This is a genomic window from Bacillus sp. JUb11 (assembly GCF_024807925.1).
Lineage (GTDB): Bacteria > Bacillota > Bacilli > Bacillales > Bacillaceae > Bacillus > Bacillus altitudinis.
In genome coordinates this window covers 1-56,615 of the sequence record NZ_JANUEZ010000010.1, presented here as the reverse complement: position 1 = coordinate 56,615, position 56,615 = coordinate 1, and the positions used below count along the sequence as shown (strand labels likewise).

Annotated in this window: 62 protein-coding genes and 6 riboswitches (1 of these 68 running past the window's edge); of the genes, 17 read left to right on the top strand and 45 right to left on the bottom strand. The window is 40.1% G+C overall.

What is annotated here, in order from left to right; translation table 11 throughout:
* The 5 genes from M2369_RS17080 to M2369_RS17060 form a co-directional block, all read right to left on the bottom strand.
* Positions 1-1,339 carry the 5' portion of a heavy metal translocating P-type ATPase gene (locus M2369_RS17080; protein ID WP_259255150.1) on the bottom strand. Its footprint begins 581 nt before the window's first position, so 1,339 of the gene's 1,920 nt are visible here — the first part of the coding sequence; it begins with the start codon at positions 1,337-1,339; its stop codon lies beyond the left edge, outside the window.
* Positions 1,340-1,634: 295 nt separating this feature from the next.
* Positions 1,635-2,123, bottom strand: a complete 489-nt coding sequence (gene stoA, locus M2369_RS17075) for an endospore biogenesis thiol-disulfide oxidoreductase StoA (protein ID WP_259255149.1) — start codon at positions 2,121-2,123, stop codon at positions 1,635-1,637.
* 54 nt (positions 2,124-2,177) lie between these two features.
* Entirely contained in the window at positions 2,178-3,494 is a 1,317-nt protein-coding gene (locus M2369_RS17070) for a polysaccharide biosynthesis protein (protein WP_041507392.1), read from the bottom strand.
* A 113-nt stretch (positions 3,495-3,607) separates the two neighbouring features.
* Positions 3,608-4,261, bottom strand: a complete 654-nt coding sequence (locus M2369_RS17065) for a cell wall hydrolase (RefSeq protein WP_024719653.1) — start codon at positions 4,259-4,261, stop codon at positions 3,608-3,610.
* Between the two features lie 306 nt (positions 4,262-4,567).
* Complete coding sequence (locus tag M2369_RS17060; protein WP_008348081.1) at positions 4,568-4,762, bottom strand: hypothetical protein; 195 nt, start codon at positions 4,760-4,762, stop codon at positions 4,568-4,570.
* A gap of 167 nt (positions 4,763-4,929) precedes the next feature.
* Between M2369_RS17060 and M2369_RS17055 the strand changes: the two genes are divergently transcribed.
* Positions 4,930-5,118 (top strand): YkvS family protein, encoded by a 189-nt coding sequence (locus M2369_RS17055; RefSeq protein WP_003211747.1) that lies wholly within the window; start codon positions 4,930-4,932, stop codon positions 5,116-5,118.
* A gap of 124 nt (positions 5,119-5,242) precedes the next feature.
* Here M2369_RS17055 and M2369_RS17050 read toward each other — a convergent pair whose 3' ends face one another.
* The 6 genes from M2369_RS17050 to M2369_RS17025 all read right to left on the bottom strand — a co-directional run bounded on the left by M2369_RS17050 (position 5,243) and on the right by M2369_RS17025 (position 9,373).
* The gene (locus M2369_RS17050; protein WP_017367128.1) at positions 5,243-5,461 is read right to left on the bottom strand and encodes a hypothetical protein; all 219 of its coding nucleotides are present in this window, start codon (positions 5,459-5,461) and stop codon (positions 5,243-5,245) included.
* Between the two features lie 258 nt (positions 5,462-5,719).
* Complete coding sequence (gene queF, locus M2369_RS17045) at positions 5,720-6,217, bottom strand: preQ(1) synthase (RefSeq protein WP_003211403.1); 498 nt, start codon at positions 6,215-6,217, stop codon at positions 5,720-5,722.
* A 15-nt stretch (positions 6,218-6,232) separates the two neighbouring features.
* Complete coding sequence (gene queE / locus M2369_RS17040) at positions 6,233-6,964, bottom strand: 7-carboxy-7-deazaguanine synthase QueE (protein ID WP_024719652.1); 732 nt, start codon at positions 6,962-6,964, stop codon at positions 6,233-6,235.
* Positions 6,957-7,397 carry a 6-carboxytetrahydropterin synthase QueD gene (gene queD / locus M2369_RS17035; protein ID WP_024719651.1) on the bottom strand — a complete coding sequence of 147 codons (441 nt, stop codon included), beginning with the start codon at positions 7,395-7,397 and terminating at the stop codon, positions 6,957-6,959. Before queD ends, queE begins: the two co-directional genes overlap by 8 nt.
* Positions 7,398-8,054 (bottom strand): 7-cyano-7-deazaguanine synthase QueC, encoded by a 657-nt coding sequence (gene queC / locus M2369_RS17030; RefSeq protein WP_008348090.1) that lies wholly within the window; start codon positions 8,052-8,054, stop codon positions 7,398-7,400.
* A 159-nt stretch (positions 8,055-8,213) separates the two neighbouring features.
* A riboswitch (PreQ1 riboswitch) is annotated at positions 8,214-8,258 on the bottom strand.
* A gap of 71 nt (positions 8,259-8,329) precedes the next feature.
* Positions 8,330-9,373 (bottom strand): YkvI family membrane protein, encoded by a 1,044-nt coding sequence (locus M2369_RS17025; RefSeq protein ID WP_024719650.1) that lies wholly within the window; start codon positions 9,371-9,373, stop codon positions 8,330-8,332.
* A 245-nt stretch (positions 9,374-9,618) separates the two neighbouring features.
* Here M2369_RS17025 and M2369_RS17020 point away from each other — a divergent pair, with 245 nt between their 5' ends.
* The 3 genes from M2369_RS17020 (at position 9,619) to motB (ending at position 13,841) form a co-directional block, all read left to right on the top strand.
* The gene (locus M2369_RS17020; RefSeq protein ID WP_039169142.1) at positions 9,619-11,724 is read left to right on the top strand and encodes an ATP-dependent Clp protease ATP-binding subunit; all 2,106 of its coding nucleotides are present in this window, start codon (positions 9,619-9,621) and stop codon (positions 11,722-11,724) included.
* Between the two features lie 562 nt (positions 11,725-12,286).
* On the top strand, positions 12,287-13,081 hold the full coding sequence (gene motA, locus M2369_RS17015; RefSeq protein WP_008346088.1) for a flagellar motor stator protein MotA: 795 nt from the start codon (positions 12,287-12,289) through the stop codon (positions 13,079-13,081).
* Positions 13,074-13,841, top strand: a complete 768-nt coding sequence (gene motB, locus M2369_RS17010; protein ID WP_024719648.1) for a flagellar motor protein MotB — start codon at positions 13,074-13,076, stop codon at positions 13,839-13,841. Before motA ends, motB begins: the two co-directional genes overlap by 8 nt.
* Positions 13,842-14,027: 186 nt before the next feature.
* Here the strand turns inward: motB and mhqR are convergent, their stop codons facing one another.
* Positions 14,028-14,483 carry a MarR family transcriptional regulator MhqR gene (mhqR, locus tag M2369_RS17005; RefSeq protein ID WP_003211701.1) on the bottom strand — a complete coding sequence of 152 codons (456 nt, stop codon included), beginning with the start codon at positions 14,481-14,483 and terminating at the stop codon, positions 14,028-14,030.
* A 204-nt stretch (positions 14,484-14,687) separates the two neighbouring features.
* Here mhqR and M2369_RS17000 point away from each other — a divergent pair, with 204 nt between their 5' ends.
* The gene (locus M2369_RS17000; protein WP_007498739.1) at positions 14,688-16,187 is read left to right on the top strand and encodes a sporulation kinase KinD; all 1,500 of its coding nucleotides are present in this window, start codon (positions 14,688-14,690) and stop codon (positions 16,185-16,187) included.
* Positions 16,188-16,238: 51 nt separating this feature from the next.
* Here M2369_RS17000 and M2369_RS16995 read toward each other — a convergent pair whose 3' ends face one another.
* From M2369_RS16995 to M2369_RS16970, 6 genes are all read right to left on the bottom strand, one after another.
* Positions 16,239-16,481: an aspartyl-phosphate phosphatase Spo0E family protein gene (locus M2369_RS16995; protein ID WP_008346101.1), complete on the bottom strand. Its 243-nt coding sequence runs from the start codon at positions 16,479-16,481 to the stop codon at positions 16,239-16,241.
* Positions 16,482-16,782: 301 nt separating this feature from the next.
* Complete coding sequence (locus tag M2369_RS16990; RefSeq protein ID WP_024719646.1) at positions 16,783-17,313, bottom strand: 1,2-dihydroxy-3-keto-5-methylthiopentene dioxygenase; 531 nt, start codon at positions 17,311-17,313, stop codon at positions 16,783-16,785.
* A gap of 16 nt (positions 17,314-17,329) precedes the next feature.
* A complete protein-coding gene (locus M2369_RS16985; protein ID WP_017367124.1) occupies positions 17,330-17,962 on the bottom strand; it encodes a methylthioribulose 1-phosphate dehydratase in 633 nt (210 codons plus the stop codon).
* The gene (locus M2369_RS16980) at positions 17,926-18,621 is read right to left on the bottom strand and encodes a 2-hydroxy-3-keto-5-methylthiopentenyl-1-phosphate phosphatase (protein ID WP_041507394.1); all 696 of its coding nucleotides are present in this window, start codon (positions 18,619-18,621) and stop codon (positions 17,926-17,928) included. The genes M2369_RS16985 and M2369_RS16980 overlap by 37 nt, the downstream gene beginning before the upstream one ends.
* Complete coding sequence (gene mtnW, locus M2369_RS16975) at positions 18,622-19,839, bottom strand: 2,3-diketo-5-methylthiopentyl-1-phosphate enolase (protein WP_259255141.1); 1,218 nt, start codon at positions 19,837-19,839, stop codon at positions 18,622-18,624.
* Positions 19,840-19,938: 99 nt separating this feature from the next.
* Positions 19,939-20,040: riboswitch (SAM riboswitch) on the bottom strand.
* Between the two features lie 44 nt (positions 20,041-20,084).
* The gene (locus M2369_RS16970) at positions 20,085-21,275 is read right to left on the bottom strand and encodes a pyridoxal phosphate-dependent aminotransferase (RefSeq protein ID WP_138278451.1); all 1,191 of its coding nucleotides are present in this window, start codon (positions 21,273-21,275) and stop codon (positions 20,085-20,087) included.
* Between the two features lie 164 nt (positions 21,276-21,439).
* Positions 21,440-21,597: riboswitch (SAM riboswitch) on the top strand.
* A gap of 80 nt (positions 21,598-21,677) precedes the next feature.
* Between M2369_RS16970 and mtnK the strand changes: the two genes are divergently transcribed.
* Complete coding sequence (gene mtnK, locus M2369_RS16965) at positions 21,678-22,871, top strand: S-methyl-5-thioribose kinase (protein WP_259255140.1); 1,194 nt, start codon at positions 21,678-21,680, stop codon at positions 22,869-22,871.
* A 6-nt stretch (positions 22,872-22,877) separates the two neighbouring features.
* Complete coding sequence (gene mtnA, locus M2369_RS16960; protein WP_017367119.1) at positions 22,878-23,939, top strand: S-methyl-5-thioribose-1-phosphate isomerase; 1,062 nt, start codon at positions 22,878-22,880, stop codon at positions 23,937-23,939.
* A 24-nt stretch (positions 23,940-23,963) separates the two neighbouring features.
* Here the strand turns inward: mtnA and M2369_RS16955 are convergent, their stop codons facing one another.
* The 3 genes from M2369_RS16955 to M2369_RS16945 all read right to left on the bottom strand — a co-directional run bounded on the left by M2369_RS16955 (position 23,964) and on the right by M2369_RS16945 (position 26,876).
* Positions 23,964-24,098 carry a hypothetical protein gene (locus M2369_RS16955; protein ID WP_017359454.1) on the bottom strand — a complete coding sequence of 45 codons (135 nt, stop codon included), beginning with the start codon at positions 24,096-24,098 and terminating at the stop codon, positions 23,964-23,966.
* An 89-nt stretch (positions 24,099-24,187) separates the two neighbouring features.
* Positions 24,188-24,679, bottom strand: a complete 492-nt coding sequence (locus M2369_RS16950) for a methylated-DNA--[protein]-cysteine S-methyltransferase (protein ID WP_058337424.1) — start codon at positions 24,677-24,679, stop codon at positions 24,188-24,190.
* Position 24,680: 1 nt separating this feature from the next.
* On the bottom strand, positions 24,681-26,876 hold the full coding sequence (locus M2369_RS16945; RefSeq protein WP_024719640.1) for a PAS domain-containing sensor histidine kinase: 2,196 nt from the start codon (positions 26,874-26,876) through the stop codon (positions 24,681-24,683).
* Positions 26,877-27,168: 292 nt separating this feature from the next.
* Here M2369_RS16945 and M2369_RS16940 point away from each other — a divergent pair, with 292 nt between their 5' ends.
* Positions 27,169-28,188, top strand: a complete 1,020-nt coding sequence (locus M2369_RS16940) for an acyltransferase family protein (RefSeq protein WP_259255137.1) — start codon at positions 27,169-27,171, stop codon at positions 28,186-28,188.
* A gap of 29 nt (positions 28,189-28,217) precedes the next feature.
* Here the strand turns inward: M2369_RS16940 and M2369_RS16935 are convergent, their stop codons facing one another.
* From M2369_RS16935 to htpX, 5 genes are all read right to left on the bottom strand, one after another.
* Complete coding sequence (locus M2369_RS16935; protein ID WP_039169158.1) at positions 28,218-28,403, bottom strand: hypothetical protein; 186 nt, start codon at positions 28,401-28,403, stop codon at positions 28,218-28,220.
* Positions 28,396-28,560 (bottom strand): hypothetical protein, encoded by a 165-nt coding sequence (locus M2369_RS16930; protein WP_008346124.1) that lies wholly within the window; start codon positions 28,558-28,560, stop codon positions 28,396-28,398. Before M2369_RS16930 ends, M2369_RS16935 begins: the two co-directional genes overlap by 8 nt.
* A complete protein-coding gene (locus M2369_RS16925) occupies positions 28,557-29,084 on the bottom strand; it encodes a DUF421 domain-containing protein (protein WP_008346127.1) in 528 nt (175 codons plus the stop codon). Before M2369_RS16925 ends, M2369_RS16930 begins: the two co-directional genes overlap by 4 nt.
* Positions 29,085-29,384: 300 nt before the next feature.
* A complete protein-coding gene (locus M2369_RS16920) occupies positions 29,385-30,731 on the bottom strand; it encodes a TrkH family potassium uptake protein (RefSeq protein WP_007498761.1) in 1,347 nt (448 codons plus the stop codon).
* Between the two features lie 143 nt (positions 30,732-30,874).
* Positions 30,875-31,774 carry a protease HtpX gene (gene htpX, locus M2369_RS16915; protein ID WP_008346130.1) on the bottom strand — a complete coding sequence of 300 codons (900 nt, stop codon included), beginning with the start codon at positions 31,772-31,774 and terminating at the stop codon, positions 30,875-30,877.
* A 280-nt stretch (positions 31,775-32,054) separates the two neighbouring features.
* On the opposite strand from htpX, the gene M2369_RS16910 reads away from it, so the two are divergent.
* Complete coding sequence (locus M2369_RS16910; RefSeq protein ID WP_024719639.1) at positions 32,055-32,771, top strand: DUF1836 domain-containing protein; 717 nt, start codon at positions 32,055-32,057, stop codon at positions 32,769-32,771.
* Positions 32,772-32,895: 124 nt separating this feature from the next.
* Positions 32,896-33,090 carry an alpha/beta-type small acid-soluble spore protein gene (locus M2369_RS16905; RefSeq protein WP_008346135.1) on the top strand — a complete coding sequence of 65 codons (195 nt, stop codon included), beginning with the start codon at positions 32,896-32,898 and terminating at the stop codon, positions 33,088-33,090.
* A gap of 39 nt (positions 33,091-33,129) precedes the next feature.
* Here M2369_RS16905 and M2369_RS16900 read toward each other — a convergent pair whose 3' ends face one another.
* From M2369_RS16900 to M2369_RS16885, 4 genes are all read right to left on the bottom strand, one after another.
* Positions 33,130-34,323 (bottom strand): anti-sigma factor domain-containing protein, encoded by a 1,194-nt coding sequence (locus M2369_RS16900; protein ID WP_041507399.1) that lies wholly within the window; start codon positions 34,321-34,323, stop codon positions 33,130-33,132.
* Positions 34,320-35,075 (bottom strand): RNA polymerase sigma factor SigI, encoded by a 756-nt coding sequence (gene sigI, locus M2369_RS16895; protein ID WP_008346139.1) that lies wholly within the window; start codon positions 35,073-35,075, stop codon positions 34,320-34,322. Before sigI ends, M2369_RS16900 begins: the two co-directional genes overlap by 4 nt.
* Before the next feature lie 215 nt (positions 35,076-35,290).
* On the bottom strand, positions 35,291-36,082 hold the full coding sequence (locus tag M2369_RS16890) for a TerC family protein (RefSeq protein WP_039169162.1): 792 nt from the start codon (positions 36,080-36,082) through the stop codon (positions 35,291-35,293).
* A gap of 32 nt (positions 36,083-36,114) precedes the next feature.
* A riboswitch (yybP-ykoY riboswitch) is annotated at positions 36,115-36,285 on the bottom strand.
* Positions 36,286-36,363: 78 nt separating this feature from the next.
* Positions 36,364-36,978, bottom strand: coding sequence for a DedA family protein (locus M2369_RS16885; protein WP_039169164.1), 615 nt, complete (start codon positions 36,976-36,978; stop codon positions 36,364-36,366).
* 248 nt (positions 36,979-37,226) lie between these two features.
* Here M2369_RS16885 and M2369_RS16880 point away from each other — a divergent pair, with 248 nt between their 5' ends.
* A complete protein-coding gene (locus tag M2369_RS16880) occupies positions 37,227-39,641 on the top strand; it encodes an EAL domain-containing protein (RefSeq protein WP_259255127.1) in 2,415 nt (804 codons plus the stop codon).
* A gap of 30 nt (positions 39,642-39,671) precedes the next feature.
* Here the strand turns inward: M2369_RS16880 and M2369_RS16875 are convergent, their stop codons facing one another.
* The 3 genes from M2369_RS16875 to M2369_RS16865 all read right to left on the bottom strand — a co-directional run bounded on the left by M2369_RS16875 (position 39,672) and on the right by M2369_RS16865 (position 40,852).
* A complete protein-coding gene (locus M2369_RS16875) occupies positions 39,672-40,136 on the bottom strand; it encodes a MarR family winged helix-turn-helix transcriptional regulator (protein WP_088004396.1) in 465 nt (154 codons plus the stop codon).
* Positions 40,137-40,493: 357 nt separating this feature from the next.
* Entirely contained in the window at positions 40,494-40,658 is a 165-nt protein-coding gene (locus M2369_RS16870; RefSeq protein ID WP_008346148.1) for a hypothetical protein, read from the bottom strand.
* Between the two features lie 38 nt (positions 40,659-40,696).
* On the bottom strand, positions 40,697-40,852 hold the full coding sequence (locus M2369_RS16865) for a hypothetical protein (RefSeq protein ID WP_008346151.1): 156 nt from the start codon (positions 40,850-40,852) through the stop codon (positions 40,697-40,699).
* Between the two features lie 192 nt (positions 40,853-41,044).
* Here M2369_RS16865 and M2369_RS16860 point away from each other — a divergent pair, with 192 nt between their 5' ends.
* A complete protein-coding gene (locus M2369_RS16860; protein ID WP_007498778.1) occupies positions 41,045-41,374 on the top strand; it encodes a MerR family transcriptional regulator in 330 nt (109 codons plus the stop codon).
* Between the two features lie 258 nt (positions 41,375-41,632).
* On the opposite strand, the gene M2369_RS16855 is transcribed toward M2369_RS16860, so the two are convergent.
* Complete coding sequence (locus M2369_RS16855; protein WP_084231747.1) at positions 41,633-41,995, bottom strand: cupin domain-containing protein; 363 nt, start codon at positions 41,993-41,995, stop codon at positions 41,633-41,635.
* Between the two features lie 205 nt (positions 41,996-42,200).
* Between M2369_RS16855 and M2369_RS16850 the strand changes: the two genes are divergently transcribed.
* Complete coding sequence (locus tag M2369_RS16850; protein WP_039170301.1) at positions 42,201-43,064, top strand: LysR family transcriptional regulator; 864 nt, start codon at positions 42,201-42,203, stop codon at positions 43,062-43,064.
* Between the two features lie 145 nt (positions 43,065-43,209).
* On the opposite strand, the gene M2369_RS16845 is transcribed toward M2369_RS16850, so the two are convergent.
* The 9 genes from M2369_RS16845 to M2369_RS16805 all read right to left on the bottom strand — a co-directional run bounded on the left by M2369_RS16845 (position 43,210) and on the right by M2369_RS16805 (position 50,004).
* A complete protein-coding gene (locus M2369_RS16845) occupies positions 43,210-43,608 on the bottom strand; it encodes a lipoprotein (RefSeq protein WP_039170299.1) in 399 nt (132 codons plus the stop codon).
* Between the two features lie 101 nt (positions 43,609-43,709).
* The gene (gene mgtE, locus M2369_RS16840) at positions 43,710-45,068 is read right to left on the bottom strand and encodes a magnesium transporter (RefSeq protein WP_007498785.1); all 1,359 of its coding nucleotides are present in this window, start codon (positions 45,066-45,068) and stop codon (positions 43,710-43,712) included.
* A 208-nt stretch (positions 45,069-45,276) separates the two neighbouring features.
* Positions 45,277-45,440: riboswitch (M-box (ykoK) riboswitch) on the bottom strand.
* A gap of 131 nt (positions 45,441-45,571) precedes the next feature.
* The gene (locus M2369_RS16835; RefSeq protein WP_008346168.1) at positions 45,572-45,715 is read right to left on the bottom strand and encodes a hypothetical protein; all 144 of its coding nucleotides are present in this window, start codon (positions 45,713-45,715) and stop codon (positions 45,572-45,574) included.
* Positions 45,716-45,890: 175 nt separating this feature from the next.
* Positions 45,891-46,409 (bottom strand): PepSY domain-containing protein, encoded by a 519-nt coding sequence (locus M2369_RS16830; RefSeq protein ID WP_008346169.1) that lies wholly within the window; start codon positions 46,407-46,409, stop codon positions 45,891-45,893.
* Between the two features lie 92 nt (positions 46,410-46,501).
* The gene (locus tag M2369_RS16825) at positions 46,502-47,191 is read right to left on the bottom strand and encodes a PepSY domain-containing protein (RefSeq protein ID WP_045034952.1); all 690 of its coding nucleotides are present in this window, start codon (positions 47,189-47,191) and stop codon (positions 46,502-46,504) included.
* 66 nt (positions 47,192-47,257) lie between these two features.
* On the bottom strand, positions 47,258-48,607 hold the full coding sequence (locus tag M2369_RS16820; protein ID WP_259255117.1) for a sensor histidine kinase: 1,350 nt from the start codon (positions 48,605-48,607) through the stop codon (positions 47,258-47,260).
* 3 nt (positions 48,608-48,610) lie between these two features.
* Positions 48,611-49,297 carry a response regulator transcription factor gene (locus tag M2369_RS16815; RefSeq protein WP_019743445.1) on the bottom strand — a complete coding sequence of 229 codons (687 nt, stop codon included), beginning with the start codon at positions 49,295-49,297 and terminating at the stop codon, positions 48,611-48,613.
* Positions 49,298-49,496: 199 nt separating this feature from the next.
* A complete protein-coding gene (locus M2369_RS16810) occupies positions 49,497-49,700 on the bottom strand; it encodes a helix-turn-helix transcriptional regulator (RefSeq protein ID WP_008346178.1) in 204 nt (67 codons plus the stop codon).
* A gap of 1 nt (position 49,701) precedes the next feature.
* Positions 49,702-50,004 carry a hypothetical protein gene (locus M2369_RS16805; RefSeq protein ID WP_041092341.1) on the bottom strand — a complete coding sequence of 101 codons (303 nt, stop codon included), beginning with the start codon at positions 50,002-50,004 and terminating at the stop codon, positions 49,702-49,704.
* Between the two features lie 460 nt (positions 50,005-50,464).
* On the opposite strand from M2369_RS16805, the gene M2369_RS16800 reads away from it, so the two are divergent.
* The 3 genes from M2369_RS16800 to guaD all read left to right on the top strand — a co-directional run bounded on the left by M2369_RS16800 (position 50,465) and on the right by guaD (position 54,787).
* The gene (locus tag M2369_RS16800) at positions 50,465-51,424 is read left to right on the top strand and encodes a S8 family peptidase (protein WP_007498796.1); all 960 of its coding nucleotides are present in this window, start codon (positions 50,465-50,467) and stop codon (positions 51,422-51,424) included.
* 112 nt (positions 51,425-51,536) lie between these two features.
* A riboswitch (cobalamin riboswitch) is annotated at positions 51,537-51,729 on the top strand.
* A 156-nt stretch (positions 51,730-51,885) separates the two neighbouring features.
* Positions 51,886-54,174 (top strand): 5-methyltetrahydropteroyltriglutamate--homocysteine S-methyltransferase, encoded by a 2,289-nt coding sequence (gene metE / locus M2369_RS16795; protein ID WP_041507402.1) that lies wholly within the window; start codon positions 51,886-51,888, stop codon positions 54,172-54,174.
* 142 nt (positions 54,175-54,316) lie between these two features.
* Positions 54,317-54,787: a guanine deaminase gene (guaD, locus tag M2369_RS16790; protein ID WP_008346184.1), complete on the top strand. Its 471-nt coding sequence runs from the start codon at positions 54,317-54,319 to the stop codon at positions 54,785-54,787.
* Between the two features lie 73 nt (positions 54,788-54,860).
* Here guaD and ohrB read toward each other — a convergent pair whose 3' ends face one another.
* A complete protein-coding gene (gene ohrB / locus M2369_RS16785; RefSeq protein WP_008346186.1) occupies positions 54,861-55,280 on the bottom strand; it encodes an organic hydroperoxide resistance protein OhrB in 420 nt (139 codons plus the stop codon).
* A gap of 161 nt (positions 55,281-55,441) precedes the next feature.
* Here ohrB and M2369_RS16780 point away from each other — a divergent pair, with 161 nt between their 5' ends.
* Positions 55,442-55,888 carry a MarR family winged helix-turn-helix transcriptional regulator gene (locus M2369_RS16780; RefSeq protein ID WP_008346188.1) on the top strand — a complete coding sequence of 149 codons (447 nt, stop codon included), beginning with the start codon at positions 55,442-55,444 and terminating at the stop codon, positions 55,886-55,888.
* Positions 55,889-55,922: 34 nt separating this feature from the next.
* Here M2369_RS16780 and M2369_RS16775 read toward each other — a convergent pair whose 3' ends face one another.
* A complete protein-coding gene (locus tag M2369_RS16775; RefSeq protein ID WP_007498801.1) occupies positions 55,923-56,351 on the bottom strand; it encodes an organic hydroperoxide resistance protein in 429 nt (142 codons plus the stop codon).
* Positions 56,352-56,615 lie beyond the last annotated feature (264 nt).

Below are 56,615 nucleotides of genomic sequence, written 5' to 3'. Positions count from 1 at the left end.
CTGTGTATCCTTTGGATGAAAGAACATCACCATTCTCTTCAATGTCACGATCCATTGCAGCTTTTCCGGCAAAATCTTTCTTCCCAATCCGCCATGTGTCCTCATTTAATTGTGCTTCCACACCAAAACCTGATGTTTCTTCAATGGTTACGTGGGCTGTCCGCTCTGTATGATGCTCTTTTGCCATATCAGAAATGGCTTTAGCTAATGGATGGTTTGACTGACTTTCAATTTGATAGAGTGCATGATAAAAGGTCGATTCATCTTGCCCTTTTGCCAAAACCACTTTTTCAACAGCTGGTTTTCCACTTGTAATCGTACCCGTTTTATCAAATGCAATCATCGTACTTGTGCCCAGTTTTTCTAAAAAGACACTTCCTTTTACAAGCATACCGTTTCTTGCACCGTTTGAGATGAGTGAAAGAGCTGCTGGCATAATTGAGGCAACAAGTGCACAAGGCGAGGCAACTACCATAAACACCATCGCACGGTAGAACGTTTCACTCATGCTCCAGCCAAGTACAAAATGAGGCAGGAACATTAAAATCGCTACAGTGATGAGCACACCTTTTACATAGGCACCTTCAAATTTTTCAATAAATGCTTGGCTTGGCGATACACTTTCTTGTGCAGATTCCACCAGCTTAATGATTTTATGAAAAAGTGTTTCTTCATTATGTTTTGTTACTTCTACTGTTAATGAACCATTTAAATTCACTGTTCCTGCAAACACATCTTCCCCTTGCCCTTTTTCCTGAGGCACCGATTCACCCGTTAAGGCAGATTCGTCTACACTTGTTCTTCCGCTCATGATCACACCATCTGCTGCAATTCGTTCGCCCGCTTTGATTAAAATACGGTCGCCTGGCGTAAGTGAAGAAGCAGCGATTTGGATGGTGGTGCCATCTTCTTCAATTAAAGTGGCTTCATCTGGAGCGATACTCATTAAGGCCGTTAAGTCTTTTTTACTTTTATTTGACGTATACGTTTCTAGCGCACCGCTAAGCGAAAAAATAAAAATTAAAATGGCGCCCTCTGCCCAGTAGCCAATGATCGCTGAGCCTATCGCAGCAAATATCATTAAAAGTTCTACATTTAATGTCTTGGATGAAATGGTTTCTTCAATTCCTTCCTTTGCCTTTGCAAAACCACCAATAACAAAAGCAAGAATGAAAAGAGGAATACTCCACATCGTTTCATCCTTTAGAAACCATCCAATCAAGATGAGAATTCCCGAAATGCCTGCTGCGATTAATTCCCCGTGCTGTGCCCATTTTTGAAAGAGCGAGTTGGATCCCTTTTGATCTGTCGTTTGATAAAGTGCTGTATTCTCATTCATGATTACTTTCTCCTCTCTAATTGATAATGATTTTCACATTATCAATCGTTGCCCGTTCCGTTTACCATCTATATTTTCTGCTATTTCAAGCTTTTTATAGGTCTGTAACTCATTATAACAGGTTCTGATCAATTTTCAATTAATAATTATTATAATTTCTTTTTGATAATAATTATCATTATTAGCGTCCGAAATTTCTTCCTCTTTCTGAGCACATTTTATTCATCTGAAAGGTAATTGAACACAAAAAAGAACCAATGGATCGCCCATTGGTTCTTTACAGAAAGCTTGTGTTCTACAAATTTGTCCACTCTTTGATTTGTTTTTTCGTCAGCGGACCTACATGGTTTTTGACCACTTCACCCTTTTCATTGATGAAAAAGGTCGTCGGGATCGTAATGATTTGGTATTTCTTCATCATTTCGCCGTGCTCATCGAGAACGATCGGAAATGTAAACTTTCTGTCTTTCACAAATTGGGCAACTGCATGCTTGCTTTGCTCAGCACCAAGTAAATTAACAGTCAGTATGTCTACATCACTTTGATTTTCTTTCACGATCTGTTCAAAAGCTGGCAGCTCCATTTTGCAGGACGGGCACCACGTTGTCCAAAAATGCAGGATGGTCCGCTTCCCTTTCACCGGGATCACCTGCGTTTCACCTGTTAATGTAGGAGCTTCTATCCTCGGCGCCATTACAGGCTCTTTTGCTTCAGCCTCTATGCTCATCAGAAATAAAAGAAGGGTCATCATGAGAAGACTGGCGGGTATATATTTACGATTCATCAGCATCTTCCTTCCTGATTTTCCTATAGCTTGCCCGCTAGCTGCACATGACATTCAAGCTTTTTTCAATGTAAGAAACATGGAGACGCCGAGTTCCTTGCAAATCGTTGCATAATGCAAAGCCGTTAAAAGCAGCATCCCCGTGTTCATCCCTAAGATAACGCCCATCATATTTAAGGATTCAATGGACCCTAGGAAATACACCATAGAGAACGACACCACGTGCACCCATATATTATGTAGGAACACATCTTTAATGAGACCCATACCGATTAAACACGCTTGAAACGGCATGACGAACAGGTGGCATAAGAAGTAAGGCCAGAGCAGCTGCAAGTAGACGGCTGCTTGAGGTGAGTCAAAAAAGAGCTGCGTGAGCGGATAAGCGAAATAATACATGATCATCACCGCTGGCACCCCATATCCAAACGTAATGAGAATCGCTTGTCTGACACGTTTTTTCACGAGATCATACTGCCCCAAGGCATAGGCTTCTGATACATTCGGAATCATCACAATCATAATGGAATGAGCGATAAACGCCGGAAAAAACCCAATCGACATCGCTACGCCAGCAAGCATTCCGTAATGATCAACAGCAAGCGTACCAGAAATGCCCGCTGCAACAAGGGCTCCTTTGATTAAAAACGGTTCAACCGCATTAGCAATGGCATGAAAGATACGCATACCTGTTGTCGGAATGGAGACTGCTAACAAACGTTTTCTGACGTCAATCCCTCTTAACTCAACCGATCTGACATTCACAGCATTTTTCGCCATGACGTATTGGGAATATAAATAGATAAAGACGACGAGATCACTTGCAACAATCACACCAATCGCGATAAGCACCGCTGTTTCAATATCAAACGAATACCAATGAAAAAACAAAAATAAACAGATAAGCTGGATCGTTTTTTTCAGCATATTGGCTAGAGCAATTCTACCCATTTGCTGCTTGCCCATAAAATAACCGCGTGCAATGGACGTAAATGCGATGATTGGAATAAGTGACAGAACCAATCCCTTCATCAGCGGATGATACGATTGAAATACAGGAATGAAAGGCAGTACAATGGCTGCTATTGTCGTTGTTGTGCATGTCACCACAAGCGTCATTTTAAATGCATGGCGAAGCATACTTTTATGAAGCCGCTCATGCGATTCTGCAATGAATTTAGAAATGGAGACTGGCAGCTCTAAGCTGGCGATCACAAGAACAAGCATGATGATGGGAAGGATGCTCATATATAAACCCATTCCATGTTCTCCAAGCTCTCTCGCTAAAATCATATTGACTAAAAACTCGATACACTCAGCAATGAAAGCTGCGACAGATAGCAGAATGACCCCTTTTACAAATCGATTCATGTAGCCTCCCCTTGTCTAAAAGCAAATTCTTTTCACATTCTATGAGACAAGTCCTGAAAATATTTTAATAATTGAAGACAAAAAAACAGCGACTGATTGATCGCTGCTTTTCTTTACACTGCAAACACGTGACGGCCAATGCGTTCTACAATTTTACGAGAACGAATCCAGTTATCTGTCGCCGTTTTTGGATTATAAAAATAAATCGCCTTTGTTGTTCTGTCATCTTCTTTGACAACCTGCTTCACAGCTTTTACGGAATCCTGGTCTGCCTTATCATTGATACTTCCATTTGATACGGGCTGGAAGGCATTTCGCTGATAAATCACGCCTCTGACACTGTCAGGAAAAGAGCGGTGTTCCACGCGGTTTAAGACGACGCTTGCTACCGCTTTTTTCCCTGCGTAAGATTCACCTTTTGCTTCGGCATGTACCAACCGAGAAAGCAAGTCCATTTCTTCATTAGAATAGTGTGATTGATTTCTTGAGCTTGCTGGCTTTGCCGTTTCCTTTTTCTTCGGCTTCGGTTTAGATGCCTTCTCCTCTGTTGACGTGCTTAGCATTTTCACTTTCGGCTGATGTTTCTCCTCTGAAAACGCTGGGATCACGGTATGCTTTTCATCTTGATCTATATATGAAAGCTGATGCTTTTCAGGTGCTTGTTCAAGTTTCTGACTTAATGTGCCTTCTTGCTCTTGTATATTGTCCATCTTGATCGCTGAGATGAGCATAAGGATGGCAAAAAGAGCTGTATGAATTTTGATCATTCGCCTCATTCCTCCCTTAATTAATGTAGGCCGTAAGATACTTGTCCACTCTAACAAGAGCTTCTTCTATTTTCACGCACAAAGATTTTCATGCCTGTCCAAATTCCGTCATTAAATGGCATGTCCTAGTTGAAATACGCATGAACTGGTAATGTAAGCGTTTAATATAGTCTCTTTTTAGCCTATAATCATCCTTATGCTCCTGATTATGGGTTATTACATTTTCTTTTCATATGTATCAAGCTGGTTTGAAGTGTGACAAAAGAACCAAAATAAAAAGCTTTTTCTCATGAATGAGAAAAAGCTTTAGCTTCTTGCTTCTTTAAGATATTCAAAAATAACATCTCCACCATGCTTGGCGATTCCGCGAAAATGTTTAAAATCATCTTGATTGACCAATACAGAACGAAATGTTAAAAAATCATCCTTTTGAATGGTCACTTGTTTTTCAGTACCATTCCGTAATGATTCTAGTATTGTGTTGATGTGTTCTTCAGTCAAAAAAATCGCTCCTTTTCAGCCTTGATCAAATATTAAATATACCATTCGTTTTCAAAGCGTACAACGAAAACGAAAGAAAAACGTCTTTATCCTTTACATTGGTATGAAAATATTGCAAAATACTTTTTAATAGGGAATGAAATCTGTTTTTAAAGGAGAGGGATCGGTTGAAGATTGCAAAAATTGGGAATGTGATCGAATTTAGAAATGGTTTAACAGGTGTAGTTGAAAAAGTGAATGAAAACTCTGTTATTGTGGATGTCACCATTATGGACAACTATAGAGATTTAGAACTGGATTCACTAACAGTCGTTAATCATAAAAACTATAAAATCATCAAAGACTCCGTACATTAATTTGCAATCCTCAATTCAGACTACCGTTACATAAAGATATACACAGCAAAGCTGACTCGTGTCACAGCTCTGTTCTCTTTTGACAATCACATATGAAAAAGGCTGACAACCATATAAAGTGGCGTCAGTCTTTTTGCGCGTGAAAGGTTTGCATTTCCGCTTTTGTTTTGTACATATCAACTTCTTCAGGTGTTATCACGCCTTTATCAATTAAAAGGGCGATCACTCCAAGTAATGTGGAGGCACTCCATTTATATCGTTCTTTGTTTTGATGTTCAAGCATCTGAAGCTCTTCCCTTAATTCCATTAGCAGCTTCTCTGTTTTGTCTTCTTTGTTTGCCAACACAAACGCCTCCATTTTCATTCGCTCGTTTCAAATTTATCTTAAAGTAAATATATGAAGAATAAAAGTATGATACACCTTTACAAACATACGTTCTGTCGTGTATACTATACATACGAGCTGGTAGCCCCCAGCCGTCCTAGCAAGTTCTATTCCTATTGGTATGAGAAGAGTGACATGACTCTTCTCTTTTTTTATGTGCCATCATAATCTATTCCATAAAAAAAGACATGTCATCCACATGTCTTTTCTTATTTATTAGCGATTATCAATCGTTTCTGGATACATATCGTGATTCATCATACGATACGATGCCATCTCTTCATACTTTGTCCCAGGTTTTCCGTAGTTCGTATACGGATCAATTGAAATACCGCCTCTTGGTGTAAATTTGCCCCACACTTCGATATATCTTGGGTCCATTAATTCAATGAGGTCGTTCATGATAATATTCATACAATCCTCATGGAAGTCACCGTGGTTACGGAAGCTGAACAAATATAATTTTAATGATTTACTTTCGACCATGATTTCATTTGGGATGTAGCTGATATACACGGTCGCAAAATCTGGTTGCCCTGTTTGCGGGCAAAGGGATGTGAATTCTGGGCAGTTGAATTTCACAAAATAATCTCTATTCGTATGTTTATTCGGGAACGTTTCAAGCACTTGTGGTGCATAGTCAAACAAGTAATTGGTCCCCTGGTTTCCTAGTAAAGTGACACCTTCTAATTCTTCTGGTTTTCTTGTCGTCATTTTGTCTCTTCCTTTCTATACGCCTCGTTTATTTCCCCACAATAGCGTGTGCAGTTGTGGTAAGACTCTCACACGATTCAAATCAGGGTCTTGCGCTACTTGATCTACAAGCATTTCGTATTTCTTTAATAAGTGCGTTAATAAGTACGCATCATCAGCTGTTGTTGTATCATCATTTCCCACCTGCAAATAAAAGGGGAGTTCTGGGTATTTCGCATGAACATCCTTTGCATAGGCTAGATCAAGATCATCAAAGATCACGACCTTCAGGCTTGCATGTTGCAATCTGTTTCCATTTTTCAATTCATCTATGATACGTGTAAGTTTCGTAAAATCTGTTTTCATATTTGAACTTGGTGGTTTTGGAGAAATGGTTAAATCATCTATCTTCAAAAACCAATCTTGATACATCGTTCCCTGCGTTTCAAGCGCCGTATCAATTCCTTCTTCATGCAATAAATCAATAAGTGATTCCATTTGTTTTAAAAGCGCAGGATTCCCACCTGAAATGGTGACATGAGAAAAAGCCTTTCCACCTATTCTCTTCAGCTCTTTTACAATGTCCTCTGCCTGAAGCCACTGAATATCATGCTTAGCTGATCCATCCCATGTAAAAGATGAATCACACCAGCTGCAGGAGTAGTCACAGCCAGCCGTTCTGACAAACATGGTTTTTTGACCAATAACCATTCCTTCTCCTTGAATGGTCGGACCAAAGATTTCTAAGACAGGAATCGCTTTAGTCATTGAGCTCAACTCGTTTCGGACGGTAAATGCAGTAGCTTGTTGGTGTCTCTCTGACAAAAACTTGAACACATACTGGTTTGTTCGCTAAAGTCGTTAAATATGCGGCCACTTTATCATACACAGTCTTTGCGACAACCTCAGTGGTTGGCATCGCATATGGATCATTTGATGAGAATTCTTCATGGTCATTGAGCAGTGTATGGTCGTACTGTCCATGAATGAGTTTTTTTAGCGTGCTAAAATTCACAAGGAAACCTGAATCATCTAGATGATCTCCTGCAATCGTAATGTTAATCGTATACGTATGACCATGTACGCGGCTACAAGCGCCAGCATCTTCTCTCGGGATAAAATGGGCTGCCGATACATGCATATCTTTATTTAATTCAAACGAAAATGGATGATTCGTCTGTGGATAGATTTGAGAAAGCATTTAGTTCGCCTCCTTCATGTCCATATAAGTGTCATAGCCATTTTTCCGAAGTTTACATGCAGGACATTCCCCGCAGCCATCAGAAATGATGCCATTATAGCAAGTGAGCGTTTCATTTTTCACAAAATCTAGCGCATTCAGTTCATCAGCCAGTTTCCACGTTTCAGCTTTATTCAGCCACATGAGCGGCGTATGGATGACAAATGGTTTTTCCATTGCCAAATTCACGGTGACGTTACAAGATTTCACAAACTCATCTCGGCAATCTGGGTAGCCGCTAAAGTCTGTCTCGCACACACCCGTGATAATATGACGTGCTCCAATTTGATACGCAAGAATGGATGCAAATGATAAGAAAACTAAGTTTCTCCCCGGAACAAATGTGGAAGGCAGTTCTCCTTCTTTTTCTTCAATATCAATGTCATCTCTTGTTAAGGCATTGGGTGCAAGCTGATTTAAAAGTGACATATCTAATAGATGATTTTTCACACCTAGCTTGTCAGCAATTCTTTTGGCGACATCAATTTCTTCTTGATGACGCTGATTATAATGAAAGGTTACCGTTTCAACCTCTTTAAATTGTTGAAGTGCCCATAGTAAACATGTCGTACTGTCTTGTCCCCCGCTAAAGACAACGACCGCTTTTTCATTTTTCATTTTTCCTTTTCCTCCTTTTGCAGATCCGTACCTCCGCACAAAGCTGCATCTGAAAGGTTCATGAAAACCCCTATTTTTCTCAAAAGAAAAGACACCTTTACATGTGTATGAGGTGTCCCAGCCATAAAAAATAAAAAATGCCACATCCAAGGATACGGCAAGTCCTTAGTTTTTTATAGAGGGTTTTGCTAGAACCTCTCCCGTTTTCACGGATTTTTGTTCAATTTTCACAGAGGATAGTGTACCACATAATTGGTGTACAAGCTATCCCTTCTTTACTTATCACGTGATGCAGGCACTTTTTTCAGACAAAGAAAGAGGATAAAAAAGATACTGACATAGCCAAAAACAGGGTAAACCGTTGAAATGAGTGTGCCGTATCCAATTTTACTGATGACATAACAGCAAAGCAGAATAAAGGATATCGTATACATACTGTTCAATCGGATATACGCCCTCACCTGTCTTTCGAGACCGTATAAATTCCCTATAACGGATGTAAAGACTTCACCAAAGATCACGAATAAATAGATGAGATGAATGGAGTTTGCGACTTGATACACCACTTGGGCCATCGGAATATCATACGCTTCCAGCATTTCTAATGAAGAAAGGGATAAAAAGCAGGCGAGCAGAATGAGTGTCAGCATCAGACCCCCAAGCACCGCTCCTTTTTTTATCACAGCTTCGGATGTCATTTCGTTTGCGACCGGCACTAATACGGCTTGAGACAGCGCTAAATTAAATGCACCATATGAAATCGCAGACAACATCCATTCGCCCTCTCCCATTTGCAGCCTCAGAACGTGGCTTTCACCGCTACTAAACACAAATGAGTCTAGAAACACAATCAGCGAAAAGAAAATCAGCATTGGAACGACAAGTACATTGACACCAAATAACCCTTTTGAACCTTTAAAAAGGACAATGACACTTAAAATAATCGTTAAAAAAATACCATATTCTTTTGAGATGCCAAGTTGTTCTTCAAAAATAGCGCCTGCGCCAGAAATCATCACTGACGTCACACCTAGTAAAATAAAAAACATGACGATGTTAATATATCGACTCGCAGCAGCTCCAAATAAAAACCGATTCATATCTTGATAAGACTCCGCTTCAATTCGTTTGGAAATAAGCATCATTTTTGCGCCAAGGCCGGTAAAAATAACACCGCTAATCAAAATCCCGATCAATCCAATCCAGCCAAAACGAACAAAAAATTCTACGATTTCTTTTCCTGTCGCAAACCCAGCTCCAACCACTGTTCCTACATATACAAAGGCAAGCTGAAAAGCGGATTCATTTGAACGTTTCATATGACCCCTCCGCACCCATCACTTTCGATTGTCTCTTTTTTATCCTATGAAACAAGTTCCTTGAAAAGAAGGACAAACCATGATTAAATGCAAAAAAGGATTTTTCATTCAGCTATGAGCAAAACAGTTGAAAGTCAAAATAGGTCAGAGTATACTATAGTCAAAGATGGTCAAACAACAGACCATTTTATTTAACATTCATTGGTCAAATAAAGTCAAACTTTATTTTAAGGAGGTCATGGCTCATGCGTTGTCAACATTGTCAAGTAAATGAAGCAACTATTCGCCTGAATATGCAAGTAAATTCGTCCCGTAGCCAAATGGTTTTATGTGAAGACTGCTATACCTCTTTGATGGAACAGTCAAAAATGAAAATGGGTCCTAACCTTTTCGGGGGCGGTTCATTCTTCTCTGAGCAAGCAGGACATGCGACGAGCCAAGAGCGGCCTAAACAAAAAGGCTTACTCGATGAGCTTGGCCGGAACTTAACGGATGGCGCACATGCTGGTTTAATCGATCCTGTCATTGGCCGTGATGAAGAAGTCACAAGAGTCATTGAGATTTTAAATAGAAGAAATAAAAACAATCCTGTCCTCATTGGTGAACCTGGTGTTGGTAAAACGGCCATAGCCGAAGGACTAGCACTAAAAATTGCAAATGGAGATGTACCAAATAAATTAAAGAACAAACAAGTTTATTTATTAGATGTCTCTTCACTTGTGGCAAACACAGGTGTACGTGGTCAATTTGAGGAACGGATGAAGCAATTAATCAAAGAATTGCAAAGCCGTAAAAATATCATCTTATTCGTTGATGAAATTCATCTTCTTGTAGGCGCAGGCTCTGCCGAAGGGTCAATGGATGCCGGAAACATTTTGAAACCAGCTCTAGCTCGAGGGGAACTGCAGCTAGTAGGTGCGACAACATTAAAAGAGTATCGTCAGATTGAAAAAGATGCTGCCCTTGAACGCAGGTTCCAACCTGTCATCGTTGATGAGCCAACACAGGATGAAGCATTCGAGATCTTAAAAGGCATTCAGGATAAGTATGAAGCCTATCATGGCGTCACCTATTCTGACGAAGCCATTAAAGCGTGTGTTCAATTATCTTCGCGGTATATTCAAGACCGCCACTTGCCAGATAAAGCCATTGATTTAATGGATGAAGCAGGTTCAAAAGCGAATCTCTCCATTGATGCAGCAAGTGAAGATGAATTAACAAACCGTCTTGCGCAAATTGCCGCTGAAAAACAAGCCGCTTTAAATGAAGAACGCTATGAAAAAGCAGCGAAGCTTCGAGACGAAGAAGAAGCGATTGAAGCGAGATTGCAAAACAAAACAAATGACAAAGAACATGTCGTCACAGCTGAGGACATTCAGTCGATTGTAGAACAAAAAACAGGTATCCCTGTCGGCAAACTACAAGCAGACGAACAAACAAAAATGAAAGAAATTGATGTCCGCTTAAAAGCCCGCGTCATTGGTCAGGAACATGCGGTTGAAAAAGTGGCGAAAGCCGTAAAAAGAAGCAGAGCCGGCTTAAAATCAAAACACAGACCAACTGGCTCCTTCCTATTCGTTGGGCCAACAGGCGTCGGGAAAACCGAATTGTCTAAAACATTAGCGGAAGAATTATTTGGCTCAAAAGAAGCGATCATTCGTTTAGATATGAGTGAATACATGGAGAAACATTCCGTGTCCAAAATCATCGGTTCTCCTCCTGGTTACGTTGGACATGATGAAGCCGGACAGCTCACGGAAAAGGTTCGCAGAAAACCATACAGCATCATTTTGCTCGATGAAATCGAAAAAGCGCACCCTGATGTCCAGCATATGTTCCTTCAAATCATGGAAGATGGCCGTCTAACAGACAGCCAAGGCAGAACCGTCAGCTTTAAAGACACAGTCATCATTATGACAAGTAACGCTGGCAGCACAGATAAAAAAGCAGTCAAAGTCGGATTCCAGTCTGAACAAGAAGAAGCCATCGAAGAACAATCATTGATTGATTCACTGAGCGCTTATTTCAAACCGGAATTCTTGAACCGTTTTGACAGCATCATTCAGTTTGATTCATTAGATAAAGACGATTTAGTCAAAATTGTGGATCTTCTACTCAAAGATTTGTCAGAGCAGTTAAAAGAACAAAATCTAACTGTTCACGTCACAAACGAAGCGAAAGAAAAAATCGCTGAACTTGGTTATCATCCAGCATTTGGGGCTCGTCCGTTACGAAGAACGATTCAAGAGCATGTTGAGGATCAAATGACGGACATCTTGCTTGAAGAAGAACAACTTACTGGATTTACAGTCGATGTTGAACATGACGAAATTGTTGTGAAAAAGAGCTAAGTACATCCTAAGGAGGATCTTCAGCTCCATCATGTTGCAGTGTCTAAATTCCATCTGAGCGCCGACGCTCCCCCGCCTCTTTTCCTTTACGATAAAAGAAAAAGAGGTGGATTACATGGATCACATGATCAATTGGAACTACGATTTGATCAAAATCATACATGAAGAAAAATTAAAAGAATTGCTCTTAGATGAAACAGCTCAAAAAAGATGAAGTTTCCAGATTGTTGACAAAGGGCTAAAATGAACTTGATTTTAGCCCTTTGTCTTCTTTTCAGCGTGATAGAAAACCTTTGCAGTCTAGGAAGGACAGCTACTTGTGCGGAGCGAATTTGGCATTCGTGAGCACCAGAGCGCAGGACTGACAAAGAATGCGAGGGTTTGTCTACACGCTGAAAACTCCCTTTTATATGAGGGAGTTTCTTTTTTTACGGCTTTCAGAAAGCGCTTTCGTCAAAATTTCTTCACATAAACTGTCTTAATTTTATATTCTGACTAAAACCCTTCTAGAAGACACCGATATTAACTATAGAAAAAGATAGTTAAAGGATTTGGTGAGATAATGGACAAAACATCGTTAATTGGTATTATTTTAGCATTTATTGCACTGAGTGTCGGTATGGTTTTGAAAGGTGTGAGTCTAACCGCTCTTATCAACCCGGCGGCTATATTGATCATTGTGGTTGGGACAATTTCAGCTGTTGTCATTGCCTTCCCATCTAGTGAAATTAAGAAAACACCAAAATTATTCGGCAAAATTTTCAAAGATAGCAAGCTTCCAACGATACAAGAAATGATTCCTCTATTTTCAAACTGGGCACAAATTGCTCGTCGTGAAGGTCTTTTGGCATTAGAGGCAAATCTTGAGGAAGTCGATGACGATTTTCTAAAGAACGGCTTAAGCATGGCAGTTGACGGTCAAAGTGCTGAATTTATTCGCGACGTCTTAACTGAAGAAGTCGATGCCATGTCGGAGAGACATCAGTCAGGCGCATTAATCTTTACACAAGCTGGTACATACGCTCCGACTCTAGGGGTACTTGGTGCCGTTGTCGGACTTATTGCCGCACTTGCAAACATGGGAGACATTGAAGCACTTGGACATGCGATTAGTGCTGCCTTCGTCGCCACACTGCTTGGGATTTTTACAGGGTATGTGTTGTGGCATCCATTTGCCAACAAGCTGAAGCGTAAATCAAAGGAAGAAGTAAAGCTTCGTCTCATTATGATTGAAGGGATTCTTTCTGTCCTTGAAGGCCAGTCTCCAAAGGTCATTGAGCAAAAACTTCTGATGTACTTACCAGCAAAAGAACGTGCAAATCTTGTCATTGAAGAAGGAGAAAAACAGAATGGCTAGGAAACGTAAAAAACATGATCATGAAGACCATGTAGATGAGTCTTGGCTGATCCCTTACGCCGATCTTCTTACGCTTCTTCTCGCCCTCTTCATTGTGCTGTTTGCATCTAGCTCCATTGATGCGGCAAAATATGAACAGATGGCTAAATCGTTTAATGTTGTCTTTACTGGCGGCACTGGCGTAATGGACCAATCAAGCATGCAGAGCACCGAAGAAACAGAAAACAGCAATCAAACCAAAAAATCAGCAGAAGATGAAGAAGAAGAAGCAAAAGCGAAAGCTCGTGACCAAGCGGTATTAACAAAGGTTAAAAAGCAAGTAGATTCATTCATTGCGGATAAAAAACTTGGTTCGAAGCTTGAAACAAAGCTGACGGATGAAGGTCTGCTTATTACAATTGAAGACAGCATCTTCTTTGATTCTGGGCGAGCGGTGATCCGCTCGCAGGATGTTCCGTTAGCCAAAGAAATATCCAAGTTGCTCGTCATTAACCCTGCTCGTGACATCGTCATTAGCGGACATACAGATAACGTTCCGATTCGGAATTCTGAATTTGAATCCAACTGGTATTTAAGCGCCATTCGTGCGGTCAACTTTTTAAATATTCTCCTTGAAAACAGCAACCTAGACCAAGAGAACTTTAGCACAAAAGGTTACGGTGAATTTAAACCGATTGCCTCTAACGATACCGCAGAAGGCAGAAGTAAAAACAGACGCGTCGAAGTTCTTATTTTGCCAATTGAGAAAAAAGCAAAATAAATAGGAAGCCACTAGCTTCCTTTCAGATCATGACAAAGGGCTAAAATGATGTTTATTTTAGTCCTTTGTTTTTCTTATGAGCGCGATTGAAAGCGCTTGTCGTTTATCGGTGCGCAGGACTGACACCATATGCGAGGATTAGTCTACATACTAAAAAGGAAGCCAACGGCTTCCCTTTTTATGTGTTTATTCTTTATGATCATATAAATGCTTGGCACGCAGTCCTACATGTTTAAGCATATCGATGCAGGCATCCTTTTCCTCTTCACTAAGCACACTGATCATCTCGTGAATCTCTTTTGCATGATCTGGGAAGATGTCATCAAGTAAAGCTCTTCCCTGCTCCGTAATATGTGCAAATGTCACCCTGCGGTCTTCTGCACAAGCTTTCCGGCTAAGGAGTTCTTTTTTCTCCAATTTATCAACCACATACGTGATGCTTCCGCTTGCGAGTAAGATCTTATCACCTATTTGCTGAAGCGGCTGATCACCTTTATGATACAGCAATTCTAATACAGCAAATTCAGTCGGATTCAGACCGTGCTTCACAATATGTTTGTTCATGTGGTGATTAATGGAGCGATAGGCACGTGATAGTACAATAAATAATTTCAAAGATTTCTCAACATTATGATTTTCCATTTTTTATCATCCTTTATGAAATGCAACCCACTAATGTGACATTAATAAACAATAAGTAAAATGTCAACATGTTGATCCATTTTTTGCATGAAAAAGAGACCAGAACGAATCACCTAATTTTTTAAAAATCTCACAAGTCATCGTAATAAAGATAGGTTCAATGCTATAATAAGTCTATTAGGTAATACGTTGGAGCGATGAATCATGAGTATACTGAAAGGGTTTTGGAAGAAGATCAAGCTTTACCTTATTTTGGTCGTGATTCCAACCCTCATCATTAGTTATTTTATCTACGAAAAAGAAACTGAGAAAATTGATGTAAAAAACAAACAAACCGCTACACTTATGTTAAATATTCACAAAAACCAAATGAATTATTTAATCAGTGAAACAGAAGCAAGATTAACTTCCCTTGCCATGGGATTTGACCAGCCGCTTGAAGCGAAAAGAGTACAAAACATCCTAGAGAAAATCTATAAACAAGAACCTCGTTTTTCAGGCCTGTATCTCCTAGACCAAAAAGGAAATGTCACAGCCAGCACCACACCATTAAAGGAAAAAATCAACCTGTCATTTAGAGATTACTTTAAACGTATTCAAGTCACAAAACAGACCGTCATTACAGATAACTATGTAAGCCGCATTACTAAGCAGCGGATTCTCTCCATTTGTGTCCCTGTTTTGAATGAGAACGACGAAGTCACGGATGTGCTAGTCGCTGCGATTCAAATTGATTATTTAAGAAATATTATGAATGTATTAAACCCAGAGCTTCATTTTAAGATGCTGAATCAAAATGGAGACGTTGTGTTTACAAGTGGTCCACAGCCAGCATCTGAAAGTGATAGCACCGTGTCTACATATTTAGATGAAAACAGCTGGAAGCTGGAGGTTTTTCCGCAGCGTGCGACAACAAGTGAAGTACTGTCTGTGATGCTGTTTCCTTTATCCAGTGCATTTATTCTCTTAAATATCTTATTCACACTCGTCCAATATATCATTTTAAGACGACAAACCCAGCAGGAACGCCACCAAAATGAAGCACAAAAACTTGAACTCATTGGAACACTTGCGGCAAGTACAGCGCATGAAATTCGCAATCCATTAACAGGCATTAGCGGGTTTATTCAACTTTTGCAAAAGAAGTATCGTTCAGAAGAGGATCAGCTTTATTTTTCTGTCATCGAGGAAGAAATTAAACGGATTAACCAAATCGTCAGTGAGTTTCTTGTGCTAGGAAAACCAACGGCTGAAAAGTGGCAAAATAATTCTGTGAAAGAAATTGTGAGTGAGATCATGCCCATTGTATTTTCTGAGGCGAACCTTTATAATGTCGAGGTTGATTTGCAAATCAATACCATTCAAGATGTTGGCGTGTATTGCACGAAGGATCACATTAAACAAGTGGTATTGAATGTAGCGAAAAACTCGTTAGAAGCGATGCCAAATGGCGGTCATTTGAAGATTGTCATTGAGGCTGAAAAAGAACAGGTCATCATAAAAGTGAAAGATACAGGTGAAGGTATACCAGAAGAGATGCTGAAACATATCTTCCTCCCTTTTATTACGTCGAAGGAAAAAGGAACAGGTCTTGGGCTTGTTGTGTGTAAACGAATCATTTCGATGTATGGGGGGACAATCGATATCGAGAGCGAAGTGAATAAAGGAACAACCGTGATCATCATGCTCCCTTCTGCACACTAATAGCTGACGCATTCATCCGGTTTTGCTAATGGCAAGACCGGTTTTTTGATGTCAATAAGAAGGACGATTGACAGAAAGGAGACTCATTTGTGATACAAGATCATGAAAGGAAGCAACAGATTGTTGTTCATGAAAAAGAAGATACTGATATTCATTCATCAGGTTGTCCAGTTCTTGGCTATATTTAATTGTCGTCTCACCTGTATAGCCTTCTACTTGAGCAGCTTCTACCATTTGTCTTCTCTTTTCATCAATTGACATTAATAGCTGTTCTTTCCGTACATAAATATTCATGATCTCAGCTCCCGCTATGAATTCGTCTGTCTACGCTCTAAATGATCCGACACCAAAATTATACTTTATTTGTAAATTAAATTAAATATGCTTATTTTATTTAATTTTTTACAGCCTAAAGACCTTTTACCCAATGAATTCTGGGGGTAAACTTCAAAATTGGACAGGACTGACACATTGATTAAACAGAATTTTATCCTATGCAGAAGACCAAAATCAACTATTTTCTCTCTCATTTTATGTCTATTTTCCTAAAAAAAAGCTGATCTTCCGCCTCATGCGAAATGATCAGCTCCCACTATTAAACCGTTTCTTCTTCGTAAATTGGCACCCAGCCCTCAGTTGTGACAAATATGCGAACTGCGACGACTTGACGATCTTCTTGAAGTGTAAAGTAGTGACGAATATTCGGGGGCACAGAAATTAAATCACCTGGATTCAGTCTCACATCAAAAAAGACGCCGTCTTTGCCTTGAATGGCAAAGATTCCATGACCGCTCACGATAAATCTGACTTCATCATCCGTATGATGATGCTCACGTTTAAAGTTTTGAAGCAGTTCATCCAGGTTAGGGGTCGCATCTGATAATGAAATCACATCCTGCGCTTTGTATCCTCTTCGCTCAGAGATACTCTTTATTTCCTCTTGAAACACAGTTAAAATTTCTTCCTTTTCATCATCTGTTAAATCGTACTTTTCTGATAACTGTTTTGGTAGTTTTTCAATATCCCAATGTTCATAAATGACCCCTTGCTGTTCTAAATACGCCTGGACCTCTTGTTCGTTCTCAAGTAACGTGTTTTCTTCATTATGAATGTAAATGGTCGCCATGTGTTTTTCCTCCTTTTTATTTAACAAGCTGCTTTTGATAAAGCGCTACTTTCAAATGATAGGTAAATAAAAATTCATAAGCCTCTAAGACTCGTTTGGCTTCAAATGCGGTTTTCCCCCAAACGGTGATGCCATGATTACGAATGAGTACAGCACCAGCATCGTCCGTCAGGTGCACTGCAAATTGCTCTGCAAGGTGCGGAATATGAGCTGGGTTTTCAATAATAGGAACAGCAACTTCTGCATCCTCTTCCCAATAACCAAGCGCTTTAATGATTTCGTTGCCTTTAAAACGAACTTCTCCTTTATCACCATACAGCTCAGAAATGACATTGTTATCGATCGTGTGGACGTGAAGACAACATCCTGCTTTCGTCCGCTCATAAACGTATGTGTGAAGCAGTGTTTCAGCTGATGGCCTGAGCGGCTGATTCGGATGAACCGGCTGACCTGCTGCATCAACAAGAACAAAATCTTCATCGGTTTCTTTTCTTTTATCTTTGCCGCTTGCCGTCACCAAAAACGTGATGGGATCATCCGACACTTTTATCGATAAATTGCCGCTCGTTCCGTAAAACCAGTCTCTTTGTGCCAATTCACGTTTGACGTCTGCTAGTTCCTTCCAGCGTTTACTCTTCTCGTCTGCCATTCCTTCACTTCCTTTATTTGATCAAATTGCGCTTTTAGATCAACAAATGTTTCATACTCTTTATGTACGAGCCCTAGCTCTTTACATTCGTTCAGTAAATAATCACGCGCAAACGTGAGATCCGCATGTTTCGCTGCCTCAATATCAGTCACTGAATCACCTATCATGATAATAAAATCATCTTCCTGCGTCAGTTCTCGAATAATGGAAGGCTTGCAGCAGCCACAGCCATTTTGGCATTCTGAATCACAGGCATGCGGCCATTCAATTTGAATATGGTCTTCTTTAAATGATACATGGTTACAATAAATATTCTCTTGTTCGACAATCCCTTCAAGGATAGGATAGACAAAAAAGTCCATACCGCCGCTGAGTACATAGAAAGGAATGTCTGCTTTTTTGACATCATCGACAAACTGTTCAAATCCTTCACGAATCTCTGTATCCTCTAAAATAAATGACCGAATGGCTTCTTTCTGATCACTCGTCAGTAACTGAAACATCTGCCCGACGCCTTCTTGGATCGTGATCTCTTTTGCTAGAACACCATCCTTCCATTTCGTCCATTCTTTCGGAGCAAACTGTTTCATGATGCGAATGATATTATCATTTTTCGTAATCGTACCATCAAAATCACAACATACAATTGGTTTTTTCATTTATTCTGCTACCCTTCCCCAAAGATCAAGTGCTGCTTGTAAGTCTTGACAAGTTGATGCTTTTTCTTCGATAGACTCTTTTTTGACCACCGCATCAATGATCGAACGAAAGGCTTTCCCTCCTCCAATTGCTCCCCGCGGATGTCCGTGAATTCCCCCGCCTGCATTAATGACATGATCAAGTCCAAAATCTTTGATTAAGATCGGCACCATTCCCGGGTGAATGCCTGCTGAAGGGACAGGAAATGTTTGTTGAACTGTATCCTCTTTCACACATGCTTCGAAAATGCCAATGGCATCTTTTTTCGGAAGGGCGACTGATCCATATGGAGAGGGAAAAAGACTTAAATCAGCGCCAGCATATCGATTTAATTTGCCTAAAAGAAGAGAATGCGAGAACCCATAGTCTGGAGATGATGTCATTGCACCGCTCACTGCCGGATGTGCCATGATCGGCAATGGGATCTCTGGATCTTCAGCCAAGCTTTGCATGACATCAAGTCCATAGGCAAAAACGTTGAATAAAAGCGCATCAGCCCCGAGTTCGGCTGCCTTTCTTGCTCGATCTTTCAAATCAAAAGTTCTACCAGTTAAATTAACAGCATAAAGCGTGCGATGTCCTGTCTCTTCATATGTTTCTTTTAATATCTTTTTTCCTTCCTTGATTCGATCTTCAAAAGGGGCTAATGGGCTTTCAAATAAAATCTCATCATCTTTGATGAAGTCTACTCCACCTAAAGCCTGTAAGCGGAGCTGTTCTTTTAAATCCTCCATATCACGGCCGATCACGCCTTTAAATATACTCATCAATAGTGGCCGATCAAACACGCCTACTTTCTTTCGTATCCCCTCAATGCCAAATACCGGTCCTGGCAGACAGCTTTTAAACCTTTCCAAAAATTCAATATCGACGAGCTTTACTTTCCCATCCAGTGAAAGCTTTCCAAAAATCGTCGTCAACACCGCTGGTATATCAGCTGAAAAGTTAGCCTCAGGATAAGCAATGGTCACCTCTGATTGATACAGACCACCATTTGCGGGAGACTGTTCTTTTACGCTCACCACACGGCCTTTATGTTTTTTCAGCTGCTCCTTTTTGAGCTGCGGCAAGTCCGTCCATGACCCGACCGTTAACCCAAGTGCGATCTGCTCTGCTTTTCGGTCTATTTGTTCATCCTCTCGATGTGTTAGTACGTATGTTGCCAGTAGTTCACTCACTAGGAATCCCCTTTCGATTGCGTCCTGTATATGGTCAATAAAAAAACCTCTTTAAGTGCTTGATCAGCGCGTTAAAGAGGTTTCGTCTCATTCATCCGAATCTTATCTCTCAGCGCTTGCTGCAAGAATTAGCACCGTGCTTCATGGAAGTCGGTTGCCGGGCTTCATTGGGCTAGTCCCTCTGCCTACTCTTGATAAGAATATTCAATTTTCTTAAATATTGCCTGAATTATCGCACCATTTTTTTACGTTGTCAATGGCTTTTTTTCAAATAACTGCAAGGCAGCGATACGATCAGCGGCTTCCTTTAGCCGCTCCTCACTTGTTAAAAGTCCGACTCTGACGTAGCCTTCACCGTGAGCACCAAAGCCATTCCCGGGTGCAACAACAACATGTGCTTTTTCTAATAATACATCAGAAAAAGTTTCAGATGTATACCCTTCAGGCACCTTTAACCAAGCAAAAAACGAGCCCTTTGGCGCACTGACGTCCCAGCCAATCTCTTTGCATGCAGCAATCCAAGTGTTTCGTCTTTTTTCGTACCGATCATTTTGTACTTGTACGCACGTTTGATCGCTTAAAAGTGCTTCTGCTGCTGCATCTTGAGTTGCTTTAAACAGTGACACAAACAGGTGATCCTGATAAAGCTCAATGGCTTCGATAACAGAGGCATTCCCTACTGCAAAACCGACTCTCCAACCAGCCATATTATACGTTTTGGACAATGTATAGATTTCAATACCTGTCTCTTTTGCTCCGTCTATTTGCAGGAAACTAAGGGGCTTTTCGCCGTCAAATCCTATGCCGCCATATGCAAAATCATGGACAACACACATCTTATTTTCACTCGCAAACGCAACAGTATCTTCAAAAAATGTCCGGGTTGCAGTCGCACCAGTCGGATTATTTGGGTAATTTAAGTACATCAATTTTGCTTGATTCTTATCCTGCTCTGACAATTGGTGGTAGTCAGGTAAAAAATCATTTTGTTCAAGAAGAGGCATTGTGACCATGCGAGCTCCGGCAAGCACAGCGCCTGACCAGTAATCAGGATAGCCCGGATCTGGAACAAGCAGCGTATCACCTGGATTCAGTAAACATTGCGGCAATTCGACTAGTCCCGCTTTCCCTCCAAATAAGATGGCAATCTCTGTCTTTGGGTCAAGCGTGACGCCATATTCTCTTTCATAAAAAGCAGCTGCAGCTTTTTTTAGTTTCGCTGTCCCGCGGAATGAGGAGTATTGATGATTTTCAGGTTTTGCTACCGCTTCCTGCATCGCTTTCACAATATGTGGAGGAGTGGGCTGATCAGGATTTCCTTGACCTAAATTAATCACATCTGCCCCTTCCTGCACTTTTTTCTGTACTTTTTGTACAAGCGACGCAAAAAATTGTTTCGGTAAATGTTTCAATACATCCGATTGCTGGAATTCCATTTTTTCACCTTCTATTCAAGTTACGTGACAATACAATCACTGTAATGGATTGTTTTATGAATTGTAAAGCAATTTTGAAAAAAGATTGACATGTGAACTGCAGCTCTGATAATATCTAGAATTAAGAAATGCAAGCAGACATGAAACAATTACATATTGATTTCTCTTATCGAGAGTTGGGCGAGGGATTTGGCCTTTTGACCCCAACAGCAACCGACCGTTAATACCACTGTGAAGTGGGGCGCAGCAAGTACAGCGCCAAGACAATTGTCTTATAGGGCACGGTGCTAATTCCATCAGACGTATGTGCTGAGAGATAAGAGAGGCTTCGAGCATACACGCCATCAAGCCTCTTTCTCTCAGGAGAAAGAGGCTTTTTTATATGATTTGGAGGGGAAGCAATTGGTTACACTTACGGCATCATATGAAGAATTAACAGAAAGTTCGGCAGTTGCACTTGCCATTAGACTTGGATTGATTCAGGAGAGCAGTCATTTAACATGCACTGAAATCGGTGACGGAAATTTAAATTACGTCTTTCATATTTATGATCACAAACAAGCAAAAGGACTGATTATCAAACAGGCCCTTCCTTACGCAAAAGTCGTTGGAGAAAGCTGGCCGCTGACATTAGATCGTGCAAGAATTGAAAGTGCAGCACTCATCAAGCAGTCAGAGTATGCACCTCATCTTGTACCAGCCGTCTATTATTCGGATACAGCTCTTGCAGTGACGGCAATGGAGGATCTATCACACCTTGAAATCGTCAGAAAAGGGCTAATTGCCGGAAAACATTATCCGTATTTATCAGATCATGTCGGAGAATTTTTAGGCAAAACACTATTTTACACGTCTGACTTTGCCACAAATCCTAAAATCAAAAAACAATTCGTGAAACAGTTTACGAACCCTGATCTTTGTGACATTACAGAAAAACTCGTCTTCACAGATCCTTTCTTTGACAGCGAAACGAATGACTTCGAAGAGGAATTAAGAGAAGAGGCACAAGCACTATGGGCTGATCTTGAACTGCAAGCAAAAGCAGCCGAATTGAAACGGATCTTCTTAACCTCTGCTGAAACACTGGTACATGGAGATCTTCATACAGGCAGTATTTTTGCAAACGAAACGGAAACGAAAATCATTGATCCAGAGTTCGCTTTTTACGGTCCTTTCGGATTCGATATCGGTCACTTTATTGCCAATCTGTTCATAAATGCTTTATCTCATGAGAATGAACAGGATCAGCAGCACCTTTTTGATCATGTCGTCAATGTGTGGACAACATTCAAAGAAGTGTTCACAAAAGCATGGAAAGAAGACAGTATTGAAGCGTTTAGTGTATCGGACAGCTTTTTAGAAACAACGTTTGACCGTATTTTAAAAGAAGCCACCGGCTTTGCTGGCTGTGAGCTTGTTCGCCGAACCATCGGTCTTGCGCATGCGGCTGATCTCGATGCGATTCCATCACATTCTAGAAGGCTTCAGCAGAAAAAAGCAGCACTTACACTAGGAAAAACATTCATCAAACAATATCAAGCAGTGGAAACAGCGTCTGACCTCGTCGCATTATTCCAGCAAACTGTAAAGGAGTGACGAGTTTTGTCTAAAGAATTTGAAGTTCCCCGTTCCGTCGAATGGGAAGAAAACCGTATCAACATTTTGAATCAGCAAAAATTACCCGCTGAAACCGTGTTTGAGCATTTATATACAAAAGAAGATGTGTATGATGCCATTGTGACACTAAAAGTACGCGGAGCACCTGCTATTGGCATTACAGCGGCTTTTGGGCTCGCACTCAGTGCACAAGAGATTGATACAGAAGACATTGATCTCTTTAAGCGAGAAGTCGCTCGCCTGAAAGAATATTTAAACAGTGCTCGTCCAACCGCTGTGAATCTTGCCTGGGCATTAGACCGGCTTTATCAGCGCATTGAGCGTGCTGCTTCGGTGAATGCAGCCAAAACTGATCTTGTCCATGAAGCCATTCAAATTCAAATCGAAGATGAAGAAACATGCCGGCAAATCGGTCAAAATGCTCTTCAGCTCTTTAAATCTGGTGATCGAATTATGACCATTTGCAACGCAGGCTCCATTGCCACAAGCCGGTACGGAACAGCGCTTGCACCCTTTTATTTAGCGAAAAAGAAAAACCTCGATCTTCACATTTACGCATGTGAAACACGTCCTGTCCTTCAAGGCGCTCGTCTGACGACATGGGAATTGATGCAGGGTGGCGTAGATGTGACGCTTATCACGGATAATATGGCAGCCCATACGATGAAAGAAAAACAAATTTCTGCCGTTATTGTTGGTGCAGATCGAATCGCTAGAAACGGTGATACAGCAAATAAAATTGGAACGTTAAGTCTGGCTATTTTAGCTAAACACTTTCAAATTCCATTTTTTGTGGCTGCGCCTCTTTCGACCTTTGATGTGTCAACTCAGGATGGGTCAGATATTCCGATTGAAGAACGCGACCCACAGGAAGTAAAGGAATTAAACGGCATCCAAATTGCGCCTCCTGACGTGCAGGTATTTAACCCTGCCTTTGATGTCACTCCTCATCATCTCATTTCCGGGATCATTACAGAAAAAGGCATTATCACTTCCAACTATACAGAAGAGATTGATGCACTATTCACCGAAAGCGTGTCACTTTAATCAAACAAAAGCGCGGGGTTCTTATCATTTAAGAGCACCGCGCTTTTTTGTTTCGTTCGTTTTTGCTAATATTTCTTTTTTCTGTTCTTCTGTCAACACGTTCATTTTGACGCATAGTGATGTGACGGCATACATTTTATCTTTTTTGCCCCATAACATGTTAGCAGCCTCCTTTTTCCCTAGACCAACTTTTTTAGCTTAATAAAAGGATATGTCGCTCACTAAACATTTGGAACAGGTCAATTCATTTATTTTTGAACAAATGGGATGCCTTCTAATTCTAACAGGATCGCTTTCATCCCTGTCTTCGTCCCTGCATAACCAGTCAGAGTCCTGTCTTTTCCAATGACCCGGTGACACGGGATAAAAATAGGCAATGCATTGCGTCTATTAGCTTGTCCAATGGCTCTGACAGCCTTTGGATTGCCGATCGCTTCTGCAATATCAGCATAGCTTTTTGATTCACCATACGGAATAGTAGAAAGTGCCTCCCACACTTGCTCTTGAAACGGAGAGCCTGCTTGCTTGAGCGGGAGATCGAACACTTTCCGATCGCCCTTAAAATATTCATCCAGCTGTTTTTTCGCTTCTTTTAATACAGGCGTGTCTTCTTGTTTAAAACGGTCTCTCTGCTCTTTGACCAAAAACGATTCATCATCAAACTTCACTTCAATGATGGCGCCATCTTTCTCTAGTATGTATAATGCCCCGATTGGTGCGGTATAGACTGTATAATACACATTAAAGCTCCCCTTCTTGTTTCTGCTGCCGGAGTGGAAGCGTGAGATGGAACACTGTTCCGACCCCTTCTTCACTCTCTACTTCAATGGTTCCTTGATGCTCTTCAATAATTTTATAACTAACCATTAACCCAAGTCCAGTGCCTCTTTCTTTTGTTGTATAAAATGGTTCTCCGAGACGCTTTAGTTTATCCTCTGTCATGCCGCAGCCTTCATCACGAAGAGAAATCACAATGTGCTCCTCCCCCTTCCTTTGAATGCTCACGTATACATTTCCTTTCTGAGGCATTACTTCAATCGCATTTTTTAAAATGTTAATAAAGACTTGCTTCAATTGATTTTGTTCACAGTAGATGAGCGGAATATCATCGAGCACATCTAAATGCATTTGTACATTGCCAAGATTGGCCTGTGCGTGAAGAAGGTCCATCGTGTCTTTGACAATTTGCACGACATTTTTTTCTTCATAGATGATGGCCTGCGGTTTCGCTAAAATCAAAAATTCTGTAATGATGGATTCGATTCTTTTTAGCTCCGATGTGATGACATTAAAATAGAGCGAATACTCCCCTTCAATGTTTCCTTTGAGCAGCTGAATGAAGCCTTTTAAAGCCGTCATTGGATTTCTAATTTCATGGGCAATTCCAGCGGCAAGCTCTCCGACAACATGAAGCGTATCCGATTTTCTTACCCGCTCCTCTAATTCCTTGCGCTCAGTCACATCTCTAAAGATGGCCAAATTCATGTTATGAATAATATTTCGTTTAAAAGAAAACTCCAAAATACGTTGATCTGGATGGTTCAGCACAAATGGAACTTCATTGTCCATCTCGTCTAATGACATCGCCTGAGCTGGCTGTGCCAAATTTTCAATTTGATATGGCGCAAGGATATGAAAAAGGTTCATTTCCGTTAAGTGATCATCTTTGAGGCCAAGCAGTTCACTTGCGGATGGATTCACATCAATAATCCGGTATTGATTATCGAAAAGAACAATGCCATCCATAGAGCCATTAAATACTTTACGGAATTTGAGCTCACTTTCTCGCAGCTCCTCTTCCATTCGCTTTCTGTCACTGACATTCCGTAGAATGGTTAAGTGCTGCCCTTCTAATACCGCATGCTTAGAGGTGAACTCAAGCTCTTTGAATTGGCCATTCGCCATTCTAAAGAGGAGTTCTTCTCTGATTTCAAGATTCCTTATATACCGTCTTCTTGTCGGCCGGTATCTGCGATCAGATTTGACTAGAAAATCCATAAGTTTCTTGCCAATCAGCTGATGCATCGGTAATTCAAAAATTCGGCAGGCTGATTCATTTGCCCTGACAATTTCTCCATCATCCGCCCAAATGATGATGGCATCCATCGCATTTTCGAATATTTCTCTAAAACGTTCTTCACTTTTTAGCAGCTTTTCTTCCATTAATCTTTTTTCTGTAATATCACGCATGATGGACATGTAAAAACCACTCATCACATTGGATGTGATGGTCAGTTCGAATAATTTGTGCTGCCCAGATTGAAGGGTAACAGGAAGTTCTCCCTTTGCTTTCCCTGTTTCTTTCAATGAAGTTAAGAGCTGCTGGAGCGCTGGAAGGTTTTCTTCTTCAACAAATTCATTTAAGTAGCGGTCTGTTAAATCTGTTTTTTGAAGTTCAAAGCTCTGGCAAAAAGAGTGATTGGCGTCAATCATACAACCATCCTGATCAAAAATGACCATACCGTCAATCGCTCGATCAAATAAATCTTTAAACAGCTGCTCATTCATCGAACGTTCTCGCTCTAATATTTTCTTTGAAGAAATATCACGCATGACGACAATATATTGTTGATTCACCACGTCGTGCTCTGCTACAAATTCAATATATTTTGTCTCTCCATTTTCAAGTTGAATGGAGATCTCTCTTTTTAACGTTCCTTTTCGAAAAAAAATCTCAAGCGAGCAGTCAATTTTGTTTTTCGGGATGCCGTATAGGAAATCTAGAACGGATTTATTGAGGAGGTCTTCTTTCGGTGTTTGCACAAGCCTGCATGTCGCTTCATTGGCTTGGATAATGTTGAGGTGCTGATCAAATATAAAAATCGCATCTAACGTCTTATTTAACAGCATTTTGTGCTGTATCAATTCATTTCGCAAATATTCGTTCTCTTTTTCTAATTTTCTGATATTTTTCGCACCATCGAGCGTTTCAGTCATTCTCTTACACTCCTTTTCCAGCCTCATTCCTCTACAATATTTCTACAAGATTTTCATTGTTCCTTCATTCGACTCATAAAAAAAGAGAACTTTTTACACGAGGCTTGCTCATTTGTTTCATTTGGATGACACGATTGTATAACGATTCTCTTTTCTTACGCTTCTTTTACAACCGTTCTACAATTTCACATCAAATAGCGAAATGAGCCAATTTGTATTTTAAAATGGGGCAAATGAGGGAACAGTGCACTTAGAACGTTTATGTTCGAAAAGAAGCAGGAAAGGTGATGTTATGACGTCAACGAGAGACAGTTATTTTGATAATGCAAAATTTCTTCTGATTTTTCTAGTTGTTTTTGGTCATTTGTTACGGTCATTCATACATGATAATGACTGGATACTCTACTTATATAAATTTATTTATACATTCCATATGCCCGCTTTTATATTGGTGTCTGGCTTCTTTGCCAAAGGTTTTAGAAAACCAGGTTTTATGAAAAAAGTCGCAGTTAAGCTGATCATCCCATATTTGATTTTTCAGGTCATCTATTCTGTGTATTATTATTTCTTACAGGATCAAAGCATCTCTAACTTAAATCCGATTGATCCGCAATGGTCTTTATGGTTTTTAATCAGTTTATTCTTTTGGAACTTACTACTCATTCCTTTTTCAAAACTGCCATTCCACTGGGCAATGATTATTAGTTTATCGATGGCGTTACTTGTCGGTTACGTGGACAGCATTAGCGATACGCTCAGCCTATCTCGTACGTTTGTCTTTTTGCCGATGTTTTTAGCTGGCTTTTATTTAAAAAAGCAGCACTTTGAATTTATCCGAACAAGCAATGGCAAACTGACTGCACTTCTTGTACTGATGGCCGTGTTCATGTTTTGCTATTTTTATGAATTCGATTATTCCTTTTTATTTGGGTCACAATCGTACGCTTCTCTTGGAGATGAAGGACTCATTGCAGCGATGAAACGAATGGCATGGTATTTACTTGCATTTGCTGCTACCTTTAGTTTCTTTGCATTAGTCCCTACACGCCGGTTCTTCTTTACCAAATGGGGCACAAGAACGTTATATGTTTATTTACTTCATGGCTTTGTGATTAAGCTTTTAAGAACGACTTGGTTTGATGATTGGGCTCTAAATACGGCAAGTGTATTGATTCTATTGCTACTTACGGTCCTCTTAACCTTTACCCTATCAAGCACATTTGTTAAAACTGTTGCACAACCAGTCATCGAGCTCAAAATGACCAGTCTGATGCGAACCATTACTGGCAGACAAAACAGTTATATTAAATAGAAAAAACGATCTCTCAGGATCGTTTTTTTCTATTTATTTTTGTTTTTCTGTTCAGTGTGACATTCATCGTTTTTTTTAGGCTTCATTAAGGTATCAATCCATTTACTGCTGTTTATATCTCCCAGCTCGCTGCCAAATTCCTCTTCCAAGATATCGGGGTTCATCGGTTTTTTATGGTCTTTCATATCTTTACTTTTCACATGTTTTTTAGTCACGAGATGCTCCCCCCTGTTTACCTTGATGAGAATTTCGGTTCGCTTGGCGGTCTTCTGATTGCTCGTCAAATTGTGTTTGTCCTTGATCGTGTGCCATGCTTTCTGTAGGCGTCATATTATTCGTGAGTGCTTCATTTTTTGCTGTTTTTCTTTTCATTTGTCATCATTCCTTTTTAACATGTTTAGTTCTTCGCTCAATTGATCAAACAGCTCTTTCATTTGTTTGACAGTCACTGGTTTTTCCTCAGGCTTTAACTCATATCCAATTTGCCCATTCGCTTCTAGTGTTGCTTTTTTGAGACTGCAAATGTCTGTGATGCCCTGCTGCTTTAAGCGCATTTTGAATTGATCCCTTGTCAGCCGCGTTTTTTTCAGCTTGTGTTCAAGCATTTCTCCATCCTCTAAAATCACCACAGACTTCCCTGAAACCAATTTTTCAAAAAAATCAAATTGGATCGACAGCTTTTCCATAATCACAAGCGCCACAATAAAAATGGCGGCCGCATAAATGGTTTCAAGTAAATTATGCTCAATAAAGGGTTGGATAATAATCGATCCAATCGAAATCATGATGACTGTCTGTTGAACCGTTAATTGACTAATGGATTTAGGCCCTGCTATTCTCAGCAGCAAAGTACCAACGAGCAGCATTACAATTGCTTTCCATAACACATCCAGCACGTCTCTTTCACCTCTTACCTATAGATTGCGAACATCCTTTGTGATTTAGCCAGTTATATAATGGAAATAAAAAACCAGCATTCAGTAGGAATGCTGGTCTGATTGTCGACAAAGAGTTAAAATGATCGTTATTTTAACTCTTTGTCTTCTTTTCAGCGTGATAGAAAACCTTTGCAGCCCTAGGAAGGACGAGTACTGGCGCGGAGAGAATGTCACATTCGTGAGCACCAGCACGCAGGACTGACAAAGAATGCGAGGGTTTGTCTACACGCTGAAACCAGCATTCAGCAGGAATGCTGGTTAGCCGATGATCACACGCTCTTTCGGATAATGATAATTCGCTTCACTTTCCCGGCGGCCAATTAAATACAAGAAGCTTGGAATTCCAATCCGTCCTATAAACATGACGACCATAATAATACACTTACCAAATACGGACAAGTCAGACGTAATTCCGAGCGACAGTCCTGTTGTTCCGAAGGCAGAACAAACTTCAAATAAAGTTTCAAGAAGTGTATGATGGTCTGATAAAGTTAACAGAAACGTAGCACCAAACACTAAAATAAAGGCCATCATCGTCACCATGAGGGATTTATTAATATCCGCTTGATGAAGCTCTCTTTTAAAGATTTTAATGGACTTATTTCCTCTCGCAAAATGAAACAAAGCAAGTAAATTAAGGGCAAACGTGGTTGTCCGAATTCCGCCCCCTACCGAGCTTGGAGATGCCCCGATAAACATCAGCAAACATAAAAATAAGAGTGTCGGCTCTGTCAATTGCGTAATATCTAATGTCGAAAGCCCGCCACTTCTGGTAGCTGTTGATTGAAACAAAGAATAAAACAAGATTTCATGCCAGCTCTTCCCTAGAAAAGTGAACCGGGCTTCAAGTGCATAAATCCCAATTGCCCCAACGACAACAAGGAGGCCAAACGTGATCGTTGTAATTTTCGTAAACAATGAAAACGATGCATGTTTTCGGTCTTGATTGAATAAATAATCCTTTACTTCGACAAGTACCGGAAAGCCAATAGCGCCAAAAATGATGAGCAGCATCGTGATAAATTGGACGAAATAGTCATCTTTATAAGGAATTAACGAATTCCCAGTAATATCAAAGCCTCCATTGGTTGTGGCACTGATACTAGAGAAAAATCCGTGTAAAAAAGCGCCTTGCACATCGTAATACTTTAGAAAATACATACTTAAAATCAGACCACCTACAAACTCAATCAGCAAGATTAAATATAAGACCTGCTTCATGAGTTTTACAATACCTGATAAGTTGCTCTGGTTTTGGTCTGCCATAATTAATTTTCTTTCTTTAATGCCGATCCTTTTTCGCATAACCAGCCAGACGAATGTACCAAGGGTCATAATGCCGATACCCCCGATTTGCAAAACAAATGCAAGGATCCACATCCCGGTCACACTAAATGTTTGTGACGTATCGACAACAGTCAGACCCGTGACACTGACAGCACTCACAGCTGTAAACAGCGCATCAATAAATGTCCATTTGACTCCTTCTTGGTGAGCCACTGGTAGACTGAGTAGTATGAACGACACGGTCACAGCAAGAAAATAATAAAGGGCAATCAACTGAAAAGCCGACAGCCGGTCGATTAGTTTTTTCATTGGATTCATGGTTATTCCTTCTTTTATCTTTCTTTTCGAATACTATATCATTTTAATGAAAAGAAAGAAGATTTTAAAGGTATTTTGTGCTTTATTTACTTTTTCATCAAAAAGAAAAAGACATCCTTACGCAGAATGTCTTTTGATCTTTCTTATTTTGCTTCTAGTCTTCTAATTCTTTCGTTTAAATCAGGGTGTGTTGAGAAAAGAGAAGCTTTTCTTTTACCACTGATTTTCAGTGTAGCAACAGCTGCTTGATCATCATCTTTAATTCTTGATGTATACGCCTCTAGTGAACGAAGCGCATGAATCATTTTATCTTTTCCTGCAAGGTCCGCACCGCCGCGGTCTGCATGGAATTCGCGATGTCTAGAGTAAGCAAATACGACAAGGCTTCCTAAGATAGAGAAAATAATTTGGAAGACGATCACAGCGATAAAGTGAACAATCGGCACAAGCTCTTCACGTGGAACGAAACGGCTTGCGATCCATGCCGCAATTCTTGAAAGGAAGACAACAAACGTGTTGACGATCCCTTGGAGTAACGTCATTGTAACCATGTCACCGTTCGCTACGTGAGCGACTTCGTGAGCGATAACCCCTTCAACTGCTGCATCATCCATTTCATGAAGCAATCCAGTTGATACGGCAACAAGCGATCTTCTTTTAGAAGGACCTGTCGCAAATGCATTTACTTCAGATGATTGGTAAATACCGACCTCAGGCATTTTAGAAAGGCCTGCTGCTCTTGATAGTCTGTGAACGCGGTCAACAAGCTGCTGCTCATCATATGTTAAAGAATCCTTTTCTGGATTTAACACACGCACACCCATCATCATTTTTGCCATCCAGCGAGACATCGCTAGTGACATAAACGAGCCTACAAAACCAACAACTGCACTGAATACAAGAAGATAAAGGATATTAAGTCTTCCGTCTGCTCCTATATAAGAACCAACACCAGTTGCTGCACTAATAACCGATAGGACAATACCAATCGTAGTGATAACAAGAATGTTCGTTAATATAAACAGAAATATTCTTTTACCCATACATAACCTCCGCTGTCATATTAAGTTCATTTGAACTTATTAATAAAATTATAAAAATAAACGTCTCAAATTGCAAGGAAAAAGGAATCGTTTTACTATGTTTATCATACTGGCTAAAACCTCGTCATTTCAATGATTACGCTACTTGCATCCGCAAACAAGTGAACAAATTGTGACGCAGCGGTCCTATTTTAGTTTATTTTGCATTTTCATTAAAAAGAGATTATGATGTTGAATTAGATCAATAATCACGTTTTTGACGTACAAAATGAGGTGGAACATGGTGACTTTTAAATTAACGAGAATTGACATGACGAGACTTCTGTATTCTCTAAAAGGCGAGGGAGATCTGACTCCGCTTCAGCTTTTGAATTTATCTGTAAAAAGCGATAAGGAACATGAATATGATGAATTAAAAATCCCTTCTTTTTTTGAAAAACTCGAACGGCGGAAGCAAAAATCAGAGCACGGGCTTTCAACGAACGAAATCGTTGAGCTTGGCAACTTGTGTGAGCTGACTTCACTTAAATCAACAGCCATTCAAAACTGGATCAAGCGCGATATTAAAGATATGATCGGCCATCCAGAGCTTGGCAAGAAGTACTCCATTGATCAAGTCGTTATTTTATTAATTGTCCGGGATTTAAAATCAGTATTTGATTTTGATGCTATTCGTACGATTTTATCTGCCTTATTTAATACGATCACAGATCGAACGGATGATATTATCAGCCCCATCCGTTTTTATGAAGCATATGCGCACGTCCTTGATTTTATTTATCACCATACACATTTTCCATTAAAGGAAACGAATTTACGAGAAATGACAGAAGAGCAGACGGACAAGCTACACGAAGAGTTTACAGAATTGACGAAGCCGCAATGGCATTTGATTAAAGGCATTATCAGTTCTACCGTTTTCTCCGTTTTCACTTCTCACTTGCAAAGCACAGCGCAAGAAATGATGTTTAATACGCTTCAGCTGAAAAAGGCTTAAAACTGAGCCCGAGGTGACTTTCATCACCTCGGCTTTTTTGTGCAGCAATTGCCAGCATAATTGCAGGCTGTTTTTTTCAAAATAAGAAGGCGCAACAAACATGAGGTGAAAGGAGGAATATGTGATGGCAAATCGAAATCAACTTCTTGTTCCTGGAGTAGAACAAGCTTTAGATCAATTTAAATACGAGATCGCTCAAGAATTTGGCGTGAATCTCGGTTCAGATACAGTCGCACGTTCAAACGGTTCTGTTGGCGGCGAGATGACAAAAAGACTCGTACAGCAGGCGCAATCTCAAATGGGCCATTCAACTAAATAAAGACATGGTGAAATACGCCGGATCAATTCTGGCGTTTTTTTACTGTTCATATGTAGGCTCATCCCGGTTTTCACGGTATGAGGGCGATGTGTTTTTTCCTTTTTGTTTGACGCCATCTCTGTTACGTTCGCCGTACGGACGATTCTGACCACTGTCGTTTTTTTTTACATGCTTTTCAGCATCACCACGTGATGTGCCGTTTGGATGTTTTTTTTCATCTGGATCAGTTGAGTGATTTTTTTTTTGCTCTTTGTCTTTTTCAAAAGAGCGATCCTTTTCTTCTTTTCCCTTTTTCTCTTTGTTGTCAAGATTAGGGCTTGTTTGGTGAGGCTTTTGAACAGCTCCTTGCTCTTCCCTCTCAACTTCCTTCTGCTCTTTGTCTTCGCCTTCAGGAGCTTCTTTATCCGGCTGCATCTCATCGCTACCGTCTGTCTTTATGTCTTCTTTTTTGTCTTCGTCTTTTTGATCTTCATCAGCATTTTTCGGCTCTTCTTCTTTGACAGCCTCGTCATCTGCTGGATCTTCATCATCTTTTTTAACGTCCTCTTGTTCGTTGTCTTGCATTTCTTGATTTCTAATATAAGTTCCTGTTGAAATGCCTGCTTTTTGTGCCTTTTCTCTTGTTTCCAGGTCACCTTCCACAGTTTCCAGCTTATAATTGCGCTTTTGATATTCCCCCGAGATGGTGCTGATTTTACTTTTTACGTTTGTTTTGTATGTATGATCCTGCTTGTTTTCATAAACAGTTGAAATATAAATGTTTTTAGAGTGGTTCACGTATCCTTTTTTATCACAATCATCGATGATTTCCTGCACGACTTTGGTCATGTCGTTTTTTTCTAAATCTTTCATACTGGCCAGTACTTGCTTCGCATCTTTATTCAGCGGAGTGACACCGATCACTTGATAGTTGTGATCGAGTTTCAGCTCAAAGCTTGGGTTAATGTCAATCGTCATATATGCATATGCTTTTTGACTTGAGAAAGATGGCATCATAGTGAAAATCACGACAATAATTGCTGCAATTGATAGAATTCCTGCATTTAACGGACGTAAACGAAGCAGGTCAAAAAAACCGGCTCTTTTTCTTTCGAGACGTGATTCATTCGGAAACGTCACTTCTTGACCGATTTCATAGTCTTGCTGTTCATACTTTGTCCGCAGAAATTGTCCATCAGGGGTCAGCAGTGTGACATATTTTTTGTTTTTCTCTACTATAATGCCTCTTCTCATGAATTAAGCACCCCTTTAAGGTAATCTTTCAAATACACATAATCACCTGTCATAATGATCGCCATCGCAATAATATATTTTCTATTTCTCTCAATCGTTTTGCGGCTGACTTCCACTAGCTTTTCCAGCTGTTTGACTGGCAATTGTTTTTTCTGAAATAAAATGGTTCTCAGTTCATCGTGCTTAACGAGTGTATGGGCCACTTTAATGGCATTTTGTCTCGCATCCGCATGCTTTGGTGAATGCTCAAGCAGCTCTTGAAACGTAAGACCATATACTTTCAATCGTTCTTTAAAATGTTCAATCTCTTCTCTTCTATGTTCTTGTTCAATTAAACGCCTATATTCATTTGCAGAAAGCTCTGCTTCAATCATGCTTTGTGAGTATTCGCCATTCTCACTTTCTTGAAGGTCCATTTGAACCGTTGGCGCGTTTCTTGCTTCTTTTCGAATATAGTCGATTACTTTTCTTTTAATAATTAACTCCGCAAATGCAAGGAGTGAGTTGCCTTTTTCGGCAGAGTATTTTTCTATCGCTTCATTAAAGGCAATTAAGCCCACGCTAAATTCATCATCTTTTTCATCTATATATCGTTTACAAACGGATGAAACCGTCTTAGCGACAAATGGTTTGTATTGCTCTATTAATGCATTTTGCAGCTCGGTATCACCCTGTTGGATGTTGATTGCCGACTGCTCTAATGTTTGCTTTTTCTTTCCCTTTTTAAACAAAAGGCTAAGCAATGGTTTCACCTCAGTTCTCCCTATATTACTCATTTATGATAGCTAATTTATGAGGGAAGCGCAAAGGAAGAAATGAGGAATTCATTTCCTGTTACTCAATTGTGACATGTATTTCTTTATCTACTTTACAACGTTTCGTTTAAAAGCAAAGAAATAAGGGGGTATCCCCCCCTTTTTTGTAATATACGTGTTATGAAAATGAAATGATATTTCTTTCAAAAAACCTACTCTTCCAGCCGAATCTCTTGTTTTTCCTCGTTTTGCTGGCCGCCTTTTCTTGATGGACTTGATAAAAACCAACCAAATGCTGCAATCGCGAGAAGGACCGTCCAGAAAATGATTTTCCATAATGTTGAATGAATGAAATGAGAGGACACGATCCCAATGGCTGGATGAGAAAGTGTATAGAGCGTCAACTTCACACCAACCCATCCGACAATGACAAATGCTGCTGTTTCTAGGCTTGGTCTCGTTTTAAGCAGTTTCACAAATACAGTCGCCGCAAACCTCATGATCACTAGACCAATGATACCGCCTAATAGAATGACAATAAATTGACCGCCATCAAGTCCACCAATTTGTGGAAGGTTTGTTGCTGGCAGAGTCACAGCTAATGCAACGGCTGCTAAAATAGAATCTACTGCAAATGCAATGTCAGCAAGCTCAACTTTCACGACGGTTGCCCAAAAGCCGCTTTGTTTCATGTTTGTGTCTGCTTCCTTTTTCTTAAATACGTGCGATTTTAAAATATGGTGAATTGAAATATAAAGAAGATAAATTGCGCCAATGGCTTGAACTTGCCACACATCTACTAAAAACGAAATAAGAAAAAGAGAGCCAAATCGCATGACAAATGCTCCCGCAAGTCCGTAAAACAATGCCTTTTTTCTTTGTTTTTCAGGAAGGTGTTTGACCATCACAGCCATAACCAGCGCATTATCAGCTGCTAAAATGCCTTCCAATCCAATCAATACGAGAAGAACCCACCCGTACTCTAAAATAATTGCTGCATCCATCATCATTCCTCCTTATTTTTTATCTATTGTCCCACAACAGACAAAGGCTTATGAATGCAAAAAAGACCTTTGCCTGTAATGGCAAAGGTCTTGCTAGACATGTGATATGTAAATCATGCCAACAAAGCCGATGGAATGAGATTCCATGTAATGACGACTTTGTTTCCGGTGATAACCGGACGCTACTCCCCTTTGGTGGGATTAAGAATATTTAGATTACTTATATCATAATCAACAGACCCCGGATTGTCAACAGGTGACTCTTCATCTTCACCCACTGATTAAGCCGTTGGTGTTTCTGTTTTTCTTTTTCTTCGTTTGAGCCACACGTAGACAACAAACAACAAGAGCACACCAATTCCAATCGGCAATACATATGGTTCTAAAATGGTTCCAACCTCTTGCCAGTTCTCTCCAAGGACAAATCCTAAATACACGTACACAAATGTAATCGGCGTAATCGCCAAAAACGTATACAGACAAAAAACCCACACATTCATCTTCGCAATCCCGCACGGAATGGAAATAAGGGTTCTGACCCCTGGAATAAACCGGCCGCTAAACGCAACAAATCCGCCATGCTTTTCAAAAAAGGCATCCGACTTATCAAGTGACTCAGGTTTAACAAAGAAATACTTCCCATATTTATTTAAAAAGGGTCTCCCTCCATAACGCCCTAACCAGTACAAGGTCAAGGGGCCTGCCACACCGCCAATAGAACCGGCAGCCACAACACCGATGAAGGCCATGTCCCCTTTTGAAACCCAGTAACCTGCAAGAGGCAACACCACTTCAGCAGGAACAAATTCAATGCATAATGCAAGAAAGATGCCGAAGTACGACAAATTCTTAAAGGCATCAGCTAATGAAATAATAAAATCTTCGATGTTTATCAATCCCTTTCACACATAATCAGTTTGACAGGCTATGCTTGCAAATCGTACCGTGCCACCTATTAAACGAATAAAACACCAAAAACGATTCACTTTTCTTCGTTTTTTTACATTAAATTTGATTTTACTATAAAAAATGTTCAAAAAAAATGCTGAATGCCCTTTTTAAGTAAAGGAAAAGTGAACACAGGCGCCACTTGATCCGATATATTAAGTATATGTCTGTTTTTAGATACAGGAGGTTTTCTTACATGACACATTTAACAGGAAGCTACAACGGATGGCTTGTCTTTCTGTCAGCCGCTGTCGCCTCCTACTCAGCTCTTCAATTAGCCAGCCGGGTGATCCAGTCGAGCGGCGCAAAGAAAAGAGTATGGTTGATCATTGGTGCGATGATCATGGGGATGGGAATATGGTCAATGCATTTTATTGGCATGATGGCGTTTCATCTACGCTCTGGTATCACATATGAAACACCCTTACTCATTTTATCGATTTTGGCCTCTTTTATCGGTTCTTTCATTGCTTTTTCAATATGTATTCAGCAGCAACTTTCCACAAGGCGACTTTTGATTAGTTCGATCACGATGGGCTCAGCTATTTGCAGCATGCACTATCTCGGATTGGAATCAATGGCGAATGTCACCATCAGCTATGACCCTGTTCTCTTTTTTCTTTCGTTTTTTATTGGTGCGCTCGCTTCATTCTTTTCATTACACCTTTTTTTCCGGCTCCATCGCTCTGAGAAAAGGCGGGAGGATCAGCTGTTAAAAATAGCGGGTGCACTGATGATGGGCGGTGCTATTGCGGGCATGCATTACACTGGCATGGCGTCTTCGACGATGTTTTTTCATTCAGATGGTCAGGTCGCTACGGGTGGTTCTCTTGAAATGTCACCATTTAGCCTGTCCATTTTGATCGGCCTGATGACGCTTATCGTCCAATCACTCATGATTTTCGGCGCCTATATTGATCAACGGATTATGTCACAATCAGATCAGCTAAAAGAAAATGAACAGCGGTTCCAATCACTGATCAAACATAATATAGATGGTATTATCGTGTTATCCGTTGATCGTAAAGTGATATCTGCGAATGACCCAGGCAAACACATTTTGAAAATGTGCAATTCCTGGATTGGTGATGATGTGAATCAATACGTCATGCCGACTGAGATGTGGGAAGACTTTATTTATCAATCAAAAAAAGCAATTACGCGCGAAGCAGAACTGAAAGCAGCAGATCGTTTTTATTATTATCATGTTACATACATACCCGTACACGTCAACCATACACTTGACAGCATTTATCTCGTTTTAAAAGATTTAACCCAGCAGAAGATTGCTGAAAAAGAAATTCATGTGATGGCACATTATGATGCATTAACTGAACTTCCGAACCGTCGTCACGGCATTAATCATTTAAATGATGTATTATCCGCTCAAGAAGAGACAAAAACGTCAACGGCAGTTCTTTTTCTTGATTTAAATCGGTTTAAAATTATTAATGATGCCCTTGGTCATAACATAGGCGATCTGCTGTTGAAAGCCGCCGCAAACAGACTAACCAAATGTTTGCCTGACAATGGCTTTATTGCAAGAATTGGCGGGGATGAATTTTTAATGATCTTTCCTCACATGGAGCATAACACACATAAAATTGAACAGCTTTTGAAAAACATCATTCGCCAATTTGAACGTCCTTTTTTCATTCAAAACCATCAGCTCATTACATCCATTAGTATTGGAATCGCCATCTCTCCGCAAAACGGTAAGAATGGTATGGAATTGATGAGAAAAGCAGATATGGCCATGTATTTATCAAAGAAACATAAACAAAGCCGCTATGAATTCTTTACTGAATCTATGGAGAGATTGAGTGAGGACAGACTCAATCGCGAACTGGAGCTACGAGATGCCATTCAAAGAAAGCAGTTTGTGCTTCATTATCAGCCGCAAATCAGCGCCAAAACAAGACAGATGACAGGTGTTGAAGCCCTTTTAAGAATGAAAGCACCAGACGGTTCTCTAAAATCACCAGAGGCTTTCATTGAACTTGCTGAAGAATCGGGCCTGATTATCGATATTGGAAGGTGGGTCATTGACACGGCATGTAAGCAGGCAAAATTGTGGTATGACAAGCAATTGAAAATCCCTGTAGCGGTCAATTTATCTGCTAAGCAGTTTAACTCTGAAGACTTAATTGATTTGATCAAACTAACGCTAAAAAAATACGACCTTCAACCATCACTTCTTGAGCTTGAAGTGACAGAAAGCATGACAATGGACAACATCAAGCAGTCAAAACAAGTACTGACATCTCTAAAACAACTTGGCGTCCGTATTAGTATTGATGATTTTGGTACAGGCCACAGCTCTTTAAGCTATTTGAAGGATTTGCCGATTCACCGTCTGAAAATTGATAAATCATTTATCGAGGATATTTTGAGCGATTCAAAGTCTGAGCAAATCACAGGGGCTATTATTGCAATGGGGCACCAGCTATCTCTAGAAGTCATTGCTGAAGGTGTTGAAACTTTTGCACAAGCGCAACTTTTATCTGCGCAGGGCTGTGACGATCTACAAGGCTTTTATTATGCCAAGCCACTTCCAGCTAGTGACATTGAAAAATTTATCGCCTATCCTGCTCATCAGCTGGATACATAAAAAAGGTGCCAACCATGGCACCTTTTCGTTTTATCTAAATAACAAATGCTGACTGTGAATACCTGCTTTTTTCAGCAGACTAATTAATTGCTCCTGTTCTTCACGCGAAAGACCAGAAAACGCCCGCGCAATTCGAAGAGAATGGATTGGATAAATTTTATCCAAATAACTGCGCCCTTTATCTGTTAAATGGGCATAAACTGACCGCTTATCCTTTGGGTCCTGTTCTCTTTCAATGAAACCATTTCGCTCTAACTTGTCAATTACGTACGTAACATTCCCGCTGACAAGCAGGAGTCTTGAGCCGATTTGCTGAAGTTTTTGAGCACCTCTCGTATACAGTAATTCGAGAACGGCAAATTCAGTTGGATTGAATCCATGCTCCTTGCTGTCTCTAATACTGTGTTCGGAAACGCTTTTAAATGCCCTTGCAAAAACTTTGTAAAGCGTCATTGAACGTTCTACTTCTTCTTCATTAAACGATAGTCTCATCACATATCTACCTCTTATAATATTTTTTTAACTTCAAGGCTTTCTTGCGGTGCAGTTGGAGCCTTTCGTAAAAAATAGAAGTACGTTTTTGAAAACCCTTTCAACCACATAAGTGACTCCATTCGTGTTATGTATAAGATTTCGATATAAACTTTTAAAATCCTTCTTATTTTTCACAATCATCTCGAAAAAAAGCTTTTCCAGCAAACCATCATGTTACGACAAATTTTAACATAATCTGTAAAGGCTCTATATTTTCTTACATTTGATTCGTCAAATTTCTACAAAATCCAATATTGCTATAATATTAAACACACAAAAAAAGAACCCTTCATGTGACAACGCACATGATAAGGGATGTTAAAGATAGCGATCTGTTTTGTTGAAAAAGAAATGATACTCTTTTTTTAAGTCACTAATTGTCATGTTCTTGGTCATATCAGGGCTATACACCCCAAGTGAGCAAAGCTGCTTCGTATAATAATGTCTTTCTTTCGCTAAAGCTTCTTTTAATATACGCCGCATGACTTCTCCCCTCCTATCAATGGATATGGATCGGGTGCTTATGAGGACTTTTTATACAAATCATTTTGTACGGCTCTAAGAAGAGCATGTGCATTCTGACCCGCAGCCTGCATGAACTGCTCCAGCAGTTCATCCCTCTTCACATCTAATGCGATGATTTCTTTTGCCATACGGATGATCTGTGTTTTCTCCATCAAGTGCGCCTCCTCCTTATTTTTTCTTTTTATTATCATATGTTCACGTGATATGATTTGCACTTTATATGTTAATTTTCCTTCCATTGTTTTTCGTTTTTTTCATTTTTGTGTTATATTATCTAACAAACGTTAGGTTTTTTTACTGACTGTTCGATATAATATGAAGAAAAGACTTGCAGGGGTGAGGATATGACGCAGGAAGATGTATCTTATAAAGATAAAAAAGTCATTTCAATCGGGATTGTCAGTGAATTAACAGGGCTTTCCGTCAGGCAAATCCGATATTATGAGGAACGTAAACTCATCTACCCCCAGCGCTCAACAAGAGGCACACGGAAATATTCTTTTTCTGATGTAGAACGTTTAATGGATATCGCCAATAAACGGGAAGATGGTGTGCAGACAGCGGAAATTTTAAAAGACATGAAGAAAAAAGAACAGGCATTAAAAAGCGGACAATATAAGAAAAAAATGCTGGAAGGACAGATCAACGCGCACTTCCGGTACAAGAATCGATGAACTAAATAACAATTGCTTACTCGGCAAAATAGACTTAGCATCTGATCGTCCTGAATATGAATCGATGAAAGCACGAACTGACCCAAAGACCGATTCTTGCTGAAGAGTCTATTTCAGGTAGCGAAAGGAAATGCGTTACAGCTCATCTTGAATCATTGAAGCAACAAAACGAGGCAGCAATTGCAGCCTCGTTATTAGCTAAAACAACCATTCAACTATTTATCACCTAAGATACTTGATCTTTAACGATTTAGTTTTTCAAATTTGTTCAGGAATCGAAACAGTTCGTTCATTGAGCACATTCCCCGTGTTTAGCGTCGTTTTGGGCTCTATTAAGAGCAAGTGAACTTCTTCTTCAGCAATTGGCTGATGTTCAACTCCTTTTGGAATCACAAGAAATTCCCCTTCATGAAGCGTTATTTCCCTATCCCTAAAACGGATGACTAGATTGCCTTTCCACACAAAGAACATTTCATCCTCATCATCATGGTGATGCCAAATGAATTCACCCTTCATTTTCACCATTTTCATGTATGAGTCGTTCAACTCTCCACCTATTCTAGGATTCCAATAATCATTTATTTGCGAAAATTTTTCTTCGATATTTACCTTTGTAATCAATCGATTCCCCTCCTTATTAAATGGAAACGTCTGTTTTAATTGCCACAGCTAAAAAATTCTCATTTTCTCTTCTCGATCAGATAAAAGGGACGCAATGAGCATCAACCTCTTCTATCATTTAGTTTACATACTTCTTTGGATCACGTAAAATCAAAAAATAGCATATAGATCATCACAATTTGTGATGCAAAAAAGGAGAGTTAGTTTGGATATTAAATCTTTGGAAGTATTTAAAGCCGTTGCCATTGAACAAAGCATCACAAAAGCTGCTCAAAAATTAAATTATGTGCAGTCCAATGTCACCGCAAGAATCCAACGTCTTGAACAAGAGTTAGGTGTACCTCTTCTCTATCGATATCATAAGAAAATATCTTTAACGCCTGCAGGACGTGAACTGCTGCCCTATGTAAATAAATTACTATACGATTACGAAGAAGCGATAGAAGCAGTAAAGCTTTCCTCTACTCCGCGGGGATCTTTACACATTGGATCTATAGAGTCCACCGCATCTACAAGATTGCCCAGCATTTTCACAGAATATCACAAAAAATTTCCACAAGTAGAATTGAGCTTGTATATGGCACCTACAGTCGACCAAGTTAGCGCTATCCTCAACTACAAAGTAGACAGCGCGTTAGTAGATGGGCCAATTCTTCATCCAGAAATCATCGAGTATCCTGTATTGGAAGAATCCCTCGTTCTCATTACAAGCTACTCCACGGAGCAATTCCAGGTAGAATCTATTTTACATGAGCCGTTGCTCTCGTCATTCGCCCATTGTATTTATTTAGGACGATGGCAAAAGTGGCTAGAGAACAACGGCTATCCTCCTATGAAGGTCATGGAATATGGTACGTTAGAGGGCGTCCTTAAATGTGTTGAAAGCGGGCTGGGAGTGACTATATTACCAAAATCTATGGTTGAATCTCGGGGGGAAGGCAAATTCACCTGTCATCCATTACCGGAACCACATCGAATCGTGCCCACTGTGTTGATCAGGCGACGTGATTCGTACATGACCAGTGCTCTGTCACAATTTATGGAGTTAATAGGCATTACGAATATGTGATCTGAGACAGATCATTGTTTTCATTAATAAGATCATGTGTGTTAAAAAAAGAGGATAGATAGAGCGACATTCTTTCAGCTCTTCTATCCTTTTACATTATCTCAACTTATGCCTGATTTATCATAAAGCATATGAACGATACTTTTTATTTAGATGAAGCGTCAGTTCCTTCAACAACCCCTACAAAGTCAATTCGTACGCCGCCTTTTTCAGGATCTTCTTTCACCCGAAAGGCAAGCGCCTTTTTTTCTCCAGTGTTTACATCTTTATAATTTGCATGAAAGACATGGATGCTGGCTTCTTCCAATTGAAAATCTTCATAAGAAAGCGTCTCAATTCCCCATTCCTTTTTCGATTTAAGAATGTCACTTGGGCTTGGGACTGCGCCTTCGACATAGACATTGTCCATTTTTCGTTTATTTCCTTCAGTTATCGCTTCTAACATATGCTCTGATGCCACAAGTCTTCTGTCTTTCCCCTCGTCTTCTCTTGAACATGCACTTAGCAAAACAATGCACATGAAAATGAATAAAAACTTCTTCATTTTTTTCTCCCACCTTCTCCTTAAAATGTAAAGGATGGAAGCGCTATATGCAATCTTTATTCAAAAAAGACTGTAAAACGTTACATTTTACAGTCTTTTGACTACATCAGTGTATGAAGAAATGCTGTTGCAATTCCAAAATAGATGAGTAAGGATAAAATATCATTCAATGTTGTGATCAGCGGTCCAGATGCAATGGCTGGGTCGACGTTTAATCTGTGTAAAATAATCGGCACGACCGTACCTGCCATTGTCCCAATAATCAGTGTTGCAAGAAGCGAGGAACCAACAACAAAACCTAAAATCATATTGCCCTGCCATACCATGGCAACGACCGTAATAATGATTGAACAAACAATCCCAATATAAATACTTGTTCTCAGCTCTCTGAAAATCAAGCGCATAATGGTTTTTTTCGTTAATTCTTCTTTTGACAATCCTCTAATGACAACCGCTAGAGACTGTGTCCCTGTATTCCCTGTCATACCTGCAATCATCGGCATGAAGAATGCTAAAGCAACGACTTGCTGCAAGGTATCTTCAAAATAATTCAAGATACTGCCTGAAATCAGCCCAATGAATAGAAGCAAAATGAGCCATGGAAGACGGCGGTATGCCGCCACAAATGCCGGTGTGTCGAACGTGATATCTTTACCAGAGGCAGCAAACTTTTCATAGTCTTCTCCTGCCTCTTGAATCACAACATCAATGATATCATCGACTGTCACAATTCCGACTAAGACATTGTTCTCTTCTACAACAGGGATGGCAAGGAAATCATATCGCTCAATGAGCTTTGCGATTTCTTCCTGGTCTTGAAAGGCACCAACGGCAATGACTCTTGTAAACATAAGATCCTGCACTTTTTCATCCGGTTCACCTAAAATAAGATCCCTGTATGAGAGTACCCCTACAAGCTGTTTTTGATCATTTATGACATATAAGTAGTTGATCGATTCTGCAATTTCAGCAAAGCTTTTCAGCTTCACCACGGCATCCTGAACCGTATAATGCTGCGGAATCCAAACGTACCGATTGGTCATGATCCGGCCTGCTGTCTCAGCAGGGTAATTCATGAGAAGCTGGACGGCCTTGGATTCCTCTGCTTCCATGTTAGATAAAAGCTGATCCTTCAGCTCATCCTCCATCTCATCAAACAAGTTGGCTAGATCATCGTTATCCATTTTGTTTGTGACGAAGGTGGCTTTGTCTTTCCCTACTTTTTCAAGAACAATCTCTTGATATTCCCGCTCCAGTTCACCCATCATTTCCGTCACGTCATCGACTGTTAAAAAGCTGAGAAAGCGGCCGCGGTGTTTTTCTGGAAGCTCCTTGAATAAGTAGGCCATATCATAAGGCTGAAGTTCTTCCATAATGTTTTTAAATTCTTTACGTTTCCCATCTCTTAGTAAAATAATGATGCGTAAAATGAGTTCATCGTACGTAATGTTCTGTATCATCGCTGTTACCTCCCCAAAATCAGGAGATACCCGAATCCCTTAGATTGTGCGGGGGGTCAGGATCTCCGCTATCTGATGCGTCAATCTGATCTTTTGACATACTCTCTATGTGTCTCGAATCGGGATGATCCATCCCCACACCTCCTTTTCTCATAAAAAAGCACCTTCAACCGAATGAAGGCGCTTTGTAAGCATGACAAATAAACACTTGCTCCTTCAATCGTAGAGCTTTAGCACTGTATGGCATAGGATTCATCCAGCTGCATTAAAAATCACCTTATGTCGATGATTCCTGTTGACCCATTGGCGTCTTTGGACATTTTTGGGCAGCAGCGTATCTCCATACAGGAGCCTCACCTAACGAAGTCTCATATTGTTGACACACTGAGATTACAGAAAAAGCGCAATGATGTCAATAAGCAAGATGCCAAGTTTCCTGATGTATTCGCTTTTTTTTCAAAAAAAGAGCGATAGACAAGTTGACCATCGCCCTTTCATGTCTTTTATTCCTCTTCTGGCTGATTCATATCCTCTTGGGAGAGGAGATGAAAGGAATCATGCAAAAACAAAGCATATCCTTCTCCATCAGGGTGGGGAACATATTCCGCACGATCCATCGTCTGTTCTTCTTCTTTTTTCTTCATCATATTCTCTCGCCTCCTTTCCAGTAGTTTGTCCCAATGAAAAAACCTTACACATAAAAGTGTAAGGTTCAGCGTGTGCGTGCTAGTGCTCACGAATGTCAAATTCGCCCCCGCACCAGTACTCGTCCTTCCTAGGGCTGCAAAGGTTTTCTATCACGCTCAAAGGTTCATTTATACCTTAATCGTCCCATTCTTGCTTGAGGATTTTGCCTGTTTTAGCGGAAATCTCAAAATCAACTTCTTCGCCGCTTGGTGTCGTAATTTCAATTTCATACAAGTACACACCATTTTCTTTATCTAATTCTGAATCTGTGACTGTTCCTTTTACTTTTGCAAGGGCAATTTGTTCAGCCTGTTTTTTGGTGATTTTTACATTTTGTTTCTTTTCTTTGACTGGATCATTGAGCGCTTTGCCTGTTTTGGCATCGACATATACTTTATATTCAAAGCCGCCTTTTTTAATCTCGACCTCATATACCCATTTTCCTTTTTTACGCTCAAGATCTACATCATCTACATAGCCTTTCACAACTTTTAATGCTGCTTTTTCAGCCTGTTTCTTTGAGACAAATGAAGATTTCTTTTGCACCACTTGTTCGGCATTTGCCGTTTGATTGGTATTTTGCGCTTGAAGGGTGAAACCACCTGCGACAAGGGCTCCTGTGAATGCTGTAGCGACTAGTACTTTTTTTATCATATTTCATTCCTCCTCTGTTTATTTCTCCTTTATCTTAAAAAAACAAGATGATAAAGAAAGGAAAGGAAGATGAGAAAATCATGAGAAAATGATTAGTTTTCGTACGTAATGCCTTCAATATCTCCTGTATAGGCATTCACTAATACCTCTGCCTCTCTTCCATCCGGCAAATCGAGCTCTACCTCAAACACGAGCATTCCGCTAAAAGTTTCAAGATCTGCATCATCCACTGTGCCGCCCACTTCTTTTACGGCAATCTGAATGGCTTCTTCTACCGTTATTTTTGTCAGCTTCTTTTCTTTAGAGGTTGGCTTTTTCTTTTCTGCTTCAATCACCTTGAACGTGTCTTTCTCAACATCCACTTGATACAGTTCTTTTTTTGATTGAATCGTAAAGATAAAGCGATCCGATTTTTCTTTCTTTTGAATCACGGTACCCTTCACTTTTTTCACTGCCACTTCTTCTGCTTGGAGTTCGGCATTTTTCTCATTTGGTTTTTGATAGCTCTTTAACTGTTTCATCTCTTTCATTTGACCGCTTGAGGAAGATGCAATGATTTGATAGATGCCATTTGAATTTTCAAGCGTCAATGTATAGTCCTGTTTATGATTGATCAGATCAATATTTGTGATGTTTCCATTGTAGTCTTTTGCGATGATTTTTTTAATGTCTGCTTCGCTTAATATTTTTTTGTCAATGGTTTGAATCATGAGCATTGCAAAAGCCACAAGAATGAAAAGACATCCTGCGAGCGTAAGCAGCATTTTCATTTTTCTAGACATGCAGCGCCTCCTTCCTATTTCCTATTTTATAAGGAGGAAATGAGAAATTGATGAGAAAAGACCTACTTATTTCTGAAAAAGAATGGTCATCACGGTTCCTTCACCGATACGGCTGTCTACCTTTAGCTCAGCCCCATGCTCTTCAGCAATTTGCTTCGCAATTGACAGGCCAAGTCCAGTCCCGCCCGTCTCACTGTTTCTCGCTTCATCCACACGGAAAAAGCGGTCAAAGATTTTCGGCAGATCCGCTTCTTTTATGCCAATTCCTTTGTCAACAACCGAAATAAACGGTTTCTCTCCTGCTCGTCCGCAGTTCACATCAACTGGCTCTGCACTATATTTAACCGCATTATCAATCAAGATGGTCAAAAGCTGTTTGATCTTCTCTTCGTCTCCTTCAGCAATCACAGGCTGATCTGTTTGTACATGAGTAAGGATGGTTCGATTGGTTGCCACTTCAAGTGTATGACCAACTTGGCTGCACAAATGACCAAGATCAACCGGCTTCATGTCCAAGTAAAGCGGCTGCCCATTTTTCGCCAGTGTGAGTAGTTGATCTGTCAGCCTTTTCATTTTTTTTGCCTCATCATGAATGGCTTGAGAGGATTCTTCTACGACCTCTGGCCGGCTTTGCCCCCAGCGTTTTAGTAAATTGCTGTAGCTCATGATGACGGTAATGGGTGTTTTCAATTCATGAGAAGCATCGTGTAAAAATTGCTGCTCTTTCTCATAATGTTTCTCGAGAATTTCGGCCATTTCATTAAAGGTTTGACCCATTTGATACAGTTCATCCTTTGAATCGCCTGTTAATTCAATTCGTTTAAATGCCTTTTCTCTCATACTTGCTTTCATCGTATTGGTCATTCGACTAATTGGGCGTACAATTTGTTTCGTTAAAATGTGGCCTGCAAAATAAGAAAGCACAATAAACAAAACGCCAGTAGCGATTAAAATCATTTTTAATAACGCCAAGTTCTCTTCTGTATTTTCAATTTCTTCATATACTTGCAGCGACACAATGTCCCCATTTGTCCAAATGACAGGGATAGCCGCGAACGCAATCATATGCTTATTGTATTCTTGAATTTCTGCTGTCTGACCAGATTCGTATGTAAAAGGAAGTGAGCTAAACGTAGATTCCTTCGTGACGGTCAGCTTTGATTCACCTTTCTCTGTGACGACACGGATCATACCATTTTGAGGCAGATACGCTTTCAGAAGCTCTGAAGATGGAAGGCCCTCTTCTTCTGACTTCTTTAGTGCAATAGCAATATTTTCAGCTACTTCCGACAGTCTGGACATATCTTTTTGCGTCAAGGTCATCGAAAAAATAAAATAAATCGCTGTATGAAACAGCAGCACCATTAAAAACAAGGACAACGATGTATAAAGCTGGATCTTATTTTTTAATCTCATGCTTTATCCTTTCATCACATAACCCACACCTCTCACTGTGTGAATCAATTGTTTTTCAAACGGGTAATCGATTTTTTTTCTTAAATAGCGAATATAGACATCAACCACATTCGTGTCACCAAAATAATCAAAACCCCAAACAGCTGTTAAAAGCTGATCTCTTGTGAGCACTTGCTGCTGATGTTTCAATAAATGAACAAGCAAGTCATATTCTCTCGGTGTCAGCTCAAGCGTCTGATCGCCTCTTTGAATTTCTCTTGTTTTCTCATTCACCGTTAAATCTGCAATACTTAGCTCAATTTCCTTTTCCTCTTGCGCATTGTGATTGAACCTCAGCTGTGCACGAATTCGCGCTAATAATTCTTCTATATCAAAGGGTTTTGTAATATAATCGTTTGCCCCAAGATCAAGACCGCTGACCTTATCGGGAACACTTCCTCTTGCGGTAATCAAAATGATCGGTGTTGCCGTATTTGTCTTTCGAACCCTTCTAAGCACTTCAAGTCCGCTTAATTCTGGAAGCATGACATCTAGAAGCACTAAATCAAAACTCTCCTCCTCGAGTGCCTGGAGTCCTTTCATCCCTGTATCTTGGACTGTGACCTCATATCCTTCATATTCAAGTTCTAATGACAGCACTCTTGCAATTTTCTTTTCATCTTCTACCACGAGTATCTTCCCTTTGTTCATCTCTATCTCTCCTATCTGAAAGGCAAGCTTGTCTTTCCATTATTATATGTTGCCTTTCTCCATTGGAACAGTCACAATCTTCATATCTTATTTTTCATGAATAAGGAATTGTTATGTAATATGGTTGATTTTTATTTTCAGCTGATCCTTGCACATTACAGAAATCAACAAAAAAAGCCTCTTTTCTGAGGCTGGTCCCTTACTTCTTTTTAGGTTGACTGACAAAAAGCTCATCTACAGTCGTATTCAAAACAGAGGCGATGTCAAAGGCTAATTGTAAAGTAGGGTCATACTTATCGTTTTCAATGGCATTGATGGTTTGTCTCGAGACCTTACACCGTTTAGCAAGTTCTTCTTGGGATAATTTAATGGATTTCCTTAGTTCTCTTATATGATTTTGCAATTTAATCACCATATTTTTTTCTGTATATGAGTAATGTAACTAAATATATGACCGAAATCACAGTTAGGAACATGATGGGAGAAATCCCAAACCCCTTATCAGAATTGTTCCCTTGGGTCGTTAAAAATATGGACTCTGCGACTTCTAATAAAAGCATACCAATGACCACCATAAATGCATACGATTGAGCTTTTGAGTAGATAAATCTCTTTCTTTCATCACCCTTTTGAATCATAGGCGCGATAAAAATGAACAGTCCGACCACTAATAAGATGACTGAATACACAACTTTGACAACATCCAACGGTTAGTCCCCTCCCAATCAAAATGTCAAATACTTTTTACATTTCAATCATATCATCCGCTTAAAAAATGTCAAATACTTTTTACATTTTATATTCCTTCGATCATTATAATGAAAAAACAATTATCTGCACATGCCATGTACCATTTTCTTTTCTGTCATCCTCTATCTCTTTATATGATTGTTTTTCCGATCTGCCTTTTTTAGTTCTTTTCACCCATTTTCATCTGTACAGGTGCAAGCTCACTATGCAACATTTCATTCTTTTTCATATGATACTAAGAGTTTTCCTCAAAAGGTGACTTCTTTCGGCAAGATATGAGGAGAACTGCACAATAAATAATTATTTGATTATTTGAAAAATTATTACAATTGACCCTTTCCGATCAAACATTTGTTTTATACAATAACATTACGCAACCTGAATCTACTTTGAAAACAAAATAAGGAGGGCTTTCTTATGAAAGGTGAAATTCGCTTAATTCCGTATGAAGTAAAAGCCAATGTGATGGAAGCGAAAGAGACGCCGGAAAGTATTCAGGAGATTAAAGCACCCGAACTTTGGTCAAGTGGCTTCAAAGGAAAAGGCATAACCATTGCTGTCCTTGATACAGGTTGCGACACGGAGCATCCCGATTTAAAAGATCAGATTATCGGAGGAAAAAACTTTACCGATGATGACAATGGCGATGCTGAGAATGTAAAAGACTACAACGGGCATGGTACCCATGTCTCAGGAACGATTGCAGCAACGGATCAAAATGGCGGCATTTTAGGTGTTGCGCCTGAAGCCAAGCTGTTGATCGTGAAAGTTCTTGGAGGGAAAAATGGCAGCGGGAAATACGAATGGATTATCAATGGCATTAACTATGCGGTTGAACAGAAAGTTGATATCATTTCCATGTCTCTCGGTGGGCCAAGCAATGAACCAGAACTGCAAAAGGCCATCCAACATGCGGTAAGCAGCGGTGTGCTTGTTGTCTGCGCAGCAGGAAATGAAGGTGACGGAGACGAGCGTACTGAAGAGTTCTCCTACCCAGCTGCATACAACGAGGTCATTGCCGTCGGCTCTGTCTCTCTTGCAAGAGAATCCTCTGAATTCTCCAATGCGAATAAAGAAATCGACCTCGTCGCTCCAGGTGAAGACATTTTATCCACTCTCCCTAACCATAAATACGGAAGACTAACAGGCACTTCCATGGCTGCCCCTCATGTGAGCGGTGCACTCGCCATTATTAAAAATGCCGAAGAAGAAGCGTTCCAGCGTAAGCTGACAGAACCTGAGGTATATGCTCAGCTCGTACGAAGAACCCTTCCGCTAAAACAATCGAAAACCCTTGTAGGAAACGGGTTTTTATATTTAACTGCACCAGATGTGCTTCTTGAGAAAACATTGGAAGCAGAACTTTTGTCTCTATAGGTACATGTTAGGTCCTGAGAAAAGATAGAATTTTCTCAGGATTTTTTTAATTAAAATTATTCAAAATTTACTTTGACGAAATGAAGTGAACGTTATATAATCGAACACAATAAATTCATAGTTTGAGAGTCGGTAATTCGATCACACGTCGAATTTTAATTGGGAAGACCGGTGAAAATCCGGCGCGGTCCCGCCACTGTAAGTGAGGAGAGCTTTTCGTTAATCATCCACTGTCGTGAAGATGGGAAGGATGAAAAGCTTGCAGATTCACTAGCCAGGATACCAGCCGCTCTATCACATCAAACCCCCTACGGTTGATAGGAGATGTCGGAAAAGCGTTCGTCATTGATACTTACGCCTTCTTTCGCACACACATTTTGTCTTTTTAAACCAGACATTTGCCCTCATCAATCTTGACCATGAGTGTGAGTGTCTTTTTATATTTAGAGGAGGAATTGGAATTGACAATTGTTAAAACAAGTAATCTAGGTTTTCCGCGAATTGGTTTAAACAGAGAATGGAAAAAAGCACTTGAGTCTTATTGGAAAGGTCAAACTGACCGAGAAACCCTCTTAAGCACACTCGATGAACAATTTTTAGCCGCTATTAAAACTCAAATTGATCAACAAATTGACGTTGTTCCTTCTGGGGACTTCACCTTCTACGATCACGTGCTGGATACTGCCGTTATGTTCAATTGGATTCCAGAGCGCTTCCGCAGCTTGAAAGACCCGCTAGATACATACTTTGCGATGGCAAGAGGAACAAAAGATGCTGTCTCAAGTGAAATGACAAAATGGTTTAATACAAACTATCACTACATCGTTCCAGAATACGAAAAAAGCACAGAATTCAAACTCACACATAACAAACCGCTTGAAGCATACGAAAAGGTGAAAAAAGCGTTTGGTGTTGAAACAAAACCTGTCGTTCTTGGTCTTTATACATTTGTTTCTCTTTCTAAAGGCTATGAAGCCAATGAAGTGAAAGAGATTCAGCAACGCCTAGTGCCGCTTTATACTCAGTTGTTAAAAGAGCTTGAAGAAGCCGGTGTAAAATGGGTTCAAATTGATGAGCCTGCTTTAGTCACAGCTTCAAGTGAAGACGTGAAAGCAGTAAAAGCCATCTATCAAACGATTAAAGAAGCTGTACCTGCCTTAAACGTTCTCCTTCAAACATACTTTGACTCAGTAGATGCCTATGAAGAGCTTGTGACGTATCCTGTTGAAGCCATCGGTCTTGATTTTGTCCATGATCAAGGACGAAACCTTGAACAATTGAAAAAACACGGCTTCCCAAAAGATAAAATTTTAGCAGCCGGTATCATCGACGGCAGAAATATTTGGAGATCAGATCTAAGAGAAAGATTATCGTTTATTTCTGAAGTGATTGCTGACGTGCAGCCGAAAGAAGTATGGCTGCAGCCTTCAAGCAGCCTGCTACATGTACCAGTTGCAAAACATCCGAGCGAACAGCTTGAAGAAAAACTATTAAACGGACTTTCTTATGCCACTGAAAAGCTGGCTGAATTAACGCTATTAAAAGAAGGCTTATCAAAAGGAGCGGCTGCCATTGATGCAGACATCCATGCAGCAAATGAAGCACTTCTGACGTTAAAAGAATTCGCGAAAGGAACGAATGCGGACCTGACAGCAGAGCGCAACAATCTTTCATCAAAAGATTTTAAACGTTCAGTTGCTTTTGAAGAACGACTACGCATTCAAAATGAATCTCTTGAACTGCCGCTTCTTCCAACCACAACAATCGGAAGCTTCCCTCAGTCAGCTGAGGTGCGCAGTGCTCGTCAAAAATGGCGCAAAAATGAGTGGACAGATGCAGAGTATGATGAATTTATTAAAAAAGAAACAAAAAGATGGATTGATATTCAAGAAGAGATTGGCCTAGATGTACTCGTTCATGGAGAATTTGAACGTACAGACATGGTTGAATACTTCGGTGAAAAACTCGCTGGATTTGCCTTTACAAAATTCGCTTGGGTTCAATCTTATGGGTCACGCTGCGTGAAGCCGCCGATCATTTATGGAGATGTAGAATTTACAGAGCCAATGACAGTGAAAGAAACGGTTTACGCTCAAAGCTTAACGGAGAAAAAAGTCAAAGGAATGCTGACAGGGCCTGTCACGATCTTAAACTGGTCTTTCCCAAGAACAGATATCTCTCGTAAAGACATTGCCTTCCAAATCGCTTTTGCTTTACGTAAAGAGGTAGAAGCGTTAGAAGCAGCGGGTATTCAAGTGATTCAAGTGGATGAACCTGCGCTAAGAGAAGGTCTTCCTTTAAAAGAGAGTGATTGGGCAGCATACTTAAACTGGGCAGCAGAGTCATTCCGTCTATCGACATCGTCTGTTCAAAATGAAACGCAAATTCATACACATATGTGCTACAGCAACTTCGAGGATATTGTTGATACGATTGAAGACCTTGATGCAGACGTGATTACGATTGAGCATTCACGCAGTCATGGCGGGTTCCTCGATTATTTAGAAAAACACCCGTATTTGAAAGGCCTTGGACTTGGGGTATATGACATTCACAGCCCGCGCGTTCCATCTGTTGAAGAAATGAGTAAAATCATTGATGATGCACTGAACGTATGTCCGACAGATCGCTTCTGGGTCAACCCTGACTGTGGACTGAAAACAAGACAAGAACCTGAAACCATTGCTGCTTTGAAAAACATGGTGACAGCTGCTGAAGTCGCTCGTAAAAAGCTAGCGCAGCACGCATAATGGACTCACTCTTCCCCTGCTGAACATTTGGCAGGGGTTTTTTATCCGTAAATTGTCCTGTTCGATCTCCTCCTACAATGATTCCTTTTCTATCATGATTCGTTTATACTAGAGAAGTCAGTCGAACAAAGGGAGGAAGACAATGAATCACGAAGCTTTTTTACAACGCGCAATTGATCTTGCAGTAGAAGGAGTAAATAGTGGCACTGGCGGCCCTTTTGGAGCGGTCATTGTCAAAGACGGTCAGATTATTGCAGAGGGAAGCAACAATGTCACAACAAGTAATGATCCAACTGCACATGCAGAAGTGACAGCTATTCGAAAGGCGTGCCAAACACTACATACATACCAATTAGAAGACTGTATTTTGTATACAAGCTGTGAGCCTTGTCCAATGTGTCTTGGTGCTATCTATTGGGCTAGACCAAAGGCCGTATATTTTGCCGCTGGACACAAGGATGCAGCGACTTCTGGTTTTGATGACTCCTTTATTTATGAAGAAATCAATAAAGAATACGAATCAAGAAACATTCCATTTTACCAGCTGACCCTTCAAAAAACCCTCGCTCCATTTGAAGCATGGGACACATACGACAAAAAGAAAGAATATTAAAAAAAGACACCTGCTCCACAGCAGATGTCAGTAGATTCTTGAGAAAGGGCTAAATTTTAGCCCTTTTTTCTTTTCATGATTCCGCCACTTCAAGCTCTACTTCGATGTTTCCTCTTGTTGCTTTTGAATATGGACAGAATTCATGTGCAGCCTCAACAAGCTCTTTCGCTTTGTCATGATCAAGCCCTTTAGCGGAAACAATCAGCTTCACGCCAAGTTTAAAACCGCCATCACTTTCATCTTTTAATAGACTGACATGTCCTTCTACTTCTGATTCAATTTCGACACCTTGCTTCTTGGCGACTTGTTCAAGCGCCCCTCCGAAGCAGGCCGCATAACCCGCTGCAAATAATTGTTCAGGATTCGTACCAGTTTCTCCATCTTTCTTTGCGTTTGGCATCACAATGTTGTGGTCAAGCACACCATCATCAGAACGAACATGTCCTGCTCTTCCGTGCTGTGCTTTTACTTTTGCAGTAAATAATGGTTTCATCTTGATCTCCTCCTTCTTCTACTTATACCTTTCACGTTCTATTCGTTGCTCAAACATTTATGGCACATTGAAGAATTTTTCATTTTTAGTCTGTAGTTATTTTAAAAAGGAAGAAAATCTTATACAATGATAAGTATGACAAAAAATAGTTGGTGACAGATATGACAAATGAATTTGAACATATGAAGCTGGAAAATCAGCTTTGTTTCTTGTTATATGCAAGTTCAAGAGAAATGACGAAGCAATATAAACCATTATTAGAAGAGTTAAATATCACATACCCGCAATATTTGGCACTGCTTTTGTTATGGGAGCATGGGACATTAAATGTGAAAACAATGGGAGAGCTTTTATATTTAGACTCCGGTACACTCACACCTATGCTAAAACGAATGGAACAAAATGGACTCATCATCCGTGAACGTTCGAAAGAGGATGAGCGTTCGGTCCAAATTCGTTTAACAGAATACGGAGAAGCTTTACAAGAGAAGGCCACTTCGATTCCATTTCAAATGCTGTCTGGAACAGGCAGATCAGAAGAAGAGCTGAAAACACTTCGCGCTTCTTTACATGAGCTTCTGCAAAAATTAACACAATCAAAAGGCTGAGGGAATATTCCCTCAGCCTTTTTTTTGATGTCTATTATTGAGCGACAGCTACTAATTCTACTTCAATGTTTCCTTGCGTTGCTTTTGAGTATGGGCAAACGCCGTGTGCTTTATGAACAAGTTCATCAAGTGCAGATTGCTCAATTCCAGTTCCTTTTACTTCTAATTTGACACCTAGTTTGAAACCGCCGTCTGAACTGTCTTTGATTAAGCTTACATGTGCCGTTACTTCACTTTCAAAACGGATACGCTCTTGTCTTGCGACCATTTGAAGAGCTGAATCAAAACATGCAGAATAGCCCGCTGCGAATAATTGCTCTGGATTCGTTGCTTTCTCAAGCTTTTTCGCTCTTGGCGTTCCTGGCATTGCTACATCATGCTCTAGTACACCATCTGTTGAAACAACCTTACCTTCTCTTCCTCCTACAGCTGATACCGTTGCAGTAAATAAAACTTCTGACATGAATATAACCCTCTTTCGCTCTATTAATATTTTCTACAATTGAATTGTACACAATCTAAATTCAAGAGTCAATGAAAAACACTCACTTTCATCTTTCCTCCATTTTTTATTTTTATGAATGTGCAACCTACGATGATTGAAGCGGTCAATAAAAAAAGCCCTTTAAAAAGGGCTCAGATTGTAGAGAAACTCATGTTTTTCTACAATCTTTTTTATTTTCATCGTAATGATGATGGATGAGATTGAATGAAAAAGGCCTCCCAC

What these genes read in the sequence shown, in the direction of transcription:
- M2369_RS16820 (WP_259255117.1), bottom strand. Translation starts at nt 48,607, where the DNA reads ATGAGATTAAAAAATAAGATCCAGCTTTATACATCGTTGTCCTTGTTT.
- M2369_RS16830 (WP_008346169.1), bottom strand. Translation starts at nt 46,409, where the DNA reads ATGATAAAAAAAGTACTAGTCGCTACAGCATTCACAGGAGCCCTTGTC.
- M2369_RS16985 (WP_017367124.1), bottom strand. Translation starts at nt 17,962, where the DNA reads ATGGCAGACGAGAAGAGTAAACGCTGGAAGGAACTAGCAGACGTCAAA.
- M2369_RS16920 (WP_007498761.1), bottom strand. Translation starts at nt 30,731, where the DNA reads ATGAATCCAATGAAAAAACTAATCGACCGGCTGTCGGCTTTTCAGTTG.
- queE (WP_024719652.1), bottom strand. Translation starts at nt 6,964, where the DNA reads ATGACTAAAGCGATTCCTGTCTTAGAAATCTTTGGTCCGACCATTCAA.
- queD (WP_024719651.1), bottom strand. Translation starts at nt 7,397, where the DNA reads ATGCTTTCTCAAATCTATCCACAGACGAATCATCCATTTTCGTTTGAA.
- M2369_RS16865 (WP_008346151.1), bottom strand. Translation starts at nt 40,852, where the DNA reads ATGGAGAAAACACAGATCATCCGTATGGCAAAAGAAATCATCGCATTA.
- M2369_RS16815 (WP_019743445.1), bottom strand. Translation starts at nt 49,297, where the DNA reads ATGAACAAAGGGAAGATACTCGTGGTAGAAGATGAAAAGAAAATTGCA.
- M2369_RS16910 (WP_024719639.1), top strand. Translation starts at nt 32,055, where the DNA reads ATGGTGACTTTTAAATTAACGAGAATTGACATGACGAGACTTCTGTAT.
- M2369_RS17065 (WP_024719653.1), bottom strand. Translation starts at nt 4,261, where the DNA reads ATGATCAAAATTCATACAGCTCTTTTTGCCATCCTTATGCTCATCTCA.
- guaD (WP_008346184.1), top strand. Translation starts at nt 54,317, where the DNA reads ATGAATCACGAAGCTTTTTTACAACGCGCAATTGATCTTGCAGTAGAA.
- stoA (WP_259255149.1), bottom strand. Translation starts at nt 2,123, where the DNA reads ATGAATCGTAAATATATACCCGCCAGTCTTCTCATGATGACCCTTCTT.
- M2369_RS16990 (WP_024719646.1), bottom strand. Translation starts at nt 17,313, where the DNA reads ATGGCGACCATTTACATTCATAATGAAGAAAACACGTTACTTGAGAAC.
- M2369_RS16930 (WP_008346124.1), bottom strand. Translation starts at nt 28,560, where the DNA reads ATGAAAAGAAAAACAGCAAAAAATGAAGCACTCACGAATAATATGACG.
- ohrB (WP_008346186.1), bottom strand. Translation starts at nt 55,280, where the DNA reads ATGAAACCATTATTTACTGCAAAAGTAAAAGCACAGCACGGAAGAGCA.
- M2369_RS16945 (WP_024719640.1), bottom strand. Translation starts at nt 26,876, where the DNA reads ATGACTGAAACGCTCGATGGTGCGAAAAATATCAGAAAATTAGAAAAA.
- M2369_RS17070 (WP_041507392.1), bottom strand. Translation starts at nt 3,494, where the DNA reads ATGAATCGATTTGTAAAAGGGGTCATTCTGCTATCTGTCGCAGCTTTC.
- M2369_RS16775 (WP_007498801.1), bottom strand. Translation starts at nt 56,351, where the DNA reads ATGTCAGAAGTTTTATTTACTGCAACGGTATCAGCTGTAGGAGGAAGA.
- M2369_RS17025 (WP_024719650.1), bottom strand. Translation starts at nt 9,373, where the DNA reads ATGAAACGTTCAAATGAATCCGCTTTTCAGCTTGCCTTTGTATATGTA.
- M2369_RS16880 (WP_259255127.1), top strand. Translation starts at nt 37,227, where the DNA reads ATGACACATTTAACAGGAAGCTACAACGGATGGCTTGTCTTTCTGTCA.
- M2369_RS16890 (WP_039169162.1), bottom strand. Translation starts at nt 36,082, where the DNA reads ATGGATGCAGCAATTATTTTAGAGTACGGGTGGGTTCTTCTCGTATTG.
- mhqR (WP_003211701.1), bottom strand. Translation starts at nt 14,483, where the DNA reads ATGGAAAATCATAATGTTGAGAAATCTTTGAAATTATTTATTGTACTA.
- M2369_RS16825 (WP_045034952.1), bottom strand. Translation starts at nt 47,191, where the DNA reads ATGTCTAGAAAAATGAAAATGCTGCTTACGCTCGCAGGATGTCTTTTC.
- M2369_RS17020 (WP_039169142.1), top strand. Translation starts at nt 9,619, where the DNA reads ATGCGTTGTCAACATTGTCAAGTAAATGAAGCAACTATTCGCCTGAAT.
- motB (WP_024719648.1), top strand. Translation starts at nt 13,074, where the DNA reads ATGGCTAGGAAACGTAAAAAACATGATCATGAAGACCATGTAGATGAG.
- M2369_RS16955 (WP_017359454.1), bottom strand. Translation starts at nt 24,098, where the DNA reads ATGTTATGGGGCAAAAAAGATAAAATGTATGCCGTCACATCACTATGC.
- queC (WP_008348090.1), bottom strand. Translation starts at nt 8,054, where the DNA reads ATGAAAAATGAAAAAGCGGTCGTTGTCTTTAGCGGGGGACAAGACAGT.
- M2369_RS16835 (WP_008346168.1), bottom strand. Translation starts at nt 45,715, where the DNA reads ATGATGAAGAAAAAAGAAGAAGAACAGACGATGGATCGTGCGGAATAT.
- mgtE (WP_007498785.1), bottom strand. Translation starts at nt 45,068, where the DNA reads ATGATACAGAACATTACGTACGATGAACTCATTTTACGCATCATTATT.
- M2369_RS16780 (WP_008346188.1), top strand. Translation starts at nt 55,442, where the DNA reads ATGACAAATGAATTTGAACATATGAAGCTGGAAAATCAGCTTTGTTTC.
- motA (WP_008346088.1), top strand. Translation starts at nt 12,287, where the DNA reads ATGGACAAAACATCGTTAATTGGTATTATTTTAGCATTTATTGCACTG.
- htpX (WP_008346130.1), bottom strand. Translation starts at nt 31,774, where the DNA reads ATGGGTAAAAGAATATTTCTGTTTATATTAACGAACATTCTTGTTATC.
- M2369_RS16845 (WP_039170299.1), bottom strand. Translation starts at nt 43,608, where the DNA reads ATGAAGAAGTTTTTATTCATTTTCATGTGCATTGTTTTGCTAAGTGCA.
- M2369_RS16870 (WP_008346148.1), bottom strand. Translation starts at nt 40,658, where the DNA reads ATGCGGCGTATATTAAAAGAAGCTTTAGCGAAAGAAAGACATTATTAT.
- M2369_RS16970 (WP_138278451.1), bottom strand. Translation starts at nt 21,275, where the DNA reads ATGGAATTCCAGCAATCGGATGTATTGAAACATTTACCGAAACAATTT.
- M2369_RS16995 (WP_008346101.1), bottom strand. Translation starts at nt 16,481, where the DNA reads ATGAATATTTATGTACGGAAAGAACAGCTATTAATGTCAATTGATGAA.
- queF (WP_003211403.1), bottom strand. Translation starts at nt 6,217, where the DNA reads ATGACGACAAGAAAACCAGAAGAATTAGAAGGTGTCACTTTACTAGGA.
- M2369_RS17000 (WP_007498739.1), top strand. Translation starts at nt 14,688, where the DNA reads ATGAGTATACTGAAAGGGTTTTGGAAGAAGATCAAGCTTTACCTTATT.
- M2369_RS16800 (WP_007498796.1), top strand. Translation starts at nt 50,465, where the DNA reads ATGAAAGGTGAAATTCGCTTAATTCCGTATGAAGTAAAAGCCAATGTG.
- M2369_RS16905 (WP_008346135.1), top strand. Translation starts at nt 32,896, where the DNA reads ATGGCAAATCGAAATCAACTTCTTGTTCCTGGAGTAGAACAAGCTTTA.
- M2369_RS16980 (WP_041507394.1), bottom strand. Translation starts at nt 18,621, where the DNA reads ATGAAAAAACCAATTGTATGTTGTGATTTTGATGGTACGATTACGAAA.
- M2369_RS16940 (WP_259255137.1), top strand. Translation starts at nt 27,169, where the DNA reads ATGACGTCAACGAGAGACAGTTATTTTGATAATGCAAAATTTCTTCTG.
- M2369_RS16860 (WP_007498778.1), top strand. Translation starts at nt 41,045, where the DNA reads ATGACGCAGGAAGATGTATCTTATAAAGATAAAAAAGTCATTTCAATC.
- M2369_RS16900 (WP_041507399.1), bottom strand. Translation starts at nt 34,323, where the DNA reads ATGAGAAGAGGCATTATAGTAGAGAAAAACAAAAAATATGTCACACTG.